Here is a 57515-nt window from a genome sequence, read left to right on the forward strand (position 1 = left end):
TGCCGGTGACCATGCCGGAAGCCGCTTCCTCGGTAGCAAGGCAGGCGCCGAGCGGGAAACCGCCGCCGATGCCCTTGGCAACCGCCATGATGTCCGGCGTGACGCCGGCCCACTCATACGCAAACAGCTTGCCGGTCCGGCCAACGCCGGTCTGGACCTCGTCAAGGATGAGCAGCAGGCCGTATTCGTCGCAAAGGGCACGCAGTTCCTGCATGAATTCCTTCGGTACCGTACGGATACCGCCCTCGCCCTGGATCGGCTCGATCAAGATTGCGGCGGTCTCTTCAGTTATCGCAGCCTTCAGGGCGCCCATGTCGCCGAACGGCACTTGGTAAAAACCAGGCGCCTTCGGACCGAAGCCCTCCAGATACTTCGCCTGCCCGCCGGCAGCGATGGTCGCCAGCGTGCGGCCGTGAAAAGCACCTTCGAAGGTGATGATGTGGAATTTTTCCGGCTGGCCCTTGGAAAAATGATAACGCCGCGCCGTCTTGATCGCGCATTCGAGCGCTTCCGCGCCGGAATTGGTGAAGAACACCTTGTCCGCGAACGTCGCTTCCGTCAGGCGGCGGCTGAGGCTTTCCTGGCCGGGAACTTCATAGAGGTTCGACAGGTGCCAAACCTTGTCTGCCTGCTCCTTCAATGCCGAGACAAGATGCGGATGTGCATGACCCAGCGAATTGACAGCCACACCGGCAGCAAAATCCAGATAGCGGGTACCGTCTTCGGCGATCAGCCAGACGCCTTCGCCCCGCTCGAACCGCAAGGGCGCGCGTGCATATGTGTCATAAAGCGGCGTGGCATCGGCCATGGCGCATGTCTCCTTAATCCATCACGGCCATTGTATAAACGGCGCCGTCAACAAGGCTGTGACCAGCCCGTAAAAAATCAAAATGCCGCCTTTCGGCGGCAAGGGCACTATCTTCACTTCGCAGTGCGATGTCAACAAAAGCCCATGATTTCCGGCAATTCGCGGCTATACAGCGGGCGCAAATTTTTTAGCCGGATACCCTTGCAAAAATGCCACGCATCGCAAGCAAGTTGGGGAAAACTCAGAAATCGATTCGCTGAGATTCCGCGGACTCTTGTCAGGGAGTCCCCCGGGCTCTACGTTAAGAAACAATTACTAGAACGCATGCGGCGGACCTAGTCACCAAAAGTGTTATCGCGTTTCAGCCTCGGAGCACACCCGGGGCGCGGTGGAGGATTCGACCATCACCAACGCTGGGAATGGAGACAAGACCATGAATTGGACTGACGAGCGGGTCGAAAAACTCAAGAAATTGTGGTCCGAAGGCTTGAGCGCGAGCCAGATCGCTGCGCAGCTCGGCGGCGTCAGCCGCAACGCCGTCATCGGCAAGGTCCACCGGCTCTGCCTGCCAGGCCGAGCCAAGGCCGGCGGCAGCACCGCAACGGCACGTGCGAAACGCCCCGCACCTTCCGCGGCACCGCGTGCGCCGAACTATACCGCATCGCGCATGACTGCCACCCGCACAGTGACGCGCACCGCAGGTGCAACCGTCATGAAGGAAGAAGTGGAAATCGGCGCGGTCGAGGATCAGGAAGCAGCACCGGCCGGCAACAACGTTGTTGTTCCGATGTCGCGCCGCCTAGTCCTGACCGAGCTGACCGACCGCACCTGCAAGTGGCCGATCGGCGATCCGATGAAGGAAGAGTTCCACTTCTGCGGCAACGATTCCCCGGACACATCGCCTTACTGCACATTCCACGCCAAGCTTGCGTACCAACCGTCCGGCGAGCGTCGCCGGGCACGCTGAGGCCGGGCCAGTCGTGCGGTTCGTCAATCCCATCCCGTTCGTGCGGGATATCAGCATCTCGAAGACGTTCTACTGCGAGATACTGGGATTGGCAGTCAGCCGAGACTTCGGCAATTTCGTCATGTTTGAAACGGGATTTGCCATCCATGACGGCAAATCCCTGGAAACGACGGTCTGGGGACAGCCGTCTGTCATTTCCGAGCCCTATGGCCGCCGAAATATCCTGCTCTATTTCGAACATGATCATCTGGACGCGCTTTTCGAGCGCATCGCCGGCAATGTGAACCTCATCCACCCCATCGAGACGCAGGCCTGGGGGCAGAGGGTCTTTCGCTTCTATGATCCGGATGGTCACGCCATCGAGATTGGCGAGCCGCTCGGCACCGCCTGACGGTTCTACGGCATACGGAACTCAGCTTTCCAGCGAATAGCCCGCGCCGCGCACAGTGCGGATCACGTCCAGCATGTTAGAAAAATTCAGCGCCTTGCGCAGGCGTCCGACATGGACGTCCACCGTGCGTTCGTCGACATAGATGTCGTGACCCCAGACACCATCCAAAAGCTGCGAGCGCGAAAAGACGCGACCGGGCGAGGCCATGAAGAATTCTAGCAGGCGGAACTCGGTCGGCCCGAGACGGACTTCACGGGTCTTGCGGTGGACGCGATGGGTTTCGCGGTCGAGTTCGATATCGCCGCATTTCAGCAGCGTTGACAGCACCTCGGGCTTGGCCCGGCGCAGCATCGCCTTGACCCGCGCCATCAGTTCCGGCGTCGAGAACGGCTTGACAACATAGTCGTCGGCACCGGTAGCAAGACCGCGTACCCGCTCGCTCTCTTCGCCGCGTGCCGTCAGCATGATGATCGGCAGACGTTCGGTTTCCGGGCGCTGGCGCAACCGCCGGCACAGTTCGATGCCGGAAACGCCCGGCAGCATCCAATCGAGAATCAGGAGATCGGGAAGGCGTTCCTGCAGGCGCATTTCCGCCTCGTCGCCACGATTGATCGTATCGACTTCAAACCCTTCGGCCTCAAGATTGTATCGGAGGAGAACGCTGAGCGCCTCTTCATCTTCAACAACGGCAATTCTTGGCAACATTCACTTTAGCTCCTTGGCGCCCGGCCGGTTGGCCGAAGGCTTGCCGAGCGGCTCCAGCGGCCGCTCGCGCAACTATTGTGTAAGCAGATACTTACTTTATCTCGCGATCAGTTACCGATCGCGCCGACCGTGTTGGCCGTATCGTCCTTCGGACGCTCGCCGACAGGCTGCGCGCCGGTCGCCATGTAGTAGATGGTTTCGGCGATGTTGGTGGCATGGTCGCCGATGCGCTCGATGTTCTTGGCGCAGAACAAAAGATGCGTGCAGGGCGTGATGTTGCGCGGATCTTCCATCATGTAGGTCAACAGTTCGCGGAAAAGCGACGTGTAGATCGCGTCAATCTCATTGTCGCGCTCGCGGATGCTGTTGGCCTTTTCCGGCGACCGGGACGCATAGACGTCGAGCACTTCCTTGAGCTGAACAAGCGCAAGCTCGGCCAGATGCTCAAGGCCGCGGGCCAGCTGGCGCGGCAGGCTGGCGGTCGATACGGCGATGACCCGCTTGGCGTTGTTCTTGCCGAGATCGCCGACCCGCTCGAGATCGGCGGCAATGCGGATCGATCCCATGATTTCGCGCAGGTCGGCAGCCATCGGCTGGCGCTTGGCTATGGTGACGATTGCCTTCTCGCCGATCTGGCGCTCGGCCTCATCGAGAATGGCGTCGTCGGAGATGACCTTCTGGGCAAGCGCCAGGTCGGAATTGACCAGAGCGCGCACGGATTCGGCCACCATCTGTTCAGCCAGACCGCCCATCTCGGAGATGCGCCGGGTCAGGTACTTCAGATCTTCGTCGTAGACGGAAGCAATGTGCGTAGACATGATTGTTTTTCCTTGCGATCACAATCCGGGTTGGCAGACCACCACCCTGCCCTTACGGCGGGGTGGAAAGCTCAGTCCTCAGCCGAAGCGGCCCATGATGTAGTCCTGGGTCCGCTGGTCGTCCGGATTGGTGAACATCTTGTCGGTGTCGTTTTCCTCGACGAGATTGCCGAGGTGGAACATGGCGGTGCGCTGCGAAACGCGGGCCGCCTGCTGCATCGAGTGGGTGACGATAACGATCGTGTAGTTTGTCCGCAGTTCGTGGATCAGCTCTTCCACCTTGGCGGTCGCGATCGGGTCCAGTGCCGAGCACGGCTCGTCCATCAGGATGACTTCCGGGCTGACGGCAACGGCGCGGGCAATGCACAGACGCTGCTGCTGACCACCGGAGAGACCGGTGCCGGATTCATGCAGGCGATCCTTCACTTCGTTCCAGAGACCGGCCTTCTGCAGGCTTGACTCGACGATCTGGTCGAGTTCGGCCTTGGTGCGGGCGAGACCATGGATCTTCGGACCGTAGGTGACGTTTTCGTAGATCGACTTGGGGAACGGGTTCGGCTTCTGGAAAACCATGCCGACGCGGGCGCGAAGTTCCACCACGTCGATGCTCGGGTCGTAGATGTCGCCGTCATCGAGGGTGATCTTGCCGGTAACGCGGCAGCTGTCGATGGTGTCATTCATGCGGTTGAGTGTCCGCAGGAATGTCGACTTGCCGCAGCCCGACGGGCCGATCAGCGCGGTGACGGTGTTTTCACGAACGTTGAGGTTCACATCGAAAAGCGCACGCTTCTCGCCGTAATAAACCGAAACGTCCTTTCCGATCATCTTGAAGGGAACAGTGTTCATTTTCTGGTCCAGCGCCTTTTCAACTGCTGCTTCTGACATCATGTTCATGTTCTTACCTCACTACCAGCGACGCTCAAAGCGACGCCGCAACAGGATTGCGCCAAGGTTCATGACGACGAGGAAGATCAAGAGGATCATGATCGCACCCGAAGTCCGTTCGACAAATGCACGTTCGGCTTCGTTGGCCCACATGTAGATCTGGACCGGCAGAGCAGTGGACGGGTCCATCGGCGAGCCCGGATAGTCGACGACGAAGGCCACCATGCCGATCAGGAGCAGCGGCGCGGTTTCGCCGAGCGCATGCGCCAGACCGATGATTGTGCCTGTCAGGACGCCCGGCATAGCGAGCGGCAGGACGTGGTGGAAGATCGTCTGCATCTTGGAAGCGCCAAGACCCAGCGCTGCCGAGCGGATCGATGGCGGAACCGCCTTTAAGGCCGCACGGGTGGCGATGATGATCGTTGGAAGCGTCATCAATGTCAGCACGAGACCACCGACGACGGCAGCCGAGCGGGGCATGCCGGCGAAGTTGATGAAGATCGACAGGCCGAGCAGACCGTAGACGATGGATGGAACGGCCGCGAGATTGTTGATGTTGACCTCGATGAGATCGGTTAACCTGTTCTTCGGCGCGAACTCTTCCAGATAGATCGATGCTGCAACACCGATCGGAAGGGCAAGCACCAGGACGATCAGCATCATGTAGAGCGAACCGAGGGCGGCGACGCCGATACCAGCAGCTTCAGGACGGCTCGATGCACCATAGGTAAACAGGCCGGTGTTGAACTGCTTGGCCATCGCGCCGGTTTCAGTCAGCTTTTTCATCCACTCAAGCTGCTGATCCTTCACCTTGCGGTTGGCTTCGGCAACAGTCAGATCGATCTGCCCCTTGTTGGCGCTATCGATATTGCCTTCCGCCAGAAGCGAAACGTTGGCGGTCGTGCCGATGATGGCCGGATTGGCAACAACCAGATCGCGAAGCTGCGTGCGGGCACTGGCCGAAACCATGTCCGTCGCCTGCTTGACGAGCGGCTTGTTGGCCGGATCGATACCAAGAGCTTTCACCAGTGCATCACGCACCAGAAGAGGGTAGTTCGCCGTCATCAGCTTGGCGGGATTAGCGCCACGCTCGTTCTTCGGATCGATGATCTGTTCCGAAAATTCGATCGGCAGCGTGATCGCAGTCTGCTGGAAGGCCGTGTAGCCCTTGGAGACGACGGTCCACAAAAGCACGAACAGGAAGAACAGGCCGATCAGGATTGCCGTCAGACCATAGGCCTTGAAGCGGCGTTCGGCTGCGTAGCGCTTCTTGATGCCGATATCGCGTCTTGTCTGCGCCGGGCGCACGAAGGCGGACTGTACGGAGGATGTGATGTCGGTCATTCGTACTGTTCCCGATACTTGCGCACGATATAGAGTGCATAGATGTTGAGGCAGAGCGTGATGGCAAACAGCGTGATGCCGAGAGCGAACGCCACCAGCGTCTGTGGCGAATTGAACTCAAGGTCGCCCGTCAGCTGATTGACGATCTTGACGGTGACCGTGGTCATCGCCTCGAACGGGTTGAGCTGCATGCGGGCAGCAACACCAGCAGCCAGCACCACGATCATGGTTTCACCGACAGCACGCGATGCCGTCAGTAGCAGGGCACCGACGATACCAGGCAGCGCCGCCGGCAGAATGACACGCTTGATGGTTTCGGAGCGTGTGGCACCGAGGCCGAGCGAGCCGTCGCGCAGCGAACGTGGCACCTGGGTGATGATATCGTCCGACAGAGAGGAGACGAACGGGATCAGCATGATGCCCATGACGAGACCGGCGGTCAGAACGCTCTGCGCCTGGATGAAATTGACGTAGTTTCCAGTTACCAGGCCATTCAGCTGCGCCGAGATATCGCGCAGGAACGGCCCGACCGTCACCAGCGCGAAGAAGCCGTAGACGATGGTCGGGATGCCGGCGAGAATTTCCAGCAGCGGCTTGGCTATGCCACGCACGACAGGCCTTGCATACTCCGCCATGTAGATGGCGGCGAACAGGCCGACAGGCACGGCAAAGAGCATGGCGACAAAAGCGATGTAGAGCGTGCCGGCCAGAAGCGGCAGAAGACCGAACTGACCTTCCGTGCCGCCGCTGCCGGCTGCCGAAAAGCGCGGATCCCAGACCGTGCCGAAGAAGAATGCGCTCGGGGATACCGACTGGAAGAAGCGAATAGCCTCCGACAGCATGGAGCCGACGATACCGACCGTTGTCAGGATCGCAATGGAAGAGGCAACGAGGAGTGCGCCCAGCATGACGCGCTCGACGCGGTTTCTGGCCCGGAACGGCGCGCTGATACCGCGAATGGCGAAAACGGCGCCGGCAATGGCGATGATCAGCACGACGGCGCTCATCACCCACCGGCTGCCATCCTTCAGGGAATTATAGTGCTGTGCCGCTTCGACCATATAGGGCTCACCGGCATTTGCCATCGGTACCCCTTTGGCGGCCAATGCATCCCGAAGATTGCCGGAGCCGCTGGTGACGACCGCAAGTTCATCGGCATTCAGCAGCTTCAAACCGTTGGCGACCTGCATCACCTGACCGAGCATCAGTTCGGTGGTCGCACCGCCCTGGCGTTGTACCGATTCCGGCAAGGCGGATCGCACGGAATTTTCAACGAAGAACGGACTGGCGAGAAGCCAGACGGCAAGAACGAATGCAGCCGGCAGAACCGCCCAGATGGCAACGTAGACACCGTGATATCCAGGAAGGGAGTGCAGGACAGAAAGCTTGCCCTTGGAGCTGGCCATCGCCCGCCCGCGTCCGGCAAAATATGCCGCAAGGCCAACGATCAAAATGGTCAAAAGAATAAGAGAAGTGCTCATCGATATGTCCCCCCGGCTTGTCAATCATCGACAGCCGGCAAATCCGCATACTCGGGATGTCCGGCACGGCAAAGCTGCCGTGCCGGCTTTTGCACTAAATTAGAGCATGTTGCCGTCGGTGAACGCCTTGCGGTCAGCTTCGCGCTCGGCATCCGGAGCCGGAACGAGACCGTAAGCTGCCAGCGGGCTGTCCGGGCCGACCATCTGGTCGTCGAGGAAGAATTCAACATATTCCTTCAGGCCCGGGATAACGCCGAGGTGAGCCTTCTTGACGTAGAAGAACAGCGGGCGCGAAACCGGATATTCGCCCGAAGCGATCGTTTCGGTCGACGGAACGATGCCGCTGACGGTCGCAACCTTCAGCTTGTCAGCGTTGTTTTCGTAAAAGGACAGACCGAAAACGCCGATACCGTTCTTGTTGGAAGCGATACGGGCGAGGGTTTCGGTGTAGTCGCCGTCGATATCGATGGCCAGACCGTCCTTACGAACGGCGATGCACTTCTTGGCAGCTTCCTTTTCGTCGGCAACGAGAGCCTTGATGGCGACGTCAGCGCCTGCGTCCTTGCAGCCGTGGGCCAGCATCTTCTCGTCGAAGACTTCGCGCGTGCCGTGCTTTTCGCCCGGGATGTAAGCAGCGATTTCAACGTCCGGCAGGTCCTTGTTGACTTCCGACCACTTCTTGTAGGGGTTGGCAACGAGCTTGCCGTCGATTACGAGTTCAGCAGCCAGAGCCAGGTAAAGGTCCTTCGGGACGAGCTTCAGGTCAGCATTGCCGCTGTCCGTTGCGAAGACGATGCCGTCGTAGCCGATCTTGACTTCCTGGACTTCGGTAACGCCGGCTGCCTTGCAGGTTTCCAGCTCGCTGTCCTTGATCTTGCGCGATGCGTTGGCGATATCGATCGTGTCCGGGCCAACGCCCTTGCAGAATTCCTTCAGGCCGGCACCGGTGCCGCCGGATTCAACAACCGGGGTCTTGAAGTCAGGGAAGGTTTCGCCAAATGTTTCGGCAACAATCTTTGCGTAAGGCAGAACGGTCGAGGAGCCGGCGACCTGGATCTGGTCGCGAGCAATGGCAACGCCTGCAAAAGCGGCGGATGCAACCAGAGCTGCAACAGTAAGTTTCAAGGACTTCATCAGAATACTCCCATAATGGGCTTGTGTGGGTGCGCTTTTCACCAGCGCTCGCTTTCGCCGTGTCGATCGGCCGCCCTAGTTAGCGCCCGATGCCCACACCTTTTATGTCAACTTGACGAAACATTTGTGACAGGCCAAACAGCTGAAATATTTCACTATTTTTAAAAAATGACTTTTGAGGCGACAGGTTTATGTCAAAACCTCACGGTAAAGACAGTGCCCTTGCCGACTTCGGACTGAACAAGCAGTCTGGCGCGATGCCGGGTGAGGATATGCTTGACGATTGCGAGCCCCAGGCCTGTGCCTTTTTTCGATCGGCTTGCCTCCACGTTAACCCGGTAGAATCGTTCGGTAATACGCGGAACGTGCTCGGCGGGAATGCCAGGCCCGTGATCGCGAACGGAAACTTCCGCCGGCGCATCACCACCACCCGAGAGCGTGACCTCGACCTTTTTGCCCTCCTGGCCATATTTGCAGGCATTTTCGATCAGGTTCTCGAAAACTTCCGTCAGCTCGTCACGATCTCCCTGGACGATCACCGGATCATCCGGCACGATCAGTGAAATCTCGACACCGACATCCTCGGCAAGCGGCGCCAGCGCATCCCGGACATGGCCAAGCAGCGGCGCCAGGTTGATCGCCTCATCGGGTGCGATATGGGATTTGAGCTCCAGCCGCGACAAAGACAGAAGATCATCGACCAGCCGGCTCATTCGCGTCGCCTGCTCGTGCATGATGCCGAGGAATTTTTCGTGGGCCTTCTGGTCGTTGCGGGCGGGCCCTTGCAAGGTCTCGATAAAACCACGCAGCGAAGCCAGCGGCGTTCTCAGCTCATGACTTGCATTGGCGACGAAATCGGAGCGCATCCGGTCGATCCGCCGCGCCTGGGAAATATCGCGATAGGAAAGGACGTAAAGCCGCTCGTCAGCCCGTTGACCGATCTCCGCCGGCGCGACCCGGACGATATAGACCGCATCCGAGGGAAAGCGTTCGGAATGCTCGATCTGGTTGACCTTCCCGGTGGCGATCGTTTCGCGAACCATATCGAGAATGCCGGGCGAACGGACGCGAGCCGACAGGTCCGTGTTCGGCGGAATGGTGCCGAAAGCCTTTTCCGCCGCCTGGTTCTGCAACAATACAGTTTCATCGGGCGCCACCACCAAAATCGGGGTGTCGAGCGCATTGAAGACCGTTGCGAGCATATCGAGATCAGTGTCTTCCACCACCGAGGGCACAACGTCTGGGACTGGCGGCTTCGGATCAGCTGACCGATTGAACAGGGCCGCCATCCAGACCAGCCAGAACAGAAGGGCGGCGGCCGTATGGATACCGGACAGAATGAGGCCTCCGGTGACCACGACCGACAGGCCGATGATCCACTTTTCCGACCTGGCTGTCTCCCTCAGGCGCTTCCAGATTGTCTTTGTATCTTCCAAAATCGTCTCGCGTGCACGGTGCAATTGACCGGTGATAGCGGAGGTTCATGACATGATTTTCACGGCATGCTTGAATTCGCAATGCAATTGTGGCCTCCTCCCGTGAAATCGGCGGCCGGCCGTACAATCCATTCAGCAAGGATAGGTCATGACGGATATTCAGGAAAACAAGCCGGTCGAGCTGGTGGTCAACGGCAAGGAGCGGGTTTTCGACATCGACAATCCGGACCTGCCGGGCTGGATCGACAAGCAGGCGCTGGCCTCGGGCGACTATCCCTATGACAAGAAGCTCGATAGCGACGCTTACGACAAAATGCTGGAAAAGCTGCAGATCGAGCTCGTCAAAGTGCAATTCTGGCTGCAGGCCACGGGCAAACGGGTGCTGGCGATCTTCGAGGGCCGCGATGCGGCCGGCAAAGGCGGCGTGATCCATGCCACGAATTCCTACATGAACCCGCGCTCCGCCCGCGTCGTCGCGCTGACCAAGCCAACCGAAACTGAAAGCGGTCAGTGGTATTATCAGCGCTACGTCACGCATTTCCCGACTGCGGGTGAATTCGTGATGTTTGACCGCTCCTGGTATAACCGCGCCGGCGTCGAACCGGTCATGGGCTTCTGCACGCCGGAACAGCACCAGCACTTCCTCAAGCAGACGCCGCGCTTTGAAAAGCTGATCACCGGTGATGGCATCCATTTCTTCAAGTTCTGGCTGGATATCGGCCGCGAGATGCAGCTGAAGCGGTTCCACGACCGTCGCCACGATCCGCTAAAAGTCTGGAAACTGTCACCGATGGACATCGCCGCGCTGACCAAATGGGACCTCTATTCCGAAGCCCGCGACCAGATGCTCAAGGAAACCCATAGCCATCACGCGCCCTGGACGGTTGTACGCGCCAACGACAAGCGCCGCGCCCGTCTGGACCTTATCCGCCATATTCTCAAGACGCTCGATTATGACGGCAAGGACAAGGCCGCGATCGGCGATATCGACGACAAGGTTCTCGGCTCCGGTCACGGTTTTGTGAAATAGCCGCCCGGCATATTGGCTAGGCGGCGGCACTTGTGTCGTATTATTGGCCGGGAAGAATCCGGACAGCATAGACGCTGAGACTGTTGCCGGCACCGGTCACATCGCTGTTGATCAGGATGCGCCCCGGCGAACTCGGCGCAAGGCTACGATCGAACGTCACCTTGAACAGCATGTCGTTCTTTTCCTCGTTCACCGTGAACCGGTGGCGGCCGCAATCGCCGAGTGAGGAGAAATCGCATTCGACGGAAAACTGAGTCTGCTTGCCGGTATCGGCCTGGACGCTGAGGGCCACGGTCGATGTCTTGCCGGAAATCTGCCCAAGGATCGAAGCCGGGATCGCGATCGACACGTTGCCGTCGGCGTCCGCCGTCGCAGATGTGATACGAAGGCGCTGGCCACGCTCGTCGCTGACGGGATCAGCTGCGGCCCGGCTGCCAGCCTTGACATTACTCGCATCGGCCGGCGTGAAGACATCCACCCAATCGCCGGAAAAACCCGCTTGCGGCCCGAGCGTCCTCAGGCCGGCTGCGCCGTCGAAATCTTCCGATTGCACCGTCGAGGGCGGATTGGCGACGCTGGTATCGCGCTCCGCCGCCGTTTTCAAAAGCCCACTGGTTTCAACCCACCAGGCGCCCATCACGACAGCAGCGACCAGGGTCGTAACGACCATGACGAAGGAGAGAAAGCTGCCACGCTTGCGCCGCCGGGGTTTTGCCGCCGCCGCTTCGGCTTTGGCAGCCTTGCCGCGTTTGCCGGCAGCCGGTTCGGCGGGGGCTGGCTCGGCAACATGCGGCCCCTCACGGCGCTCCGGACGCAAGCCCGCAAGTCCGCCGTCGACGACGGGGTTATTCGCCGGGTCGGCATTTCGTTCGGACGGCATGTGGATATCGTGATCAGGCTCCGCCGATGGCGCCGGAGCATTATTGTTCTCGACACGGACCGGCGGCGGCACCGATGCAGCAGCCTTCAGGCTGGCACGCTCCTCAAGTTCGATGGCGTGAATAACGCCCTCGAGCCGGTGGCGCTGCTGGGCGATCACATCGGGGTCGTGCACATCCTGCTTTTTGAGGCCGGCCTCCAGCGCGTTGCGCGCCGATTGATAGATGCGCGCACGCGTTTCGGAGTTCGCCCTCTCGGAGCGTTCCAACGCCTGTCTGATAGCAGTTTCCAGTCCGCTCACTCTTTGTCCTTCTTGGTGCAGGCATCAGCGGTCTTGCAAGGCATATCACGCGCATCGAACCGAAGCGGCCGGATCGCTATCGCCCAAAGACCATGCATGACCGGCTATAGGCCTTACAATCAATCCATCCTGACGGCCGGGGATTCCTTGCGAAACCCGGAACGCTTTTGAATGTGTTAACAATTGGGTAACGGTTGACGCTGCGATCTGCAAGCCTTGCGCGCCAAACGGGCCGTCAGCGCCGGGGAAAACCCGGTGGTTTTGGCCAAACCAGGGGCGCCAGCCATGACAAATCGGCCTTGCAAAACACAAAGCCGCTGCTAAAGTTCTTACGTTTACGGAAACGTCAAAATACAAATCGGGAGTGAACCTTGTCCCTGCCAGCCATTCTCAACGGCACAACGCGCCTGCCCGTCATTGCAGCGCCGCTCTTCATCATATCGCATCCGGCCCTGACGCTGGCACAGTGCAAGGCCGGTGTTGTCGGCTCGTTTCCCGCCTTGAATGCGCGGCCGGAAGCCCAGCTGGATGAATGGCTGGCCGAGATCACCGAGGAGCTTGCCGCTTACAATTCTCGCAACCCCGACAAACCGGCAGCGCCCTTCGCGGTCAACCAGATCGTCCACAAGTCCAACAAGCGGCTCGAGCACGACCTGATGCTCTGCGTCAAATACAAGGTGCCGATCGTTATTTCCTCGCTTGGCGCCGTGCCCGAGGTCAATGCGGCGATCCACTCCTATGGCGGCATCGTGCTGCATGACGTCATCAACAACCGCCACGCCAACTCGGCCATCCGCAAGGGCGCCGACGGACTGATCGCGGTTGCGACCGGTGCCGGCGGCCATGCGGGCACACTCTCGCCCTTCGCCCTCATTCAAGAGATCCGCACCTGGTTTGACGGGCCACTGATGCTGTCCGGCGCGATATCAACGGGCGGCGCGGTTCTGGCCGCGCAGGCCATGGGTGCCGACATGGCCTATATCGGCTCGCCCTTCATCGCCACCACCGAGGCGCGCGCCAGCGATGCTTACAAGCAGATGATCGTCGACAGCAGTGCCAGTGACATCGTCTATTCCAACTATTTCACCGGCATCCACGGAAACTACCTCAAGCCCTCGATTGTCTCCGCGGGCTTGGACCCGGATCACCTGCCGGAAGCCGATCCGTCCAAGATGGATTTCGAGACGGCCACGACCGGCGCCAAGGCCTGGAAGGACATCTGGGGCTGTGGCCAGGGCATCGGCGCCGTCACGGAGATCGTCCCCACTGCCAGCCTCGTCGATCGGTTGGCCCTGGAATATGCAGCGGCGAGACAAAGGCTGGCGCTATAAAAGGCGCCATTCCCTTTGCCCCAAGCTTTTTTCCCGTTCTCAAAACTGATGACTTGAAATCCCAGCCGTTTGCGGGTATCAGCCCCTCACACATCGTTTCGCAACGTCTGCGAAATGCATGCTGGCCGCTTTAGCTCAGGTGGTAGAGCACATCATTCGTAATGATGGGGTCAGAGGTTCGAGTCCTCTAAGCGGCACCATACTCCTCGACAAAACATCTCTAAAACAGAACCTTGCGGATTTCGCGTGTGCGCAAAACCCGACCTTTAGGGCGTAATTGGCGCGCGACGCTCAGTTGGGCAGCCGGTAATAGGGATCTTCCCTGTAAGTCGCGCCGACGTAGCAATTTGTCCCGAAGCATCGAGGACTTCTGCGGTCTCCCGATTGAACATAGAAAACTCGCGGCTCGCCCCGATGATAATAGCTCGCCCCATCCCGGACGTCGTAAGCGCGCCGCTCTATGACCACCCGCTCGCGATAAGCGGTGGGCACACGCGCATTAGAATAGAGGTATCCGCCTTCATCGACGCAACCCGACAGGATCACGCTGAACACTCCGAGGGCACTGAGAATCATAACTAACTTGTGGCTCATGCTTCCTCCAGAATGGAGAGATGGCGTGATGTTGAAACAAGGCAAGTCCTTCTGCCCGGCTATTTTTCCAGATTTCCGGCTGATCTGCAAATCCAATGACCGCGCGCAGGTTCGGAGCGTGAAAATCACGCAACAGGACTGTTCAAATCCTTAATGGAAGGTTAATGCGGGGAGTGGCACCAAACCGGGATGTTCAAGCCCGGCGCAAGCGACGCAGCCTATCCTGCCCTCACCTCCGGCATGATGCCGGGCAGCAGAGGACAATGACATGTCGAATATCATCGAATATTCAGCCGATATCAACGACGCAGCCATCGCTCTTTTTCTGCAGGACGAGAATGGCGACAAGCTGACCGATATCCTGGTGGACGCCCTCGACGAGGCCTTTCGGATTTTGAGCGACGAGCTGGTTTCCGGCGCATTGAACTAGAGCGCTTCGGCCGATCCCGGTCTTTAAAAAACGCACCCGACTCATGGATGTCTTACGTCACCTGTAGGATGATCTCATGGCGCGCAGAGCATCCGCGACCGCAGCTTTTTCGGCGAACATGGTTAATTTTTTAACTATTTTTCGGCTATGAGCGGAACGGTTAGGCGGATCAGCCGTTGATGCGAAAACCCGGGAGGACCTTCGATGATCTTCAATCTGCTCAAGGGCAAGCGTAACGAATCGGCAGACACCGGGACTTATGCCGATGGCGTTTTCGAACTGCCGGCGCGCGAGATCAAGCCTGAACCGCGGCGCCTTCGCGGCCATATGGCGCATCAGCGCGACTATGGCAGCGACCGGACGATCGCGCCGATCCCCGCCGGATGTGCCTGAGGCTTTTCCAGCAGGGAACTTTTGCGACTATATCGCCGCTCAGGCGCGCGGCTTCAGCTTCATGTGGCGGTTAACGTCCTTGTAGAGCAGGTAGCGGAATTTTCCGGGGCCGCCGGCGTAGCAGGCCTGCGGGCAAAAGGCGCGCAGCCACATATAGTCACCCGCCTCGACTTCCACCCAATCCTGATTGAGCCTGTAGACCGCCTTGCCCTCCAGCACATAGAGCCCGTGCTCCATGACGTGGGTTTCAGCGAACGGGATCACCGCACCGGGCTCGAACGTGACGATCGTCACGTGCATGTCGTGGCGCAGGTCGTTGGGATCGACAAAACGCGTCGTTGCCCACTTACCCTCGGTGCCGGCCATCGGCGAAGGCGCGATATCCGCTTCGTTGAGGAAAAGCGGCGTTGGAACGTCAAGTCCCTCGACGAACTCATAGGCCTTGCGCACCCAGTGGAACCGTACGGTCTGGCCACTTGTGTTGCGGACCGACCATTTGCTCGCAGGCGGAATAAAGGCATAGCCGCCCGGACGCATCTGATGCACTTCGCCGTCGAGCGTCACGGTCAGTTCACCTTCAACGACGAACAGCACGCCTTCGGCACCATCGTCCAGTTCCGGCCGGTCACTGCCGCCGCCGGGCGCAACTTCCATGATGTATTGCGAAAAGGTCTCGGCAAAACCGGAGAGTGGCCGGGACAGTATCCACAGCCGGGTGTCTTCCCAGAACGGCAGGAAGCTGGTCACGATGTCCATCATCACGCCCTTAGGGATGATGGCATAGGCTTCGGTGAAGACCGCGCGGTCCGTCAACAGTTGCGTTTGCGCCGGCGCGCCGCCCTGAGGGGCGTAATAAGTGCTGTTCATCTGCTTCCCTGAACGTTCGAATGGGTCAGCCTGTTCGGCGGCGGGATGCCGTCAGGCTCCACGAACACTTAGCGCAACGCGGCGCGCAGATCACGCGGCAATTCCCTCTGATCTCTGGATTCACTTTCACACAGAAGGAGGAAATCGTAGATGTCTGCCCGCGCTCTGGTGACCGGAGATGCGCCACAATCAGGGTCTCGCTTGATCTCTTACTTGATGATCACGCTTGGCGGGGCGGGCTGGGCATCGGCTTCGTGAAGCCATTCGCGCCAAATGGCCACCAATAGCGCCATCAACACCGGCCCGACGAACAGACCAAGGAAACCCATCGTCTTGACGCCGCCGACAAGCCCGAAGAATGTCGGCAGGAACGGCAGCTTGATGGGTCCGCCGACCAGCCTGGGGCGTAGCGTCTTGTCGACGATAAAGAGTTCGACCGTACCCCAGACGAACAGTGCCCCGCCGGCAAACATAGAGCCACTGGCGACGAGATAGACGGACACCAGCGTAAAGCAGAGCGGGGCGCCGCCCGGCACCAGCGCCATGATCCCGGTAATGATCCCGAGCGTGACTGGAGACGGAACGCCAGCCAGCCAATAGGCGACACCGAGCACGATGCCTTCGCCAATGGCGATGATGCCCATGCCCGTCACCGTCGAGCTGATGGTCAAGGGTACGATCCGCGAAACGCGTTCCCAGCGTAGCGGCAAGATCCGTTCACCAAGACGATCGAGTTGGGCGACGAGCTTTTCCCCATCGCGGTAGACGAAGAAGAGCGTGATGAGCATGAAAAGGAGCGTCAGCAGCGACTGGAAGGCTGAGGCACCTACAACCAGCACGCCGCGATAGATATTACCGATATTGGAGCCGCTGACGAGCTGCACGAGTTCGCCAAGCGCGCCGGGATGGCCGACATATTTTGCCCATTGCTGGCCAAGCCACACACCCATGCCCGGGATTTGCGTCAGCCACATCGGCACAGGCGCACCCGCGGCATTAGTCTCGATCGTCCAGACGGCCCAGTTGTGGACCTCATCCACGGCATAAACCGCGGCAAGCGAGATCGGCGCAACGATGAAGGAAATCACCGCGATGATAGCAATCGTCGCGCCGAATGTCCGGCTGCCTCCGACAGCATCCAGTAGCCGCCGATAGATCGGCCAACTGGCAAATCCGATGACGAGTGCCGCAAGGACCGGCACCAGGAAACCGTGGAAGAAATAAACACCGGCTGCAAGAACGAAGACCAGCAGCCAGCGCGCAGCCGCCATCGGCCCGACCAGCGCCGATCGATCATAGACCGGGCGGGCGAAGAGACGTGGTTCCGAGTGCGGCTCGTCCCGCTCACGATTGCTCAGTTGCAAAAAATAGTCCTCCACAGGCCATCAAGATGACAGCAAAACCCGCCACGTGCCAGCACGTTTCCATTTGTTTCCGGACATCCCGGAAACATGCGGCATAGGTAAGTATGACCGCATGGTCAACACAAGCGGATGACAACAGCTTTTCAGCGATGATGCAACGCCGGTTAATTGCGGCGGAATTGCGGAGATCGTTACTTGCGATCGGATACTGCAACTCTTGAACGGTCAAGCAGCACCGACGAAAGAAAAATGCCGATACCGGCCACCGCCATCATCGCGCCGACAAGGCCGGTCGACGTCCAGCCATAACCGGCTGCAATGGAAAGACCGCCGAGCCAGGCGCCGAGCGCGTTGGCGAGGTTGAAGGCGGAATGGCTGGCGGCTGCCGCCAGCGTCTGCGCCTCGCCAGCTACATCCATCAACCGCATCTGGATGCCCGGCACAACGGCAAAGCCACCGCCGATGAGCAGGACGTTGACCACCGCCATCCATGGCGTCGTCATGGTGAAATAGAACAGGACGTAGGCGACAAGGTTGAAGACGAGCGCAATAGCGATCGCCGGCATCAGCTTCCAGTCAGCCAGGCGCGAACCCACGATATTGCCGAGGATCATACCGGCGCCGAACACGGACAGCATGATCGGGACAGTTCCAAGCGATATGCCTGCGACTTCGGTCAGGGCCGGGGTGATATAGCTGAAAACCGCAAACATGCCGCCGCAGCCGATCGCGCAGATGCCGAGCGTCAGCCAGACCTGGCTCTTGCCGAGAGCACCCAGTTCCTTCAGGGGCGTGGCCGCCGGGTTGGCCTTGTCCTTTGGCAGGAAAAGCCATGTGAGAACGACCGTCAGCACACTGATTACGCCGACGATCGCAAACGCGGCGCGCCAGCCAAGCGCCTGGCCAAACCAGGCGGCAAGCGGCGTTCCGAGCAGAGTGGCAACGGTCAATCCCATCATCACACGGCCGATGGCGCGGGCCCGTTGATGCGGTGCCGCCATGCCGGCGGCGACCAGGGCTGCCACGCCGAAATAGGCGCCGTGGGGCAAACCGGCTAGAAAGCGGGCCGCAACCAGCAGGCCAAAACTTCCGGCGATAGCACTGGCAAGATTTCCGAGCGCAAACAGGCTCATCAGGGCAAGGAGGACATTGTGACGTGAAAACCGCGCGGCAAGCACGGCCAACAAGGGCGCACCGACAACAACACCGATCGCATAGGCGCTGATCACATGGCCGGCAAAGGGCACCGAAACCGAAAAATCGCCAGCCACCTGCGGCAGCAGCCCCATGATGGCAAATTCGCCTGTTCCGATGCCGAAGCCACCGACGGCCAGGGCCAGTTCCGCACTAGACATGCCGCCCCAGCGAGCGGCCGGAATGGAGGAAAGCGCATCGTCTGACATGGCACGACCTGTCTGGAACCTCTGGGCTCCAAAGAATTCTGGTTCTGAAATGAAAAGCCGTGACAAAATTGGGAGGAAAGCCGCGGCATTGGTGCACTGCAATATACTCATTTTGCGCCGCTGCGTAAAGACATTGCTGTTTAGGCTTGCCGCTAAATCTTGCCCTGCACGCACAGATGGCCGCGGCTATATTGACGTTTACGTCAAAGTTATATAACCCGGAATGCGCTTGATGGGACGATGCAAAAGCCCCATCTTGATCAAGCGGAGAATCTGGAGGGATTTTTCGCCCATGCGTAACGGACCGCCCGGAGACATTTTCGGACAGGGTTATGCGTGGAAAAGGAGATGATTCGCGTCTGACTTGCAGCGCAGCGACAGACGCATGAGGGAGAGAGCGACGATGCCGGACACAATGATGCAGACGCCCGGACCCCAGGTTGGAAAACCGTGGCTGCAATCCTACCCCCCCGGCATGCCGGCCGATATTACTCCCCTGCCCTACGATTCGATCGGCGACCTCTTCGCGCAGTCCTGCAAGAAATATGCTGATCGCGCCGCCTTTACCTGCATGGGCAAGACGCTGACGTTCAGCAACCTCGACACGCAGAGCAAAAAGATCGGCGCCTGGCTGCAATCGACAGGCCTTGCCAAGGGCGACCGTGTCGCCGTGATGATGCCGAACATCCTGCAGAACCCGGTGATCGTCTTCGGTATCCTGCGGGCCGGCTATACGGTCGTCAACGTCAATCCACTCTATACGCCGCGCGAGCTGGAACACCAGCTGAAGGATTCCGGCGCCAAGGCAATCTTCGTTCTGGAAAATTTCGCCCACACCGTCGAGCAGGTGGCGGCACGCACGGATCTGAAACACACCGTCGTCGCCACGATGGGCGATCTTCTCGGCCTCAAGGGCCTGATCGTCAACATCGTCGTGCGCAAGGTAAAGAAGCTGGTGCCCGCCTGGTCTCTGCCGGGACATCTGTCCTTCAAGGCGGTCCTTGCAAAGGGTGCCGGTCAGACACTCAAGGCTGTCGACGTCAAACCCAGCGATGTCGCCTTCCTGCAATATACCGGCGGCACGACCGGCGTCTCCAAAGGCGCAACGCTGACCCATTCCAACCTGTTGTCGAACATGGCGCAGATGGGGCTATGGCTGGAAACGGCCTTCCTCGACAAGAAGCGGCCCGACCGGCTGGTGTTTCTCTGCGCCTTGCCGCTCTATCATATCTTCGCCTTGACAGTGAACTCGCTGATGGGCCTGAGCACCGGCGGCGAGAATATCCTGATCCCCAACCCACGCGACATTCCGGCCTTCGTCAAGGAAATTGCCAAGTACAAGGTCAATATCTTCCCTGGCCTCAACACGCTTTTCAACGCCCTGATGAACAATGCCGAGTTTCAGAAGCTGGACTTCTCCGACCTGGCGCTGACCTTCGGCGGCGGCATGGCTGTGCAGCGTCCCGTCGCAGAACGCTGGGAAAAGATGACGGGTTCGCCGATCAAGGAGGGTTACGGCCTCTCCGAAACATCCCCCGTCGCGACCGCCAACCGTCTCGACGGCAGCGAATTCACCGGCACGATCGGCCTGCCGCTGCCTTCGACCGATGTCGAGATCCGCGATGAGGATGGCAACACCCTGCCGCTCGGCGATATCGGCGAAATCTGCATCCGCGGGCCACAGGTTATGGCCGGCTATTGGCAACGGCCGGACGAAACCGCCAAGGCCATTTCCGATGACGGCTTTTTCCGCTCGGGTGATATCGGTTTCATGAACGCGGAAGGTCTGGTCAAGATCGTCGACCGCAAAAAGGATATGATCCTGGTTTCCGGTTTCAACGTCTTCCCCAACGAGATCGAAGAAGTGGCCATGACCCTTGCCGGCATTCTCGAATGCGCCGCCATCGGCGTGCCCGACGAGCATTCCGGCGAGGCGGTGAAGCTGTTCGTGGTCAAGAAGGACCCGAACCTGACCGAAGCCGAGGTCAAGGCGCATTGCGCTGCTAATCTGACCAATTACAAGCGCCCGAGGTTCGTCGAGTTCCGCACCGAGCTGCCGAAGTCGAACGTCGGCAAGATCTTGCGCAAAGACCTGCGCGGGTAAGAAACAGAGATATTCGTTCTCTTGTCAGAGGGCAGTAAACCCGCTATTTTGGTGGAGTGGTGACCGGAGCGTGAACTCCAGCCACCTTTGTTTATCTTAAGAATTGGACCCGCACGGTCACTGACCAGCTCGTGCGGGTTTTTCTTATGCCAAACGTGACGCTAAATGGTCGGAACCACATAGATCACCTCCACATTCGAGGACAGGGCTGTGTCCTGCTACAGTCCGGGAAGCCCATCCGCCCGGATGCGCCAGCTGGCGTGACGTTTGCTGCTTTCGGCCTCGAATGCGTCAAATACTATTGCAAGCTGACGATTTTGCAATCTAAAGATGTTTTCCTCCCAGCGAGGAAAAACACATCGCGCGGCTTTTTATAAGCACGCTCTTGATTTGCTTAGGGCAAAGCGACTAGCTATCGCAACCCTTCCGCAATGCAAGGAACCCTGCCATGAGCGCGCTTGTCGAACAGCTGAAATCCACCGTTTCCGACACCAACGCAACAGATATCCGGGCTGCTTTCGCCAGTGATCCCAAGCGTTTCGCCAAATACAGCGTGACGCTCGACGACATGCTGTTCGACTATTCGAAATGCGCCGTCAACGAGAAGGTGCTGGACGGGCTGGAGGCAATCGCCAAGGCGGCCAAGGTCACGGATAAGCGCGATGCGATGTTTGCCGGCGATATCATCAACATCACAGAAGGCCGGGCTGTTCTGCATACCGCGTTGCGCAACCGGTCTAACACGCCGGTTCTGGTCGATGGCAAGGATGTGATGCCGGATGTCAACGCCGTGCTTGCGGCGATGGGCACCTTCTCCGACGGCATCCGCTCGGGCACGCTGAAAGGCGCGACCGGCAAAAAGATCACCGACGTCATCAATATCGGCATCGGCGGCTCTGATCTCGGCCCGGTCATGGCGACGCTGGCGCTGGCACCCAATCATGACGGTCCGCGCCTGCATTTCGTCTCCAATATCGACGGTGCGCATATCGCCGACACGCTGAAGCTGCTCGACGCAGAAACATCGCTGTTCATCGTCGCTTCCAAGACCTTTACTACCATCGAGACAATGACCAATGCCGCGACCGCACGCGCCTTCATTGCCGAAAAGCTCGGCGAAAAGGCTGTCGGCCATCATTTCTGCGCCGTCTCGACCGCGCTTGACAAGGTCGCCGCGTTCGGCATCGAAGCGGACCGCATCTTCGGCTTCTGGGACTGGGTCGGCGGCCGTTACTCGATCTGGTCGGCGATCGGCCTGCCGTTGATGATTGCCATCGGCAAAGAGAAATTCGGCGAGTTCCTTGCCGGCGCGCACGCGATCGACACCCATTTCCGCACGGCCCCCTTGCGCGAAAATCTCCCGATGCTGCTCGGCCTGCTCGGCTTCTACCATCGCAACGTGCTCGGCTACGCCACCCGCGCCATCCTGCCCTACGACCAGCGCCTGTCGCGGTTCCCGGCCTATCTGCAGCAGCTAGACATGGAATCGAACGGCAAGGGCGTGACGCTTGACGGCACACCGGTTGAAGGCAATTCCGGCCCGGTTGTCTGGGGCGAGCCAGGCACCAACGGCCAGCACGCCTTCTACCAGCTGATCCATCAGGGCACGAGCATCATCCCGGCCGAATTCATGATCGCCGCCAACGGCCACGAGACCAATCTACGCCACCAGCACCAGCTGCTGATGGCCAACTGCCTGGCACAGTCGGAAGCCCTGATGAAGGGCCGCACACTTTCGGAAGCCAAGGCACAGATGGCCTCGAAAGGTCTCGACAAGGACTTTATCGAGCGTATCGCGCCGCACCGGGTCTTTACCGGCAACCGCCCGTCGCTGACCCTCGTCTATGACGAGATGACACCCTTCACCTTCGGCCGACTGATTGCCCTCTACGAACACCGCGTCTTCGTCGAAGGCGCGCTGTTCAACATCAATTCCTTCGACCAGTGGGGCGTCGAACTCGGGAAGGAACTGGCGACGGGCCTGCTGCCGGTCGTTGAAGGCAAGGAAAGTGCGGCCGGTCATGACTCGTCAACCGCCGGACTGGTTGCCGCCTTGTTGAAGGCTGCGAAATAACGGCCAGCGCCGCAGGACAGCGATGAATACAGGCTGAACACGCAATTCAGCCTGTATTCGGACACAATGCCCTATCCCTGAACCTGCGTCCTCAAGCCGGAGAAATCTCCAGCGGCGCACGGGTTCGGGGCATAACGTGGAACATTATTTCTTCGATCTGCATTTCGGCGGCGAACAGGTTGTCGATGAAGACGGCGTCGATCATTTCGACGTCGGTTCCGCCGTCTATTACGGCCAGAGAATTGCCGACAAGATCGGCCGCGACAGCGACTATCGCTCGCTCACCGTCCATGTGCGCACCTTCGACGGGCCCGTCCTGGCTATCGTTGCCGCTTCAGCCGGCCGCGGATATGAGCAACTGGCGTTGATCGGACGGTAAGCGCCACGGCGCCACCCTTCCTGCCTCCCCCTTTCTTCGAAGAAAACAATCCCGCCATTCGTCAACATGGCCGATCATCCGCCTGTCATCAGAGCATGCTCAAACGGGCCAAATGCAGCCGTCACCTGATTCGAGGTCAGCCGGTTCTTTCCGGCAGGTGGCAAAGCCCCGTCGAGGCCTCTTATGGAAAAAACCGTTCTCGTTGTGACCGATGCCTGGCACCCTCAGGTGAATGGCGTCGTGCGCACGCTTGATGAGCTCGCCCGGTCCCTGAAGGAACAAGGCATTGCCATCCACTTCCTGACGCCGGAACGTTTTGCGACCTTTCCGCTACCTTTCTATTCCGATATCCGGCTGGCACTGCCGATGCGGCGGCAGGTGGCGGGCGAGATCGACGGGGTGGCGCCGGACTACATCCATATCGCGACGGAAGGGCCGCTTGGTCTTGTGGCGCGGGGCATCTGTCTGCGCCGGAAGCTGCCGTTCACGACCAGCTATCACACCCGGTTCCCCGAATTCGTCAGCGCCCGGCTGCCCATCCCGGAAAGCTGGAGCTACTGGTGGCTGCGCCAGTTTCATAATTCCGGCAATGGCATGATGGTGGCGACCGCTTCGCTCGGAACGGAAATGGCCGCCCACGGCTTTCACAATATCAAGCGCTGGACGCGGGGGATCGATACCACCCTGTTTGATCCGGCACGCCGTCAGGACCTTCCGTTTCCCCGCCCGATCTTCCTCAATGTCGGACGCGTTGCCGTGGAGAAAAACCTGCCTGCTTTCCTCGATCTCGATCTGCCCGGCAGCAAGCTTGTCGTCGGCGACGGGCCTGATCTCGCGGCGTTACGGCAACGGTATCCGGACGTGCATTTTCTAGGAAAACGCCTGGGCACGGAACTTGCGGCGATCTACGCCTCGGCGGATGTCTTCGTCTTTCCGAGCCGGGTCGATACATTCGGCAATGTCATTCTGGAAGCACTCGCCAGCGGTTGCCCGGTCGCGGCGTTTCCGGTGACGGCACCGAAGGACATTCTAGGCGATGGTAGCGGCGCGCTGTCGAGCGATCTCAGACAGGCAGCCCTTGCCGCGCTGACGCTGTCGCGCGAGGAGGCGCGGCAAAAAGCGCTGACCTTCAGCTGGAGCGAATGCGCCCGCCAGTTTCTCTCCAATCTGGCCGGTGTCCCCCGCAGCGCCTTTGCCGGGCGCGGCTGCCGGTTGCGGCCGATGTAGACGGCCGGGACAGCTTATTTTGCGGTGCAGCCTGCGGCCGCTTAGCGAATGTCGAGTTACCGCAACAGATAGCCGAAAGCGTTCTCTTACCCTCCCTTGAGGGGGGGGTAAGAGAACGCAGTGCCGGGGTGGGGTGATATGAAAATCTCCCGATGACACTGAAGTTGCGATCGTCACCCCCACCCGCCGCTTCGCGACGACCTCCCCCCTCAAGGGGGAGGTGGATTAAAGACCGATCTCGTAGCTCCACGGCGGGTTTGCTCCGGCGCGTGAGACGGTGACAGCGGCGGCCTTGGCACCCAGCGCTAATGCGTCGCGGACGGCGCTTTCGCTAAGGTTCGCGACATGGTGCTTGGTCAGCAGGTTGTTCATCTTCAACGATGCCAGGATGCCAGCGTCGAACGTATCGCCGGCGCCAACGGTATCGACCACCTCGACTTTTTCGCCCGGCACCGAGACCTTGCCGCGCGTCGTGTAACCGTCGGCCCCATCGGCGCCCTTAGTGATGACGACGAGTTTCGGGCCGCGCTGCAGCCACTTGGCCACCAGTTCGTCATGCGTGCCCTCTTCGCCGAACCAGTCGAGGTCCTCGTCGGAGAATTTGACGATGTCGGACATCTCAGCCATGCGCAGCATGCGGGCCTTGTGGGCTTGCGCATCCTTGATGAAGCCGGGACGAATGTTCGGATCGAAGGAGATCACCCGCTTCTGATATTCTCGCGTCATCAGCGCTTCGTAAGTCGATCCGCACGGTTCCGGGATAAGGCTGATGGCGCCGAAATGCAGTGCCTCGCAGAAATCGCCGAGCGCTGGCAGGTGGTCCTTGGTGATCATCCGGCCGGCCGTGTTCTCGTCGAAGAAGGCATAGGTCGCCGAGCCGTTGACCAGTTTGACGAAGGCGACGGTGGTGTGCAGCGGCAGGGTCGCGCAGGGAGCGAAATCGACATTGCTGGATTTTAGCGTCTCGCGCAGCATATCGCCGAACATGTCGTCGGAGAGACCGGTGAAGAAACCGGTGGGGATGCCGAGGCGTCCAAGCGCGATGGCCGTATTGAAGATCGCGCCACCGGAATAGGGAGCAAATGCCGTTTCGCCCGCCGTCGTCTGGCGCGGCAGCATGTCGATCAGGGCTTCTCCACAGCAAACGATCACGGCGACGTCCTCCCCTTCAGTAATTTATTTCAATCGATTTAAGCCAAACCGCGCCAAAATTCCAGCGCCGTTTTCAGGCTGCCGGAAGCTCGCTGACGCCCCCGTTGCGGCCGGACCATTCGAGCGGTGCGTTGAGGAAAGCCTCGACCTCGGACAGGGTCTTTTCGTCGAACAATTTCTGCTTCTTGGCGACATCAAGCACATCGCGCCAGGTGGCGATATTGTGCAGGGTGACGCCCTTGTCCTGCATCTCGCCGCGAGCCTGCGGGAAGATATCGTAGTAGAACAGGGCAATACCGTGATCGACCACGCCGCCCGCGGCGCGGATGGCGTCGATGAACTTGAACATCGAGCCGCCGGCCGTCGTCAGATCCTCGATGACGAGAACGCGGGCGCCTTCCGGCATATGGCCTTCGATCTGGGCATTGCGGCCGTGGCCCTTCGGGGCCTTGCGGACATAGATCATCGGCAGCGCCAGGCGTTCGGCCAGCATCGCCGCAAACGGAATGCCCGCCGTTTCGCCCCCGGCGATGACGTCGAACTGCTCGAAACCGGCTTCGCGCAGCACGGTGGCTGCGGCAAAATCCATCACTGCCGAGCGGATGCGCGGATAGGAGATCAGCTTGCGGCAATCGATATAGACCGGGCTCGCCATGCCGGACGCCAGCTTGTAGGGCTTGTCGGCACTGAAATGCACCGCCTTGATTTCCCAGAGCATCTTGGCGACGAGTCCGGCCATCACGGCCTTGTCGGGAAAGGATGTCTGGATCATCGGCGGGGCTCCTGCAGCTCGGGATTTTTATCCCCCGCCGCATAGCAGGTCAGGCCGCGCAATGCCAGAGGTGGAGGGCGCCGCCGAAATCAATCGTTCTGGTTCTCGCCCTGTTGCTGGCAGAAGGTAATGCGGTTGTTGAAGGGATCGATCACCTCGACCTCCAGCCCCCAAGGCGCCTTTTTCACGCCCGGCTTCATGTAACGATAGTTCTTGCCCGCCAGTTCCGCCTGCAATGCTGCCGCATCCTCGACACGGACGAAGGCGCGGGCGCCGGGGCTTGCGTCGCCGGCATGTTCGCTCAGATGCAGGATCATGTCTTCCCGGGTGACCTGGCAATAGAGCGGGAAATTGTCGCCGAACCGATGCTCCCAATCGAGCGTGAAGCCTAAGAAGCCGCAATAGAACTCCATCGCCTTGGCGACGTCGAAGATGCGGAAGATCGGGATCGGCGGTTTGATGCCGACATGACCGTCCTGCTTTTGCTGCGCCTTGTCTGCCGAGTCGATCTTCGCCGACAGAATATTCCATTGGTCGTAGCCGAACTGGCCGGCGACGATTTCAAGGGCTTCGCTGTGGGAAAGACTGGTATCGCGATCAACAAAGGCCTGTCTGAGCACCTTTGCCATCAGTTTCGCATCGCGAAAATCGCGCATGGTTCATCCTCTGTGTGGCGGCAAACAGGACGATCAGTGCCCGCTCTGCTGACCCGTTCGCCATCAACGCCAAAGGCAAGGATGAGAAAGGTTTTAGCTGGATGCATTCACCATCGTGCCAAGGCACTGCGGGGCGGCTGGCCACATCCGGCCAGCGACAGTGTTAAGCGAAGTTTTCTTCGCTATCAAGCCGGATCGCTCAGACCACTTGCCAATGCAACGGGAACATCGGATCAAATACCGTGACCGTGCCTGCCTCCGTCTCGATCTTTTCCGGAAATGTGACGGCCTCCGCCTGCTTGCGCAGCGTGATCGTTTCCTCGTTGACCGGCAGACCGTACCAGGCCGGGCCATTCACCGAGGTGAAGGCCTCCAGCTTGTCCAGCGCATTCTCCTGCTCGAACACGTGGGCAAGGCAGCTCAAGGTGTTGATCGAGGTGTAGATGCCGGCGCAGCCGCAGGCGCATTCCTTCAATGGATCGACATGCGGGGCTGAATCGGTGCCGAGGAAGAAGCGGCCGTCGCCGGATATGGCTGCGGCCCGCAGCGCCAGGCGATGCAGTTCGCGCTTGGCAACCGGCAGGCAGTAATAATGCGGGCGGATGCCGCCGACCAGGATGGCGTTGCGGTTGATGATCAGGTGATGGGTGGTAATCGAACCGGCCAGATGGCTCTTTGAAGCCTTGATGTAGTCGATGCCGTCCTTGGTGGTGACATGCTCCATCGTCACCTTCAATTCTGGCAGGCGGGCGCGCAACGGCTCCAGCACTGTTTCGATGAAAACGGCTTCGCGATCAAAGATATCGACTTCGGGCGTCGTCACCTCGCCGTGGACGCAGAGCGGCAGGCCGATCCTGGCCATGCGCTCCAGCACCGGCATGGCGTTTTCGAAGTTGCGCACGCCGCCATGCGAATTGGTCGTGGCACCGGCCGGATAAAGTTTGACCGCCTTGATCAGGCCGCTGGCATGACCGGCTTCGACGTCGTCCGGGTTGGTACCTTCGGTGAGATACAGCGTCATCAGCGGCTCGAAACGATCGCCCGTCGGCAATGCGGCCATGATGCGTTCGCGATAGGCAGTCGCATCGGCGGTGGTCACCACCGGCGGCACGAGATTGGGCATGATGATGGCGCGGGCGAAGTGGCGGCTGGTATCGCCGATGACGCCCTTGAGCATGCCGCCATCGCGCAGATGCAGATGCCAATCGTCGGGACGGCGGATCGTCAGTTCGGTGACGGGCTGTGGGCTCATGACGGATTCTCCAGACGCAATCTTTTCGCGGACAGCTTCCGGCAATAGGGGGCTCGGAGCCTGCGCTGACCGAAGGCTCCGATAGCATCATTGTGTGGCGGAAAACAATGATCGATTGCCCGGCATCAGGCCGTTTCGAAAAACTCGATGGCGATATCGGCGGCACGCGAATTGTCGATGATCCGTTTGCCGTTGGGCAGATCGTTTCCGTAGAGCTTCCATTCGATGCCGGCAGCATCCAGCCCATAGTGGACCCAGCGCTGCCGCAGCCGATCTTCCAGAACCGCATAAGGTGGGCCGACGAAGATCGACAGATCGAACATGCCGTCGAGCCGCGACCAGGGTGCCTCGTCGAGCAACAGGTAATTGCCCTCCGCCAGAATGATCCGTGTTTCAGGCGATACCGGCCTGGCCGACGCGATGGCGATTTCGCGGGAGCGGTCAAATACCGGGACGAGAACCTCCTGGTCCGTCCTGCGCACCGCCGAAACGATATCGATGAAGGCGCGGACGTCGAAAGTCTCCGGCGCGCCCTTGCGTTTCAACAGACCACGCTCTTCGAGAATGCCGTTGTCCATGTGAAATCCGTCCATCGGCAGCACGGCGGACTTTTCGCCGCGGCGCGTCAACTCTTCCTGCAGCGCATCGGCAAGCGTGGACTTGCCGGCCCCCGGGGGGCCGGCAATGGCGACGATGAAGCGGGGCGACGTGCCCGCCTTTTCGACAATGCTATCCGCGATGGCGGCAAGCGTCATGGTCATGCGGCGGCGGCCTCAGGCGGCACCTTGGCGCCGGTCATGAAGGCGACGGCATCCGACATCGTATAGTCCTTCGGATTGATAACGCAGAGGCGCTTTCCAAGCCGATGGATATGGATGCGGTCGGCCACCTCGAACACATGCGGCATGTTGTGCGAGATCAGCACGATCGGCAGGCCGCGGGAGCGTACGTCGAGGATGAGTTCGAGAACCTTGCGCGATTCCTTGACCCCGAGGGCTGCCGTCGGCTCGTCAAGAATGATCATCTTGGAGCCGAAGGCCGCAGCCCGTGCAACCGCAACGCCCTGACGCTGGCCGCCGGACAGCGTCTCCACCGCCTGGTTGATGTTCTGGATCGTCATCAGCCCAAGCTCGGAAAGCTTGTCGCGGGCGATCTTGGCCATCTTCGGCCTGTCGAGCATGCGGAAGATCGACCCCATCGGCCCGGATTTGCGGATCTCGCGGCCGAGGAACATGTTGTCGGCGATCGACAGCGCCGGCGAAAGCGCCAGGTTCTGGTAGACGGTTTCGATGCCGGCTTCGCGTGCCTCCAGCGGAGACCGGAAGTTGACGACCTTGCCATCAAGCCGGATTTCGCCCTCGTCCGGATGGACAGCCCCCGAGATCGCCTTGATCAGCGAGGATTTTCCGGCGCCGTTGTCGCCGATGACGGCGAGGATTTCGCCGGGATAGAGGTCGAAATCGGACTGGTCCAGCGCGGTGACGCGGCCATAGCGCTTGACGATACCCCTTGCCGTCAAGAGGGGTGCGGTGAGAAGAGGTTCCATCAGCCTGCTACCTTTCTGATCCACTGGTCGACGCCGACAGCCGTAATGATGAGGACACCGGTCAACAGGACTTTCCACTGCGGATCGGCGCCGAGCATGTTGAGGCCCATCGACACCACGCCGACGATCAGAGCGCCGAAGAGAGTGCCAAGGATCGAGCCGCGTCCGCCGAACAGCGAGATGCCGCCGATCACCGCTGCCGTAATGGCCTGCAGATTGTAATCCGTGACCGCCCAGGACGGCGAGATCGAGCCGTTGCGGCCAATCGAGACCCAGGCAGCAAGAGCTGCGATGGCCCCGGCAAGGCCGTAGACGCCGAGAAGCACGCCCTTGACCCGGATACCCGACAGTTCCGCCGCTTCCGGATCGTCACCGACCGCATAGACGTGGCGTCCCCAGGCGGTGTGGTTGAGCGCATACCAGAGTGCCACCACGGTGATCACCATCATGATCACGCCCAGCGTGAAGACGGCCGAACCGAGCTTGAAGCTGGCACCGAACAGACCCAGCAGGGGTGCAGCGGTTTCGATATCGGCACGGCGAATGGTCTCGTTGGCCGAATAGATATAGTTGATCGCCGCGATGATGTTCCAGGTGCCCAGCGTGACGATGAAGGGCGGTAACTTCATTCGTGAGACCAGGAAACCGTTGGTCATGCCGCAGACGGTACCGGTGACGAAACCCGCCAGAATGGCCAGCGGTGCCGGCAGGCCGTAGGTCACGGCGCAATTGCCCATGACCACCGCCGAAAGCACCATGATCACGCCGATCGACAGGTCGATACCCGCCGTCAGGATGATCAGCGTCTGTGCCGCGCCGAGAATACCGACGACGGCGATCTGCTGCAGGATCAACGTCAAGGTGCCGGCCGTAAAGAACCGCTCACCTTTCAGGACGCCGAACACGATAATGGAAAATATCAGCACGATCGCCGGAATGGCGGCCGGTGTCGAATGCAGAAAATGCTGAATGCGCCGCAGCGGCGAACGATCTTCGAATGAAGCGACCGACTTGTCGCTTTGATCGAGTGTTTTTTCGAATTCCTGGACGCTTGTCATGACAACGCCTCCCTCCCAAGAGCCCGGCCTACCAACCGGTTGTTGAAAAGGGCGGCCCTGAAACCGCCCTTCCATATTCATTCTGTGCTGAAAGCCCTAGAGCATCAACCCCAGCACTTGTCCGTGCCGGCCTTGACGTCGATCGACTCGACGCCCTTGGCAGGCTTGTCGGTGACGAGAGCAACGCCGGTGTCGAAGAAGTCCTTGCCTTCGGTTGGCTTCGGCTTGGTGCCGTCCTTGGCATACTGGGCAATCGCTTCGATGCCGAGCGAGGCCATCAGCAGCGGATATTGCTGCGATGTCGCGCCGATAACGCCTTCAGCCACCGACTTCACGCCGGGGCAACCGCCGTCAACGGAAACGATCAGGACGTCCTTTTCCTTGCCGACGGCCTTCAGCGCTTCATAGGCGCCAACTGCGGCCGGTTCGTTGATCGTGTGGATGACGTTGATGTCCGGATCCTTCTGGAGAAGGTTTTCCATGGCGGTGCGGCCGCCTTCTTCATTGCCGTTGGTCACGTCATGGCCGACGATGCGCGCATCGTCTTCGTCGCCGATCTTCGCCGGATCCTTCGGATCGATGCCGAAGCCGATCATGAAGCCCTGGTCGCGCAGAACGTCGACAGTCGGCTGCGACGGAACGAGATCGAGGAAGCCGATCTTGGCATCCTTGGCCTTGTCACCGAGGGTCGCGGCGGCCCAGGCGCCGATCAGCTTGCCAGCCTGCAGGTTGTCCGTCGCAAAGGTCGCGTCGGCAGCGGTGGCCGGATCGAGCGGTGTGTCGAGCGCGATCACCAGAAGACCGGCGTCCTGCGCCTTCTTGACCTGATCAACGATCGCCTTGGTGTCGGAAGCGGCAATCAGGATACCCTTGGCGCCATCGGCGATGCAGGATTCGATCGCAGCAACCTGGCTGTCATGGTCACCGTCGACCTTGCCGGCATAGGACTTCAGATCAACGCCGAGTTCCTTTGCTTTGGCTTCGGCGCCCTCCTTCATCTTGACGAAGAAGGGGTTGGTATCGGTCTTGGTGATCAGGCAGGCCGAAACACCGGCGGCCTGGGCAGGGGCTGAAAATACGACGCCGAGCGCCAACGCGCCAAGAGCGGCGGAAACAATAGTCTTCTTCATGAAATCCTCCCAAGGATTGAAAAATGGCACCGGCGAACCGGCCCGTCAGGCTTCGCCCACCACAACATCTCCTCTGCCGCGGGTGGCGCTTCCAGATACAAAACAAACATCAAAACGAAATGCTGTCAATAAATAAATCAAATTGAATTATTAAAAATCTGTGCCATTCTCTGCGCAGAAAATGTGCACTCGCTTTTTGTTGTTGCAGTGCACACACAAGAAACAGAATGAAGGCGCGATCAGGAGGCCAGTCCGGAACAACCCAATCCGGATAGGAGATCGCGCTTTAGGGAGGTAACGGGCAATGATTTCACAAGCCGGTTCCGGCGGTGCGTCGACCGTTCCGGACGTCTTCGATCCCGGCGGCGGCGCCAATCTCACCCGTGTGCGCGCCTATAACGAGCGGCTGGTGATGTCGCTGGTGCGCCGTCACGGCAGCCTGTCGAAAGCCGATATTGCCCGGCGTTCCGGCCTGTCGGCGCAAACTGTTACTGTTATCATGCGAGCGCTTGAGAAGGACAATCTGCTGATCCGCGGCGAGCCAGTACGCGGCCGCGTCGGCCAGCCGTCTATCCCGATGCGGCTCAACCCGGATGCAGTCTATTCCTACGGCGTAAAGATCGGCCGGCGCAGCTGCGACCTCGTGCTGATGGATTTCGTCGGCAATATCCGCCTGCAACTGCATCAGACCCATGCCTATCCGATGCCCGATGACATCCTGTCGTTCATCGTCGAGGGCATACCGAAACTCGAAAAGATGCTGACCGGGGAGCAGCGCGCGCGCATTGCCGGCGTCGGTATCGCCACCCCCTTTCAGCTGTGGAGCTGGGCCGAAGAGACCGGCGCTCCGCATGAGGCAATGAACAGTTGGCGCGGCTTTGACCTGCGCGACGAGGTGGCGGCGCGAACCCACCATCCCGTGCTGATGCAAAACGACGCCACCAGCGCCTGCGGCGCCGAACTCATCTTCGGGGTCGGTTCTTCCTATCCGGACTTCATCTATTTCTATATCGGCTCGTTCATCGGCGGCGGCATTGTCCTGAATTCGGCGCTGTATTCCGGCCGCACTGGGACCGCGGGCGCCGTCGGGCCGCTGCAGGTTTCCGACAAAAACGGCAAGCCGCAGCAATTGTTGAAAATCGCCTCGATCTTCGTGCTTGAAAATCTGCTGCGCGAGAAAGGCATCGACCCGAAGCCCCTGTGGTATTCAGCCGATGAATGGATCGATTTCGGCGAGCCGCTGGAAACCTGGATCCAGCTGACAGCCACAGCCCTTGCCCAGGCCATCGTCTCTTCCGCCTCGATCATCGATTTCGGTGCGGCCGTGATCGACGGCGGATTTCCCGGCTGGGTGCGCGAACGTATTGTCGTGGCGATCCGCAAGGCGGCCGGCGAACTCGATCTCGAAGGCGTCATCCTGCCTGAGATTATCGAGGGCGCCGTGGGCGCCCAGGCGCGCGCCATCGGTGGTGCCAGCCTGCCGTTGTTTTCCCGTTATCTCATCGACACCAATGTTCTTTTCAAGGAAACTGCCTGATGCTGAAAGGCCTGAACCCGCTTTTAAGCCCCGAGCTTTTAAGCACCTTGCGCGCCATGGGCCATGGCGACGAAATTGCTCTGGTCGATGGCAATTATCCCGGGCAGGAACACGGCCGCCGATTGATCCGGCTTGACGGGCATCATCTGATCCCGGCTCTCGATGCGATTTTGAGCATCTTGCCGATCGACGATTTCGTGCCTGAAGCGATCTTTCGCGCCACCGTGAAGCAGGATCGCGATGCCCTCGACCCGGTGCACAGGGACATCATCGCCTGCTGCGCAAAATACGAACCGGAGCGCGCGGTCACGCCGCTTCTCGGGCCGGAATTCTATCCGAGGGTCCGCGCTGCGCATACCGTCATCCAGACCAGCGAGCCGCGGCTCTATGGCAATGTCATCCTGCGCAAGGGCGTCATCCATCCCTGACGGCCTTCAACGATAGACACGAAAAGCCCGCCGATTTTTTCAATCGGCGGGCTTTTCCTTATCAAACAATCAGCAATCAGGCGCGCTTGGCATCAACCGAGAGGGCACCGGCACCGAAGGTGGCGACAAACAGGAAGCCGCCTGCCATGGCAAGGTTCTTCATGAAGTGGATGTCGTTGCCGGCAACCGAGAAATCGCCATGGCCGATAAATGCCGTGGCAACGCAGAAGAGTGCCAGGATGTAGGCGGCCGGGCGGGTGAAGAGGCCAAGGAGGATGGCGAGGCCGCCGAGCAATTCGACAGCGGTGACGATGATTGCCGTGACCATCGGCAGCGGCAGGCCCATGCTGCCGAAATAGCCGGCGGTGCCGCCGAGTCCGGTCAGCTTGCCGTAGCCGGCAATGATGAAGAGGATAGACAGGAGGATACGTGCGACGAGGAGGACTGCATTCTGCTGCATTGGAAGTAACTCCGGTTTGGGTTCGTTGTTGGCGACAGATTTATCAGCAATTCCAAATTCATCCAGCCCACCGGCAGGAGACAGATCGTTCACAATAAGTAGACGATCCATGCAGATCGTCAACCGGGCGAGATGAGACAGACGCGTACTGTAGAGGGCATCATCTATTCTGACTGAACATTAACTTCAGATGCGCGGCATTCCCGGTTTTGCAGTGTTTTTTGTTGCAACACCGGGAAGACTGCGAGAAGAATTCCAACGGGGTCGCAGTGATTACGCGGACGGGGATGCAGTATGAGTGAAGTCAACAAAAGTCCCGCCTTCTGGCGTTCCTTTCCGATTTTCGAGGAATTCGACAAGGAGACGCTTTCTGCGATCGCAGCACTTGCGACCTACCGCAAATGGACCCCCGGAACGGTGATTTTCCAGCGTGGCGATGAAGGCAATTACATGATTGCCGTCCTGTCCGGCCGCATCAAGCTGTCGCTGATCACGCCGCAGGGCCGCGAATTGCTGCTGCGCCATATCGAGGCAGGCGCGCTTTTCGGCGAAATGGCTATCCTCGATAACCAGCCCCGCTCCGCCGACGCGACCGCAATCACGGCGACCGAAGGCTATGTCATCAGCAAGAAAGCCTTCCTCGATTTCATCACCCATACACCGAATGCCGCCGCTTCGATCATCCGCTATCTCTGCCTGCAACTGCGCGATACGACGGACCGGCTGGAAACCATCGCGCTTTACGATCTGCATGCCCGCGTGGCGCGCTTCTTCCTGGCCACACTGAAGCAGATCCACGGCACAGACCTGCCCGAAAGCGCCAATCTGCGCATCACTCTCAACCAATCCGACATTGCCGGCATACTTGGCGCCAGCCGGCCCAAGGTGAACCGGGCCATTCTGGCGCTGGAGGAAAGCGCTGCGATCAAGCGGCTCGACGGCGTCATCACCTGCCATATCGGCCGCCTGCAGAAGATCGCGGAACCGGAAGAGGAATAACCCTTGAAAAGTTTCCGCCTGTCCAGGATCAGGCCGCTTTTTGCGGGCGCGGCGGCGAGCCTTCTCGGCGCATTGCTGCTGTTCTTCTACGGCGGACCCGTGCTTGAAACGCAGCGGGAACAGTTTTTCGATTCCCTCACCCAATGGGTCCCTGCACCGCAATCCGCAGAGATCGTCGTCATTGATGTCGATCGCAAAGCGATGCAGCAGGCGCCGGACAAAAGCTGGGGCCGAACGGAGACAGCCGATCTCTTGTCAAGACTATCCAAGGCAGGCGCCAAGGCTGTCGCCGTCGATTTCATCTTCAGTACGGCCTGCGATCCGGCCGAGCCATCCAATATCGCGCTGGCACAGGCAATTTCCGGCCTGCCTGTCATTCTCGGTTTCCTGATCGCCGATGGCGGGCCTGAACATCCAAGCCCCGTGCCGCCGGTTGCCGTCCGCAAACCGGTCGCCATCCCCGATCTCTGGTTCATCAACGGCGCAGAAGCATCCTGCAGCTTCCTGCAGACGGCGTCGCATTCGGCAGCAGCCGCGTTTCTGGTCGGCGACGAGGATGCCCGCATCCGCCGTGTCCAGGCCTTCTCGATCATCGGCAACGACGCCTATCCGGCACTGGGGCTTGAAGCCGCGCGCCTGGCCGAGGGCGGGCACACGCCGATCCTCGGCGGACAACCCGCGTGGGTGAAGCTCGAGAGCCGGTTGATCGAACTGGATGAGGATGGCAGCCTCCGTTTTGCCGCAAGCCCGATTGTCGCCATTCAGGCGCGAACAGTGTCGGCAGGCGATGTGCTGAGCGGCGGCGTTGCGGACGCGCGCTTCAAGGACAAGACGGTGTTGATCGGCAGCAGCCTGCCCAATCTCGGCGGATTGCGCTCCACCGCCTCCATGCCGCTCGAGCCATCGGTGCAGATCCATGCCGATATCGCCAATGCGGTGCTCACCGGCTTCATCCCGGAAAGGCATGCAAGGCTTCCTCTGTTCGAAGCGGCATTGGCCCTGATCGGCGGGCTATTGGTGGCCTTTGTCGCCACGCGTCTGCGGCCGGTCACCTCCGTTGCCCTCGGCCTTCTGGCAATCTCGGCCACGATCGGCGCAGCCGCAGTCATCTATGCCGGTTCCGCCTTGCTGGTCGATGCCGTCGGTATCAGCCTTGCCTTGATCTTCGTGCTTGTCGTCACCAGCACGCTACAGTTCGCCCGCGTCCGGCGGGCGGAATCCACCGCACGCAGCAAGTTCTCGCAATACCTGCCGCAATCCGTCGTCGCCCGCTATATCGACAATCCGGATGACGACCGGGCGGCAGGAGAAGAACGTCCGGTAACCGCGCTGTTTACCGATATCGAGGGCTTTTCGACGCTGTCGCAAAAATTGGCGCCCCGCGATCTCGTGACCCTGCTTGATATCTATTATGCCGAGGTCAACGGTCTCGTCGCGCAGTATGGCGGCATGGTCGACAAGGTGGTGGGCGACGCCGTGCATGCCTTCTTCAATGCGCCGGAGGATCTGGCCGACCATGTCAACAAGGCCATCGACTGCGCCGAGGCGATCCGGGCTCTGACGGAGGAAATGCGCCGGCGGCAGGGTTTTGCCGAACATCAGTTCGGCCGCACCCGGATTGGCATAGAGACCGGGATCGCCGTGCTTGGCGAGGTCGGCGCCGGCGGCAAGCTGGACTATACGGCGCATGGCGACTGCATCAATCTTGCAGCCCGGCTTCAGGAGGCCAACAAGTTTCTCGGCACCGCCATCTGTATCGGCCCGGAAGCCGCTGTCCAGAGTGGCCGCACGTTGCGCTCGGTCGGCATGCACGAAATCCGCGGTTTTGGCGAAATGGAACTGTTCACCAGCCAGGCCTGAATAGGCTCAGCGCTTCAGGCCGGCGCTCGCATAGGCTTCGACGATCCGGGCTTCCTTCCACTTCACGGTTTCGTTCGGCGCATCGCCGGGCCTGGCGATCTCGATGCCTTCACCGGCACCGACCAGCCGCTGGACGCCGCCGGCATCGACCGACACCTGACCGTGCTCGACGAAAACGGCAAAGACACCGCGATTGGGGCCTGCGAAAAACTTCGTGCCCCGCACGCCGATCATGCCGAACGTGGTGCGCAGCGCCAGATCGATCTTCGGCAGGCCTTCCGGCCGGTCGAACACCATCTGCCCCATGCCGAGCTCCATCGTGCCGCCCTGGCCGGCAATGAAACTGTCGAGCAGAAGCTCCGTCTTGCTGCCGAGCAGGATGCGCGTGTCGCCGACAAGCGCCAGGTCGGCGAAACTGTCGCTGCCGGTCGCGACGAAATCATTGTCCATGATCTGCCCGCCCGTCGCCAACCCCTCCTGCTTTTCCGCCCGCTTGAGATTGACCTTGCCACGCACGTCCGATGCCTTGCCGATCACTGTGCTTGCCTGGGTCGGTATGGCAGCAAGGCCACCTGCGACCAGCGCGCAGCCGGCGATGAATGTCCGCCGTCCGATCAGACCTTGCCGCAGCAGTTGAATGTCTGGCGTCATTGTCCTTGCTCCTTGTCCAAGCGCCCGGTTTTCCGGCGAAAATCCGTTTCTGCGAGTGGGACGTCCCACGTCTCTCTCGGATTTCGCTCTTGCCCGTCGTGATCCCCATCCTCCTGCCCGGCGGTTCCAGGCGCTGTTTCCCGGGGAACAGCCGCAGACCGGCGTGCGCAATAGGGTGACACAAACACCAAGGAGAATGCCATGAAAAAAGGACCCAGCAAGCGCATTTCAGCCATCAACGCCCTCCTGCTTACCGTGGTGAGCCTGCTTTCAGTCGCAGCGATCGCGATCCCGCCTGCCCGCGCCGCCTCGGCACTCCTACCGGCTGACCAATGCGACGCGGAAGCCGGCAGCGAACACGACCTGCAACGCAACCTGGCCTTTCGTCCCGTGGCGAACGAAGACATCCGCATCGGCATTGCCCTTTCGGCTTGCCGCGAGGCCTACAACCAAGGCAGCGGCCCGCGGCAGACCTTTGAGCTTGCCCGCGTGCTCCATGCCGCCGGCCAGCGCGGGCAAGCCATTGCGATGCTCGAAAAGGCGGTCGAAGGCAACCATGCGGCGGCCATGGTGACGTATGCCGTGATGATCGGCGAACGCGGCGACCATGCCACTGAATTTGCGCTCTACCAGAAGGCCGCTGCTGCCGGAAATATTCTTGCCGCCTACAATCTGGGCGTTGCCTATCGCGATGGCATCGGCACGCTGGCCGATGGCGAACGCGCCGCGCAATGGTTCGAGCGGGCATCGGTCGCCAAGGACAATCTGGGCGCCTTCAACCTCGCCGTCATGCTGGACGAAGGCACGCAGATTCCGGAGGATAACCGCAAGGCTGCACAATTCTACGAGCTGGCCGCCGATCGCGGCAATGTCGATGCGATGGTCAATCTCGGGCTGATGCTGGAGAGCGGCGAAGGCATGCCCGCCGATACCGCTGCAGCCACCGCGATGTTCAGCCAGGCCGCCGAAAAGGGCGATACGTTCGCTCAAGGCAAGATCATCCAGCCGGCGATCGACACTACCACCACAACCGGCGTCGAGCCGAGCGAACAGGCAAGTCTCGCTCTACCGAAGGCGGACCGTGTGAAGTAAAAAAAAACGAAACCGGCAAGCGGACACCGCATCCCCCGGGCAATACCAGTCTCGAAGGCTATCACTCCGCTGACGCTCCCACGCCAGCGGATTTTTCGTGTGCCAGCCCACCTCGATCAGCACAGCGCGCTTGACCAATAACCCGATTGGGTCGAGTCCGGCTTGAAATCACGCTGGATTGAATCCTCCCAATTATGTTGCTTGACGTGTGCGGTCGGCACGGACACGGTGATGGGATTAATTAGCAAATTCTTTTTTAATCGGATTACCGGCAATGACGAAGCTGATCATCTTCACCGATCTGCACATGGTACCGGTGGGGCAGTCCATCATCAGCATTGATCCTTTCCAACGGCTTTCCGCCGGTATCGACCATGTCAACCGCTACCATGCGGATGCGGACCGGGTGGTCATCATGGGTGACCTGGCGCACCGCGCCGACCGGCCGTCCTACGAGCGGCTGAAAAGCCTGCTGGACCGGCTGATCCCGCCGCTCGCCATCACTGTCGGCAACCATGACAACCGCGACACGTTTCTCAATGTTTTTCCAGACGTTGCCCAAGACGAGGATGGCTTCGTCCAGTGCGTCATCGACTTTGCCGATTGCCGCGCCATCATCCTCGATACGCTGTTTGCGCCGCCCTATGATTATCCGCGCAGCCATGCCGGTTTCCTCTGTACCAAACGGCTTGCCTGGCTCGACCGCCAGCTGGAAACCGCCGGCGAACTGCCGGTCCTTCTCTTCATGCATCACCCGCCGCACGCCACCGGCTTCAGCGGCATGGACCTGATACGGCTGATCAACGAGGTGGATTTCTACGATGTGGTCAAACGCCGGGGCAATGTCCTGCATATCTTCGCCGGCCACGTGCACCGGACGATCTCCGGCTCCAGCCGCGGCATTGCGTTTTCGGTGTTCAAAAGCCCCGTCCACCAGCAGCCGATGCCCTTCGACGCCCCAGATGCCTCGCTCGCCATCGATGAACCCGCCGCCTATGGCATTGCCGTGATGACGGATACGGGCATTCTGGTGCATACGGAGGATTACGAAATTGCAGTCAGAGAAGCGGCGGTGGCTTAATTGTCCTCTTCTCCCCAACGGGGAGAAGTGCCGAGCGTATGCGAGGCGATGAGGGGGGTGGTCCGGCACGTTCGAGGATGCGGTTTTCCCCCTCATCCGCCCTTCGGGCACCTTCTCCCCGCCGGGGAGAAGAGGAAGCCACAGCCTTCCACCCCTCCTCAATTCCATGCTACCCTGCCCCCATGACCCTTGCCGTTCCCACCGATGATTTCGACTGCCAGAGCTGTGGCGCCTGCTGCAGCTATTCCGAAGACTGGCCGCGTTTTTCGCTGGAAACAGACGAGGAACTGGACCTTATCCCCACCGAATATGTCTCTGCCGATCTCGGCGGCATGCGGTGTGAGGACAATCGCTGTTCGGCGCTCGATGGCAAGCTTGGCATCCATGTCGGCTGTAAAATCTATGCGGTGCGCCCGATCGTCTGCCGCACCTGCATGCCGGGCGATGACGAGTGTCTGATGGCGCGCCATAAATTGTCCCAGAAAGTCTTGCTCTGACGCCCGATCGTCCGGCTCGATTTCGATATCGCCGTATAGTGTACGGTTTTTGCGATTAAATTCGGTTAAATGTCCAGCATCAGGCCTATTTTCCCGGATAGCCATCCGGAGACCTCTACCCTATTTTGCGCCCATGAATTCCGGGCCACGCCACGTGTGCCTGACAGCTTCGAAAAGGGACGATTTCGATGAGCCAGCCGCAGCCACAAAACAGCACCGATACCCCAACCGCTCCCTTTTTTAATTTTGCCCCGCCGATCGCCGAGCAGACAACGCTTCGCCAGGCGGTCACCGCCGCTTACCGCCGCCCCGAAACCGAATGCCTGCCGCCGCTGGTCGCAGCTGCAACCCTGCCCGACGATATCCGCGCCCGCGCCAAAACCACGGCCCGCAAGCTGATCACGGCGCTGCGCGCCAAGCACAAGGGCTCCGGCGTCGAGGGGCTGGTGCATGAATATTCGCTGTCGAGCCAGGAAGGCGTGGCGCTGATGTGCCTGGCCGAAGCCCTGCTGCGCATTCCCGACACAGCGACCCGCGATGCGCTGATCCGCGACAAGATCGCCGATGGCGACTGGCGCTCGCATATCGGCGGCGGCCGTTCCCTGTTCGTCAATGCCGCCACCTGGGGCCTCGTCGTCACTGGCAAGCTGACCTCCACCGTCAACGACCGCAGCCTGTCCGCCGCCCTCACCCGGCTGATCGCGCGGGCCGGCGAGCCGGTGATCCGCCGGGGCGTCGATATGGCGATGCGGATGATGGGCGAGCAGTTCGTCACCGGCGAGACCATCGACGAGGCGCTGAAACGCTCGCGCACGCTGGAAGCCAAGGGGTTTGGTTACTCCTACGACATGCTTGGCGAAGCGGCGACCACGGCCGCTGACGCCAAGCGTTATTATGCCGACTACGAAAACGCCATTCATGCCATCGGCAGGGCTTCGAACGGCCGCGGCATCCATGAGGGCCCAGGCATCTCGATCAAGCTGTCGGCCCTGCACCCGCGCTATGTCCGCGCCCAATCGGCCCGCGTAATGGCGGAATTGCTACCCAAGGTGAAGGCGCTGGCGCTGATCGCCAAGAGCTATGATATCGGCCTCAACATCGACGCCGAGGAAGCTGATCGGCTGGAACTGTCGCTCGACCTGCTCGAAGCGCTGCGCCTCGATCCTGCCCTGTCCGGCTGGAACGGCATGGGCTTCGTCGTCCAGGCCTATGGCAAGCGCTGCCCGTTCGTTCTCGATTTCATCATCGATCTCGCCCGCCGCTCCGGCCACCGGATGATGGTGCGCCTGGTCAAGGGCGCCTATTGGGATGCCGAGATCAAGCGTGCCCAGATCGACGGCCTTGATGGCTTTCCGGTCTATACCCGCAAGATCTATACCGACATTTCCTACATCGCCTGCGCCCGCAAATTGCTCGACGCGACCGACGTGGTCTTCCCACAGTTCGCCACGCACAATGCCCAGTCGCTGGCAACGATCTACGAAATGGCCGGTCCCGATTTCAAGGTCGGCAAGTACGAGTTCCAGTGCCTGCATGGCATGGGTGAGCCGCTCTATGACGAAGTCGTCGGCAAGGCCAATCTCGACCGTCCGTGCCGCATCTATGCGCCGGTTGGCACGCATGAGACGCTGCTTGCCTATCTCGTCCGCCGCCTGCTCGAAAACGGCGCCAACTCCTCCTTCGTCAACCGCATCGCCGACCCGGCCGTCTCCATCGATGACCTGATTGCCGATCCCGTCGATACCGTCCGCGCCATGCCGGTCATGGGCGCGCAGCACGAGCAGATCAAGGCGCCGGCGGATCTCTATGCCGGCCGCAGCAATTCCGCCGGTCTCGATCTCTCCAATGAAGCCTCGCTGTCGATGCTCTCGGAGGCGTTGAAGGCCAGCGCCGCGATCGACTGGACGGCCGCGCCGCATCTCTGCGCCGAAGCGCTGCGAGGCGAGAGCCGTCCGGTGCTCAATCCCGGCGACCATCGTGATGTCGTTGGCACTGTCATTGAAACAGCCGAAGACGATGCCCGCCGCGCCGTCGAGATCGCCCGTGCCGAAGGCGCCAAATGGAGCGCTGTCTCGCCCACCGAGCGCGCCCACTGCCTGGTGCGCGCCGCCGACCTGATGCAGGCCCGCATGCCAACGCTGCTCGGGTTGATCGTCCGCGAGGCTGGCAAATCGCTGCCGAACGCCATTGCCGAAGTCCGCGAAGCCATCGATTTCCTGCGCTACTACGCCGAACAGGCGACCCGTACGCTCGGCCCGGCGCATCAGGCGCTCGGCCCCATCGTCTGCATCAGCCCCTGGAACTTCCCGCTGGCCATCTTCGCCGGGCAGATCGCCGCGGCGCTGGTCGCCGGCAATCCGGTGCTGGCGAAGCCCGCCGAAGAAACCCCGCTAATCGCAGCGGAAGGCGTGCGCATCCTGCATGAGGCGGGCATCCCTGCAGAAGCACTGCAGCTGCTTCCCGGCGACGGCCGCGTCGGTGCAGCCCTTGTCGGCGCGCCCAATATTGCCGGGGTGATGTTCACTGGCTCGACCGAAGTTGCCCGGCTGATCCAGGCCCAGCTTGCCGACCGCCTGTCCGCTTCCGGCAAGCCGATCCCACTGATTGCCGAAACCGGCGGCCAGAACGCCATGATCGTTGATAGTTCCGCGCTTGCCGAACAGGTTGTCGGCGACGTCATCGCCTCTGCCTTTGACAGCGCCGGCCAGCGCTGCTCGGCGCTGCGCGTGCTCTGCCTGCAGGACGATGTTGCCGACCGCGTGCTCACCATGCTGAAGGGCGCCTTGCACGAGCTTGATATTGGCCGCACTGACCGTCTTGCCGTCGATGTCGGCCCCGTCATCACCGCGGAAGCCAAGGGCATCATCGAAAAGCATATCGAGACCATGCGTGGCATCGGCGCCAAGGTGGAGCAGATCGAGCTGCCGCCTGCGACCTCTGAAGGCACGTTCGTACCGCCAACGATCGTCGAGCTGAAGCAGCTCTCCGACCTTAAGCGCGAAGTCTTCGGACCGGTCCTGCATGTGCTGCGCTACGAGCGCGACGATCTCGACCGGCTGATCGACGACATTAATGCGACTGGCTATGGCTTGACCTTCGGCCTGCACACGCGTCTCGACGAAACGATTGCCCATGTCACCTCGCGGGTGAAGGCGGGCAATCTCTACGTCAACCGCAACATCATCGGCGCCGTCGTCGGCGTCCAGCCCTTTGGCGGACGTGGCCTGTCGGGCACCGGCCCGAAGGCGGGCGGCCCGCTCTATCTCGGCCGCCTCGTCACCACGCCGCCGGTGCCGCCGCAGCACAGCTCGGTTCATACCGATCCGGTCCTGCTCGATTTTGCCAAGTGGCTGGACAGCAAGAGCCTGAGAACCCAGGCGCAGGATGCCCGCGAAACCGGCAGCCAGTCGGCGCTCGGCCTCACCACCGAGCTTGCCGGCCCGGTCGGCGAACGCAACCTCTACGCCCTGCATGCGCGCGGAAAAATTCTGCTTGTGCCGCAGACTGCCGATGGCCTTTACCGTCAGCTTGCCGCGGTCTTTGCAACCGGCAACACAGCCGTGGTCGATACGGCATCCGGTCTCAAGGAAGCGCTGGCATCGCTGCCGGCAACCGTCGCCGCCCGCGTTTCCTTCACCGCCGACTGGCGGATGGACGTGCCCTTTGCAGGGGCGCTGATCGAAGGCGAGGCAGACCGTGTCCGCACCCTCAACAAGCAGATCGCCGCCCTTCCCGGCCCGCTGGTTCTGGTCCAGGCAGCCTCGACGGCCGAGCTTGCTAAAAACCCGGACGCCTATTGCCTGAACTGGCTGCTCGAGGAGGTTTCCACCAGCGTGAATACGGCCGCGGCCGGGGGTAATGCGAGCCTCATGTCGATCGGTTAGGACACCCCGAGGGTGGGCGTTGGATTTTCAAGGCACACTCCAACCTCCGTCATCCTCGCTCTTGTGGCGGGGCCAGCGGCGCCGCGTCTGCAGCGCCAAAAGACTCATGTACTTCCGTGGGGAAAAGGTTCTCTCACCGCGCAGACGCGCGGTGACCGGATGCCCGCCACAAGGGCGAGCATGACGGAGGTTGGGGGCCATCCCGCCGGAAACCAACGTCTTGGCACCACACCACCCGATGCGCTATCACCGCGCAAACGGGCCAGCCAATGTTCACGCTTCAACGCATCGAAACCCACGCGCAGGAAATCAAGAAGAGCCGGTTTCTTGCCGTCTGTGGCCCCGTGTCCAGTGAGCAGGCGGCAAGAGACTTCATTGCCGAACAGTCCGACTTGGCGGCCAGCCACAATTGCTGGGCCTTCCGCATCGGCCAGACCTACCGCTTCAACGATGACGGCGAGCCCAGCGGCACCGCCGGAAAACCGATCCTGCAAGCCATCGACGGTCAATCGCTTGATCATATCGCCGTTGTCGTCACACGCTGGTTCGGCGGCACGCTGCTGGGCAGCGGCGGCCTCATTCGCGCCTATGGCGGCACGGCGGCGATCTGCCTGCGCGCTGCGGAGAAGATAGAGGTCATCGAGACGATCGAGGCCACCGTCGATTGCGACTTTTCCGATCTGGCCCTGATCAAGGCCCGGCTCGGCGGGCTGGGTGTGATGGTCAGCACGGAAACGTTTACCGACACCGGCGCCAGCCTCACCTTGCAAATCCCCAGGGATGCGGCTCAGACGGCTGCTGCAATGATCCTCGACCTCAGCCGCGGCCGGGCAGTCCTCCGCTTCGACCATTGACGGACACCGCTTCAACACGCTTTCGATAACGCGTTGAAAACAAGAATTATTTTTCCTCCTACCCCATCTTACCGAAAGATTGGCTGCTGGCCAGCCTGTCATATTCGGAATAGAAACAGCGGGTAAACAGAGTTTTCCCGCCCGCATGGGGCGGGATTGACGGGGCGACACGCTCCGTCCGGCGAGGATGAAACCATGAAAAACAGAACTTTGGGGCGCACCGGCGCGACCATTTCCGAAATCGGCTTCGGCGCCTGGCAGATCGGCGGCGCCTGGGGCGATGTTTCGGAGGAAGACGGCAAGCGCGCGCTGAACGCTGCTCTCGATGCCGGCGTCACCTTTGTCGATACCGCCGATGTCTACGGCGATGGCCGTTCGGAAAAGATCATTGCGGCAGTGCTGAAGGAACGCGGCGGCGACAAGCCGTTTGTTGCCACCAAGGCCGGCCGCCGGCTGAACCCGCATGTGGCCGATGGCTATACCGCCGCCAATATCGAAGCCTTCATCGACCGTAGCCTGACCAATCTCGGCGTCGAGACGCTCGACCTCGTGCAGCTTCATTGCCCGCCGACCGAAGTGTTCTACAGGCCGGAAATGTTCGGTGCGCTGGACGACCTCACCGTCAAGGGCAAGATCCGCAACTACGGTGTGTCGGTGTCAAATGTCGAGGAAGCATTGAAGGCGATCGAATATCCCGGCGTTGCGACCATCCAGATCATCTACAACATCTTCCGCCAGCGTCCGCACGACCTGTTCTTCGAGCAGGCGCAAAAGAAGAATGTCGGTATCATCGTGCGCGTGCCGCTGGCGTCCGGCCTGTTGTCCGGCAAGATCAACGCAGACACCAAGTTTTCCGATGACGACCACCGCAAGTTCAACCGCAACGGCGAGTTCTTCGATGTCGGCGAGACCTTTGCCGGTGTGCCACTGGATGCAGCACTTGAGGCCGTCGAGCAGGTGCGGCCGCTGGTGCCACAGGGCGCGTCGATGGCGCAGTTCGCGCTGGCCTGGATCCTGCGGAGCCCGGCCGTTTCCGTCGTCATCCCAGGCGCCCGCAACGAGGCACAGGCCAAGGCCAATGCCGCCGCCAGCGAACTGCCGGCGATCCCTGCAGAAACGCTGGCAGCCCTTGCCGATGTCTACGAGCGCCTGATCAAGGTTCACGTTCACCAGAAGTGGTAAAAAACCAGTGCCGCGCCGGTTTTCCCGGCGCGGCGATACCGGGTTCTTCGCGCGATCTCTGCATCGCGCATCAGTGACCGCATGCGAGACGAAACGGTTTTTTCCGGCTATAGCGACGAAGCCGGGGCGTTTCGTTGCCGGTTGAACAATGACCTAATTGCCGGAGAAGACCATGGCTTTCGATCCCATCAAAGCGCTCACCAACTATTCGGACGCGGAGTGCACGGTGCAGTTCTTGATTGCCGGAAGTGCTGCTTCGGTTTTTCCGTCGCTGGAAGCGGCCGTGATCTTCGCCCGTGAAAATGGTGCCGGCTGGAAAGACGTCGAGATCACCGTACATCTCGACCGCGAAGACATCGTCTACGCCACGGGAAAAACCCGCACCTTGATCGAGGCCCTGCGAAAGAAGAAATAGTCCGGACTTATGAGGCGCGCTGGCGTGGCGCCAAGCTGCGGCGGCGTTTCGCCGTTAAGCGAAAACTACCTTGTCTTACTGATAAGTCATTGAAAGAAATGGTGCACCCGGAACGATTCGAACGTCCGACCCTCAGATTCGTAGTCTGATGCTCTATCCAGCTGAGCTACGGGTGCTTCCTGCTGCGGCGTTAACCGCTTGCGTGGCGATCCTCTAAAACGTCCAACCGGCGAATGCAAGCGAATTTCGGCAGAAATTTTCTTTTTTGATGAAACTGGCCGGTTATATCCTTGAAACTGTGGATGGATTTCAGCCGCAAAGCCTTTCCACACCGCCGTTTCGCCCACGCTGGAGGGGGATTTTAAAAATGTGCGGTCAGCGCCTGGCCTTCGAGCGGAAAGCATCGAGGGGGACAGGACGGTCGGGCAATTCGATTCTGAACAGCGTGCCCGGCGTCGGCTTTTCCACAAGCGCGATGGTGCCGCCATGGGCGAGCACCAGTTCGCGGGCGATGGCAAGACCGAGACCGGTGCCGCCGGAGCGGGCGGAGCCCCTGAAGGCCGCAAACAGGTTCTCGCGCGCCTTGGGCGGCATGCCGGGGCCGGTGTCATCGACGGAGATGCTGACGACGCTGCCGGTGCGCAGCGCCGAAACGCTGATCAGGCGGGCAGCCCCGTTGTCGGCATGGTCGTTCATCAGTGCCTGGACCGCGTTGCGGCAGATATTGTGGACGACGCGAAAGAGTTGCTCGCTATCCGCATCGACCTGCAGCCCGTCGGGGATCTGGATCTGGAACTCGATCCCGGCATTCGGGTCGATCGCCAGCATTTCGCCGACATCGCTGACCAGCGGCCGCAGTTCGACGAACCGCCGATGCGGTTCCGGCTCGGTCGTTCGGCCATAGGATAGCACCTCGGTCGTATAACCGACGGCGCGGTCGATGGTGCGCAACAGCGTCGGGGCGAAGCGCTTGACGATCGGATCGTCAACATCGGCAAGGCGGTCGGAGATCAGCTGCGCCGACGCCAGGATATTGCGCATGTCATGATTGATCTTGGAAACCGCGAGCCCGAGATCGGCCAGGTTCTTCTGCTGCTTCAGGGTTTTCTGCAGCTGCTGCTGCATGGCCGACAGATGCTGGCCGGCGATGGAGAGTTCGTCCCGGCCCGGTGCCGGCTCCAGCACGCGGGCGGGATTGGACGGCTCGGCTGCGAATTCCTGCATATTGGTGGTCATGCGGCGGATCGGTGCGATCATCAACCGGTTGATGGCAAGAAAGATCAGCGCGGCCGTAAACAGCGATATGGCCAGCGACAGGAAGAAGACATTGCGCGAATAGACCAGCATCGCCTTGCGCAGGCTCGCATCCTCCATCACCACTTCGATGATCGCGTCGCTCTCGCCGATCGGTCCATAGATCCGCACCACCTTGTCGCCGCCGAACAGCAGCGTGTCGAAGGCGTCGCGGATGGCGGAGATGGGGGTCATCGCGGCGACGTCATACTGCGCGTCGATTTCCGGCGGCATGTCCACCGCCGCAATCAGCCGCGATTCGTCCTTGCGTCTGAGAACGATGGCCTTCGTCCCGGTCGCCATCAGGGTTTCTTCCTGCAGCGGCCGCGACAGCTGCACGTCCTGGAGGCCATCGACCACCACGCCGGCCGCTGCCGCCGTGTTCAGCCTGTCTTCCATCCAGCGAATGCGCATATTGGCAACGGACGGCACGAAGATCAGCACTTCGGCCAGCATGACGAAGACAACGGTCAAAAACAGAAGCTTGCCGGACAGGCCGCGAAAAAAGCCAGCGCGGGCCGGCTGCCTCTGAAGGGCCGTGGTTTCTGTCGGTTCTGCCGTCATGTCATAAAATTCCATCGTCTCAGCCGAAACGTCTGAGCAAACGGATGATGGCCCGGACGAACGGCGTGCGTGTCAGGGGCGTATAATAGGCGATGACGGCGCGTTTTCCAATCTCGGTCATGGTCGGATAGGGCACGATGGCGTTGCGCGCATGCGACAGGCCCTGGCCGTTGGAAATAATCACCGACCACATGCTGATCATCTCGGCCGCTCCGGCCCCGGCAATGCCGACCCCGAGAATTTTTCCACGCCGGCCGGTGATGATCTTGATCAGGCCTGCCGTGCTGCGTTCCGCTTGCGCACGATCGTTGTCTGCATAGGGCCAGCGAAGGACCTCGGCCTTGCCATAGCGCTCACGGGCCTCCTCTTCGCCAAGGCCGACAGAGGCGATCTCCGGATCGGTGAAGGTGGCGCGGGGAACGATATCGCGGTTTTCACGCGCTGGCAGCCGGAACAGGATTTCGCGCAGCACCATCGAGGCGTGATAATTGGCCGCATGGGTGAATTGCAGCCCGCCCGCCACATCTCCAATCGCATAGACCCGCCGGTTTTGCGTGCGCAGGCTGCCATCGACAGCGATGCCGGTGGCCGTCACGGCAATGCCTGCGGCCTCAAGTCCCAGCCCGGTCGTATTGCCTTTTTTGCCGGTCGCAACCAGCAGGGCGCTGCCATCGATGCTGACCGGTCCAGCCTGCGTTTCGCAGTCCAGTCGCAGGCCAGTTGCCGTCTTTTCGACAGATAGAACCCGGCTATGCTCGAACATATCGACACCTTCGCCACGCAGCCGGTCGAGGACGATGCCCGCCAACTCTGGATCCTCCTTGGCCAGTGCCCTGCCCGCATCAACAACCGTCACCTTCGAGCCCAGCCGCCGGTGCGCCTGTGCCATCTCCAATCCGACCGGTCCCGCGCCAATGATCAGCAAATGCTGTGGAAGGCTCTTGAGGTCGAACAGGGTTTCGTTGGTGAGATAATCGATATCGGCAAGCCCGGGGATCGGCGGAATGACCGTCGAGGATCCCGTGGCGATGACGAAACGGCGGGCGCGGATGGTGAACCCGCCGGCAGTCACGGTCTCATGATCGGCAAATTGCGCATCGGCCCTGATGACCTTCACGCCCATCGCGGTGAACCGCTCGGCCGAATCATTCGGCGCAATCGCATCGATCACCGAGCGGACATGCGCCTGCACTTTTTCGAAGTCGATCACCGGTTCACCGGCGTTCACCCCGAACTCGGCCGCCTTGCGCACCGCATGCGCATGCTTTGCTGCAGCGATTAGCGCCTTGGAGGGCACGCAGCCGGTGTTCAGGCACTCGCCGCCCATCCGCCCACGCTCGATCAGCACGACCGGCACGCCGAAGGCAGCAGCACCTGCCGCGACCGAAAGCCCGGCAGAGCCGGCGCCGATCACGCAGATATCGGGGGAAAGAACCGTTGCCACGCCGTCAGTCTTGTCCACGATCACCCGCCGCCTGCCGTTTTTCGCGAGCAAATTGCACGAGAAGCGGCAACGCGGCAATGACGGCGAGCGCCATGAAGGCAAAAGTCAGCTTTGGCGTCAGGAAATCGGACAGCTGCAGCGACCTGCCGTGTTCGGCCGCATCGCCGATGGCCTCCTCGAAGCCGCAGCCAAGCCACGTGTAAACGAACGTGCCCGGAATGATGCCGACCACGGTGGCCAGCGCAAAGGTTCGCAGGCTGACGGCGAAGAAGGCGGGCGCGATATTGACGATGAAAAAGGGAAACATCGGCGCAAGCCGCAGCACCAGCAGATAACTGAAGGCATTGCGGCTGAAGCCGGCCGAAAACCGCTTGAGAAACGGCCCGGCCCGCCGCCGGAGAATATCGCCGAACACCGTGCGTGCCCCGGCAAACAGAAGACAGGAACCAATGGTGGCAGCAATCACGACGATGATGCCGCCGGTCAGCCAGCCGAACAGAAAGCCGGCAAAGATCGTCAGCACCGATGCCGCCGGAACCGACAGCGCCACAACGGTAGCATAAACGACGAAAAACAGCGACGCAGCCCGCAATGGATGCTGCGCGACCATACCCAGCAGCACCTCGCGCTGATCCGCCAGCCAGCCGAGCGTCACGTAGCGGTGCCATCCCAGCCCATAGGCAACGGCAAGGCCTGCTGCGAGCACCAGAAGCGGGGCAATGCGCAGCATCAGCGGCGGCCCTGCCGGTTCGCCGTCCCCTGCTGTGGTTTCCCGGCGGCCTTCCACTGTCGGCTGCTGCCTCTCGCGCTCGTTATGTTCCATCGCTCCAGCATTAGAAGGAAAGTACTGCTCGAACCAATAACGAATGATCGCGATCAAAAACGTCGCCGTGATCGGCATGCAAAAATCCCGCGGCGACACTGGATCGCCGCGGGATTGCTGTTTAAGTCCGATCCCTTTCTAAAGGATCAGAATTCTTCCCAATTGTCCTTCGACACGGCAGCACTGGCCGAACCGCCGCCAAAGGCGCGGGCGACAGTGCCCATCATCTTGCGGGCAGGCGAAGCGACCGGCCGGGTGTTTTCGCGAACCGGAGCGGCGACAACACGCAGCGGTTGAGCTTCGTCCAGCTTGAAGTGCGAAATCAGCCGCGCCAGGCTGTCGGCTTCCGCCGAAAGCTTGTGCGTGGCAGCATTGGCTTCTTCCACCATCGCTGCGTTCTGCTGGGTCACCTGGTCCATCTGGTTGACGGCGGTGCTGACTTCCCCGAGACCTGTCGACTGTTCGCGGGCGGCCGTGGCGATCGAATGGATGTGGTCGTTGATGCTCAACACCCGCGTTTCGATCTGGCCGAGAACCTGACCGGTCTCCTGCACCAGCTTGACGCCGGTTGCGACTTCCGCGCCCGACTTGGCGATCAGACCCTTGATGTCCTTGGCAGCGCTTGCGGCACGCTGGGCAAGCTCGCGAACTTCCTGGGCAACAACGGCAAAGCCCTTGCCCGCGTCGCCGGCACGTGCTGCCTCGACACCGGCGTTGAGTGCCAGAAGGTTGGTCTGGAAGGCGATCTCGTCGATGACGTTGGTGATCTGGCCGATCTCGCTGGAGGCCTGCTCGATCCGGCCCATGGCATCGACTGCCTTGCGCACGACTTCGCCGGACTGGGCTGCACTCTGCTTGGCCTCGGTGACCATGACGGTCGCTTCCTGGGCACGGTCGGTGGAGTTGCGAACGGCAGCGGTGATCTGCTCAAGCGCAGCAGACGTTTCTTCAAGCGCTGCGGCCTGCTGTTCGGTGCGCTTCGACAGGTCGTCGGCTGCGGAGCGGAGTTCTGTCGAGTTGCCGTTGATCGAGTCCGTTGTGGTGCGGACTTCACGCAGGGTATTCTGCAGGGTTGAAAGCGTGTCGTTGACGTTCTGCTGCAATTCGGCAAAGGCGCCCTGGAAATTGCCGCGCATATTCTGCGTCAGATCGCCGCCCGAGAGACTGGCGATGACACGGCGGGTCTCGTTGACGCCGCTGTTTACACCATCGACCAGCTCGTTGAGGCTGGCAGCGAAGCGATTGAGGTCGGCATTGCCGTAATCCTTGCTGATCCGCTGGGTAAAGTCGCCGGCGGCAGCGGCCGTGACGACGACGGCAATGCTCGACTGGAGGTCGGCGCTCTTTTCACGCAGCGCCGTTTCCTGTGCGTTCATTTCGCGCACGGCCAAACCGTTGCGCTTGAACACTTCGACGGCACCGGCCATCTCGCCGATTTCGTCCTTGCGTCCGGCAAAGGGCACGTTGGCATTCAAGTCGCCATCGGCAAGCTGCTTCATCGTGCCGGTCAACTGCAGGATCGGCTGACTGAGCTGCTTGGTGCCAATGTAGAAAGCCGTTCCCGCACCGATGACCAGACCGAAGCCCGCCGTCAACAGCACCATCAGGATCATCCGGCTTTCGATGGCATTGACTTCATCCTGGATCGCATCCAGAGCTGCACGGTCAGTCTCGACGATCGCATCGATCTCGGCCTGGAAGGCCTTGCGGTTGGCGCGGTTGAGATCGTTATTGCCCTGCTCGTTGGCAGACTGCGGCGAGACCTCCTGGCTGAGGCGTGCAGTTTCCGACCGGAATGTGCGGAATTCAGCGGCACGCTTGACAACAGCTTCGAAGGCCGGAATTTCCTCGGCAGGAACGTGCGGCTTCCATTCCGTGAGCAGAACGTCGATCTTGTTGAGATTCTTCACAAGGCCTTCAGCAAATGGCTTTGATTTTTCCACCGTTGGAGCTGCGTAGATCCCACGCGCTTCCATGACGACGGCGGTGACGAGCCGGTTGAGATGCTCGCCGTTAAAGGCGCGATCCGAGGCATTGTCGAACTGGACGAGCCTTGCATTATATTGTGTGATCACGGTTAGCGCCATGCCGGTCACAGCCAGTGCTATCAGGCTCATCAACCCGACGATGAGATAGATCTTGCCTCGAATTTTCATGTACGTGTCTCCCTGGGACCGGCAACAGGCCATGAAAGGCGCAACTTCCGGGTTCTTGCATCAGGCGTGACATTAAGGCGGCGATGGTTAATGAAGCCTCATATGGAATTGAACAATTCTAATACTCGCGCCTTAGGTCTTTGTTTAATCAATTACATTATCATGCGCTAACCTTCAATCATAAGTTGAAAATCTTAGATAGTACCCTGTATTGCTGTTGGCACGTGAAAATGGCGCAATCGGCGTCGATTCCAGCTTTTCAGCCCCGGCAATTGACTTTCGCGGCCCTTTGCTCTTATAAGCCGCCCACGTCCGGACAAGTCCCCTTGCCCTGTGCAACGCCGTGTCCGGAACGTAACGCTCCCTTGCTAAGAAGCAAACCCAAGAAGGGCCGCACACCGCGGTATTAAAATAAATGACGAAGCGTACCTATCAACCGTCCAAGCTTGTTCGCAAGCGCCGTCACGGCTTCCGTGCACGTATCGCCACAAAGGGTGGCCGCAAGGTTATCGTTGCCCGTCGGGCACGTGGCCGTAAGCGTCTGTCGGCTTAAGGCCGTCTGGCGCGTGCCGCGTCTTCGCGCACTTACCTTCGCGAAACCTGCATGCGCGGCTTCATGGCGCCGGAGCATCCTGAAAACGTCCGTCTGGACGATGGATGCTCCTGTTCCCGGAAGGAGCGCGGGCGAATGACATCACCCAAGCCTAAATCAACTGCCGGGCGGCTGAAAAGCCGGCCGCAGTTTCTTGCTGTGCGCAAAGGAGAGCAGCGGAAGGGTCCGTTGTTTCTTCTGGAAGTTCTTGATCGCAACGAGCCTGAAACCGCGCCCCGCGTCGGTTTCACCGTCACCAAGAAACATGGCAACGCCGTTGAACGCAACCGGATGCGCCGACGCCTCAAGGAAGCCGTGCGACTTTCCGCCGGATTTGCAATGAAGCCCGGACTTGACTATGTGATTGTCGCCAGACGCGACCTTTTGAACGCGCCCTTCGAGCGGATCGGCAAGACCCTCTGCGAGCGGATCGAAAGCAAGCAAAAATATTCACGGCCACCGGCCGGCTCCAGGAAAGAATGATGGAAAAAAACCGCAACTACTTCGTGGCGATCGGGCTGTCAGTGCTCATCCTGATTGCCTGGCAATTTCTCTATGTGAATCCGAAGATAGAGAAAGAACGGATTGCGGCGGAAGCCCATCAGAAAATCACCCAGCAGAACCAGCCGGCCGCTACGCCGGCCGTTCCCGGCCAGGCCCAGCCGGCCCAGGGCGCAGTCCCCGGTGCTGTTGAAACCCGCGACCAGGCGATCGCCAAATCGGCCCGTGTTTCCATCGACACGGCTGCGGTCAGCGGCTCGATCAATCTGACCGGCGCACGCTTCGACGACTTGAAGCTCAAGGAATACCACGAGACCGTTGACGACAAGAGCCCGCTGATCACGCTGTTCAGCCCCTCCGACACGCCGGACGGCTACTTTACCGAACTCGGCTTTATCGGCAACGAGGCATCCGGCACTGTTCCAGGCCCAACAACAGTCTGGACGGTCAAGAGCGGCGACAAGCTGACGACGTCGACCCCTGTTGTTCTGACCTTCACCAACGAGAAGGGCGTGGTCTTTACCCGCACGATCTCGATCGACGAACATTTCATGTTCCAGGTCGTGGATACAATCAACAACGGTAGCGGCGCGCCGGTATCGCTCTCCACCTATGGCCGCGTCACCCGCTTCAACAAGCCGACCACTCCGAGCGTCTACGTTCTGCATGAAGGCTTCATCGGCGTGATCGGCGAGCATGGCCTGAATGAAGTTGCCTACAGCAAGGTGGAAAACGACGTTCCGGCCAAGCATGAGAAGGCAACGACCGGCTGGCTCGGCATCACCGACAAGTATTGGGCCGCGACCATCGTGCCGCCGCAGAACCTGGCCTACGAATCCAAGTACGAACACTTCACCGATGGCCGCCCGCGCTTCCAGGCTGATTACAAGCAGGACGCCGTGACGATTGCGCCCGGCCAGTCCACGGACCTCAAGACCCTGGTCTTTGCCGGTGCCAAGCAGGTTCCGCTGGTTGACGGTTATGAGAAATCCTACTCGATCCCGCAGTTCGACCTCTTGATCGACTGGGGCTGGTTCTACTTCATCACCAAGCCGATGTTCAAACTGATGGACTTCTTCTTCCGTTACTTCGGCAATTTCGGTGTCGCCATCCTGATGACCACCATCGTTGTCAAGCTGCTCTTCTTCCCGCTCGCCAGCAAGCAATATGCTTCGATGGCGAACATGAAGAAAGTTCAGCCGAAGATGGAGGAACTGAAGAAGAAGCACGGCGACGACCGTATGGCGCTGCAGCAGGGCATGATGGCCCTCTACAAGGAAGAAAAGATCAACCCGATCGCCGGTTGCTGGCCGATCCTGTTGCAGATTCCGGTGTTCTTCGCGCTCTACAAGGTGATCTACGTCACCATCGAAATGCGCCATGCACCGTTCTTCGGCTGGATCCAGGACCTTTCGGCACCGGATCCGACCTCGCTGTTCAACCTGTTCGGTCTGCTGCCCTACGATGTACCGCACGCGCTGATGATCGGCGTCTGGCCGCTGGTCATGGGTGTCACCATGTTCCTGCAGATGCGCATGAACCCGACGCCGCCGGATCCGACCCAGGCAATGCTGTTCACCTGGATGCCGCTGGTCTTCACCTTCATGCTGGCAAGCTTCCCGGCCGGTCTCGTCATCTACTGGGCCTGGAACAACACGCTGTCGATCGCCCAGCAGGCGTTCATCATGAAACGCCACGGCGCCAAGGTCGAACTGATCGACAATCTCAAGGGATTGTTCACAAAGAAACCGAAACCGGCCGAATAGGCCGGATCGAGGTGAAAATCAAAAACCCCGGATCGGCTGATCCGGGGTTTTTCTTGGCCCGAACGTCCTTCATCCAGCTCCGCAGCGGCTAGACCATCCGCTGCATTTCCTCGCCGAGCCACTTGCGGAATTTCCGGGTCATGCGGTTTTCATGGCGCTGGAAGACGACGCGGTAGTGACCAAGATCCACCGGCCCGAAGCCCGGCAGAACCACCAGCCCACCGGACCGGATTTCACGCTCCGTCAAGAATGCCGGCGCAAGCACCATGCCCAGCCCCGCAGTCGCCGCATGCAGGGCGGCATCGTCGGTGTCGAACACATGCTGGATCTGTATGGCGCTGCGCTCGAGGCCAAGTGTCCGGGTCCACAGCGCCCAATCCCAATTGTCCACCGCACATTGCAGGGCTGGAACCTTCCCGAGATCGCCGGTCCCCTCATACCCGACCGCAGCCAGAAGCGCCGGCGATGCGACCGGACGGCTCATATCGGCGGCAAGCCACTCTCCCTCGACAGGGCTCGTGCCCGCACGATGATAGGAAATCGCAAGATCGCCGGAACCGAGGGAGATGCTGGAACCGGTTTTCGTTTCGACACGGACACGGGCGGCGGGATTGAGCGCCTTGAACCGCTCCAGCGCCGGGATCAGCCAGCGAACGGCGAGCGAGATCGAGACGCGAACGACAATTTCGTTCTGATCGCGGCTGAGCGCTTCGGCCGATCGGTCGATCGCAGCGATCGCAGCGGCGGCATCGTCGTGAAAGCGGCGTCCGGCATCCGTCAACTCGAGAAAATTGTGGCTCCGCTTGAACAGCGCCACGCCCAGCTCGCCCTCCAGCTTCTTGAGCTGATGGCTGACGGCGCTCGGCGTGACACCGATTTCTCCGGCAGCCTGGACGATACTGAGATGCCGTGCGGTGAGGACAAAAACCCGAACCGCATTCAGCGAGACACTACGCTTGTTCTGCATCGAAAATACTCATTCAGGGCTCAAAAATCGAATTTGCAATGTGGTGCGCCGATTTGGCAAGAGTTTCGATTGAAACCATTGAAAGTTATGGCCTTGCGGAAAAGTCTGTTGAACTCGAATGCCGAAGCCATGATCTGGGTCGTGCTCGGAACGGCATTATTTTCCTTGATCTTTGCCTCCGGCAAGTTCGGCGGGGACAGCATGTCCGTGCTGCAGATCCAGTTCCTGCGTTACATCAGCGGTTTTGCGACACTGCTTTGCGTGGTTGCCTGCAAACGGGACAGCTTGCGCGTCTATCGCAGCGCCCGGCCGTTTTCGCATGCGATGCGTGCCGCGTTCGGTGTCTCCGGCTGTTTTGCGCTGATCTATTCCTCCGCGGCGATGCCGATTGTCGATGCGACGGCGCTTGGCCTTCTCTATGTGGTTTTCATCATTCCGCTCGCCGTTCTCGTGCTGAAGGAAACCGTGACGAAGCAGCATATGCTCGGCATTACCCTCAGTTTCGCCGGCGCCGGTTTCATCATGATCTCGCGCGGCGCCTTCACCCAGTTCGAGCCC

Annotated in this window: 52 protein-coding genes and 2 tRNA genes (2 of these 54 cut by a window edge); 26 read left to right on the plus strand and 28 right to left on the minus strand. The window is 60.5% G+C overall.

What is annotated here, in order from left to right; genetic code table 11:
* A protein-coding gene (locus tag ACP7E0_RS07575) for an aspartate aminotransferase family protein (RefSeq protein WP_426124015.1) crosses the window boundary here: on the minus strand, window positions 1-808 show its 5' portion. The gene continues 392 nt to the left of window position 1, outside the view; only the first 808 of its 1200 coding nucleotides appear in the window; its start codon is at window positions 806-808; its stop codon lies beyond the left edge, outside the window.
* Between the two features lie 433 nt (window positions 809-1241).
* Between ACP7E0_RS07575 and ACP7E0_RS07580 the strand changes: the two genes are divergently transcribed.
* On the plus strand, window positions 1242-1775 hold the full coding sequence (locus tag ACP7E0_RS07580) for a GcrA family cell cycle regulator (RefSeq protein WP_426124017.1): 534 nt from the start codon (window positions 1242-1244) through the stop codon (window positions 1773-1775).
* Between the two features lie 13 nt (window positions 1776-1788).
* The gene (locus ACP7E0_RS07585) at window positions 1789-2166 is read left to right on the plus strand and encodes a VOC family protein (protein WP_426124018.1); all 378 of its coding nucleotides are present in this window, start codon (window positions 1789-1791) and stop codon (window positions 2164-2166) included.
* Window positions 2167-2187: 21 nt separating this feature from the next.
* On the opposite strand, the gene phoB is transcribed toward ACP7E0_RS07585, so the two are convergent.
* The 7 genes from phoB to phoR all read right to left on the minus strand — a co-directional run bounded on the left by phoB (window position 2188) and on the right by phoR (window position 9969).
* A complete protein-coding gene (gene phoB, locus ACP7E0_RS07590) occupies window positions 2188-2871 on the minus strand; it encodes a phosphate regulon transcriptional regulator PhoB (RefSeq protein WP_037104885.1) in 684 nt (227 codons plus the stop codon).
* Window positions 2872-2978: 107 nt separating this feature from the next.
* Complete coding sequence (gene phoU / locus ACP7E0_RS07595; RefSeq protein WP_426124020.1) at window positions 2979-3689, minus strand: phosphate signaling complex protein PhoU; 711 nt, start codon at window positions 3687-3689, stop codon at window positions 2979-2981.
* A 78-nt stretch (window positions 3690-3767) separates the two neighbouring features.
* Window positions 3768-4583, minus strand: a complete 816-nt coding sequence (pstB, locus tag ACP7E0_RS07600; RefSeq protein ID WP_060636187.1) for a phosphate ABC transporter ATP-binding protein PstB — start codon at window positions 4581-4583, stop codon at window positions 3768-3770.
* Between the two features lie 12 nt (window positions 4584-4595).
* Window positions 4596-5918, minus strand: a complete 1323-nt coding sequence (gene pstA / locus ACP7E0_RS07605) for a phosphate ABC transporter permease PstA (RefSeq protein WP_426124022.1) — start codon at window positions 5916-5918, stop codon at window positions 4596-4598.
* Window positions 5915-7399, minus strand: a complete 1485-nt coding sequence (gene pstC / locus ACP7E0_RS07610) for a phosphate ABC transporter permease subunit PstC (protein ID WP_426124023.1) — start codon at window positions 7397-7399, stop codon at window positions 5915-5917. Before pstC ends, pstA begins: the two co-directional genes overlap by 4 nt.
* A 99-nt stretch (window positions 7400-7498) precedes the next feature.
* On the minus strand, window positions 7499-8533 hold the full coding sequence (locus ACP7E0_RS07615) for a substrate-binding domain-containing protein (protein WP_426124024.1): 1035 nt from the start codon (window positions 8531-8533) through the stop codon (window positions 7499-7501).
* Window positions 8534-8727: 194 nt separating this feature from the next.
* A complete protein-coding gene (gene phoR, locus ACP7E0_RS07620) occupies window positions 8728-9969 on the minus strand; it encodes a phosphate regulon sensor histidine kinase PhoR (protein WP_426124025.1) in 1242 nt (413 codons plus the stop codon).
* A 148-nt stretch (window positions 9970-10117) separates the two neighbouring features.
* On the opposite strand from phoR, the gene ppk2 reads away from it, so the two are divergent.
* The gene (ppk2, locus tag ACP7E0_RS07625) at window positions 10118-10999 is read left to right on the plus strand and encodes a polyphosphate kinase 2 (RefSeq protein ID WP_426124027.1); all 882 of its coding nucleotides are present in this window, start codon (window positions 10118-10120) and stop codon (window positions 10997-10999) included.
* Window positions 11000-11039: 40 nt separating this feature from the next.
* On the opposite strand, the gene ACP7E0_RS07630 is transcribed toward ppk2, so the two are convergent.
* Window positions 11040-12179, minus strand: a complete 1140-nt coding sequence (locus ACP7E0_RS07630; protein ID WP_426124029.1) for a biotin transporter BioY — start codon at window positions 12177-12179, stop codon at window positions 11040-11042.
* Between the two features lie 371 nt (window positions 12180-12550).
* Here ACP7E0_RS07630 and ACP7E0_RS07635 point away from each other — a divergent pair, with 371 nt between their 5' ends.
* The 4 genes from ACP7E0_RS07635 to ACP7E0_RS07650 all read left to right on the plus strand — a co-directional run bounded on the left by ACP7E0_RS07635 (window position 12551) and on the right by ACP7E0_RS07650 (window position 14927).
* Window positions 12551-13510: an NAD(P)H-dependent flavin oxidoreductase gene (locus ACP7E0_RS07635; RefSeq protein ID WP_426124030.1), complete on the plus strand. Its 960-nt coding sequence runs from the start codon at window positions 12551-12553 to the stop codon at window positions 13508-13510.
* A 124-nt stretch (window positions 13511-13634) separates the two neighbouring features.
* A tRNA-Thr gene (locus ACP7E0_RS07640) sits at window positions 13635-13710 on the plus strand.
* Window positions 13711-14372: 662 nt separating this feature from the next.
* A complete protein-coding gene (locus ACP7E0_RS07645; RefSeq protein WP_426124032.1) occupies window positions 14373-14534 on the plus strand; it encodes a hypothetical protein in 162 nt (53 codons plus the stop codon).
* A gap of 204 nt (window positions 14535-14738) precedes the next feature.
* Complete coding sequence (locus tag ACP7E0_RS07650; protein WP_426124034.1) at window positions 14739-14927, plus strand: hypothetical protein; 189 nt, start codon at window positions 14739-14741, stop codon at window positions 14925-14927.
* Between the two features lie 39 nt (window positions 14928-14966).
* Here the strand turns inward: ACP7E0_RS07650 and ACP7E0_RS07655 are convergent, their stop codons facing one another.
* From ACP7E0_RS07655 to ACP7E0_RS07665, 3 genes are all read right to left on the minus strand, one after another.
* Window positions 14967-15794 (minus strand): bifunctional allantoicase/(S)-ureidoglycine aminohydrolase, encoded by an 828-nt coding sequence (locus ACP7E0_RS07655; RefSeq protein ID WP_426124035.1) that lies wholly within the window; start codon window positions 15792-15794, stop codon window positions 14967-14969.
* A gap of 209 nt (window positions 15795-16003) precedes the next feature.
* Window positions 16004-17158 (minus strand): AI-2E family transporter, encoded by a 1155-nt coding sequence (locus ACP7E0_RS07660; protein ID WP_426124037.1) that lies wholly within the window; start codon window positions 17156-17158, stop codon window positions 16004-16006.
* 191 nt (window positions 17159-17349) lie between these two features.
* Complete coding sequence (locus ACP7E0_RS07665) at window positions 17350-18561, minus strand: MFS transporter (RefSeq protein WP_426124038.1); 1212 nt, start codon at window positions 18559-18561, stop codon at window positions 17350-17352.
* 403 nt (window positions 18562-18964) lie between these two features.
* Here ACP7E0_RS07665 and ACP7E0_RS07670 point away from each other — a divergent pair, with 403 nt between their 5' ends.
* The 4 genes from ACP7E0_RS07670 (at window position 18965) to ACP7E0_RS07685 (ending at window position 24345) form a co-directional block, all read left to right on the plus strand.
* The gene (locus ACP7E0_RS07670; RefSeq protein ID WP_426124039.1) at window positions 18965-20665 is read left to right on the plus strand and encodes a long-chain fatty acid--CoA ligase; all 1701 of its coding nucleotides are present in this window, start codon (window positions 18965-18967) and stop codon (window positions 20663-20665) included.
* Window positions 20666-21113: 448 nt separating this feature from the next.
* A complete protein-coding gene (gene pgi / locus ACP7E0_RS07675; protein WP_426124040.1) occupies window positions 21114-22739 on the plus strand; it encodes a glucose-6-phosphate isomerase in 1626 nt (541 codons plus the stop codon).
* A gap of 136 nt (window positions 22740-22875) precedes the next feature.
* Entirely contained in the window at window positions 22876-23118 is a 243-nt protein-coding gene (locus ACP7E0_RS07680) for a DUF6894 family protein (RefSeq protein WP_426124041.1), read from the plus strand.
* Window positions 23119-23301: 183 nt separating this feature from the next.
* Complete coding sequence (locus ACP7E0_RS07685; protein ID WP_426124042.1) at window positions 23302-24345, plus strand: glycosyltransferase family 4 protein; 1044 nt, start codon at window positions 23302-23304, stop codon at window positions 24343-24345.
* Window positions 24346-24570: 225 nt separating this feature from the next.
* On the opposite strand, the gene ACP7E0_RS07690 is transcribed toward ACP7E0_RS07685, so the two are convergent.
* From ACP7E0_RS07690 to ACP7E0_RS07725, 8 genes are all read right to left on the minus strand, one after another.
* Window positions 24571-25497, minus strand: coding sequence for a carbohydrate kinase family protein (locus tag ACP7E0_RS07690; protein WP_426124044.1), 927 nt, complete (start codon window positions 25495-25497; stop codon window positions 24571-24573).
* Between the two features lie 73 nt (window positions 25498-25570).
* Window positions 25571-26269 carry an orotate phosphoribosyltransferase gene (locus ACP7E0_RS07695; RefSeq protein WP_426124045.1) on the minus strand — a complete coding sequence of 233 codons (699 nt, stop codon included), beginning with the start codon at window positions 26267-26269 and terminating at the stop codon, window positions 25571-25573.
* Window positions 26270-26358: 89 nt separating this feature from the next.
* A complete protein-coding gene (locus ACP7E0_RS07700; RefSeq protein ID WP_426124046.1) occupies window positions 26359-26925 on the minus strand; it encodes a glyoxalase superfamily protein in 567 nt (188 codons plus the stop codon).
* Window positions 26926-27124: 199 nt separating this feature from the next.
* Window positions 27125-28177 (minus strand): dihydroorotase, encoded by a 1053-nt coding sequence (gene pyrC, locus ACP7E0_RS07705; RefSeq protein ID WP_426124047.1) that lies wholly within the window; start codon window positions 28175-28177, stop codon window positions 27125-27127.
* A gap of 125 nt (window positions 28178-28302) precedes the next feature.
* A complete protein-coding gene (locus ACP7E0_RS07710) occupies window positions 28303-28932 on the minus strand; it encodes a nucleoside triphosphate hydrolase (protein ID WP_426124135.1) in 630 nt (209 codons plus the stop codon).
* Between the two features lie 2 nt (window positions 28933-28934).
* Window positions 28935-29723, minus strand: coding sequence for an ATP-binding cassette domain-containing protein (locus tag ACP7E0_RS07715; RefSeq protein ID WP_426124048.1), 789 nt, complete (start codon window positions 29721-29723; stop codon window positions 28935-28937).
* Complete coding sequence (locus tag ACP7E0_RS07720; protein ID WP_426124050.1) at window positions 29723-30781, minus strand: ABC transporter permease; 1059 nt, start codon at window positions 30779-30781, stop codon at window positions 29723-29725. Before ACP7E0_RS07720 ends, ACP7E0_RS07715 begins: the two co-directional genes overlap by 1 nt.
* Before the next feature lie 104 nt (window positions 30782-30885).
* Window positions 30886-31911, minus strand: coding sequence for a sugar ABC transporter substrate-binding protein (locus tag ACP7E0_RS07725; RefSeq protein WP_426124052.1), 1026 nt, complete (start codon window positions 31909-31911; stop codon window positions 30886-30888).
* Between the two features lie 304 nt (window positions 31912-32215).
* Between ACP7E0_RS07725 and ACP7E0_RS07730 the strand changes: the two genes are divergently transcribed.
* Complete coding sequence (locus ACP7E0_RS07730; RefSeq protein ID WP_426124054.1) at window positions 32216-33448, plus strand: ROK family transcriptional regulator; 1233 nt, start codon at window positions 32216-32218, stop codon at window positions 33446-33448.
* Complete coding sequence (locus ACP7E0_RS07735) at window positions 33448-33876, plus strand: RbsD/FucU family protein (RefSeq protein WP_426124055.1); 429 nt, start codon at window positions 33448-33450, stop codon at window positions 33874-33876. Before ACP7E0_RS07730 ends, ACP7E0_RS07735 begins: the two co-directional genes overlap by 1 nt.
* A 76-nt stretch (window positions 33877-33952) precedes the next feature.
* Here ACP7E0_RS07735 and ACP7E0_RS07740 read toward each other — a convergent pair whose 3' ends face one another.
* Window positions 33953-34336 (minus strand): DoxX family protein, encoded by a 384-nt coding sequence (locus ACP7E0_RS07740; RefSeq protein WP_113313749.1) that lies wholly within the window; start codon window positions 34334-34336, stop codon window positions 33953-33955.
* Between the two features lie 294 nt (window positions 34337-34630).
* Here ACP7E0_RS07740 and ACP7E0_RS07745 point away from each other — a divergent pair, with 294 nt between their 5' ends.
* Both ACP7E0_RS07745 and ACP7E0_RS07750 read left to right on the plus strand, forming a co-directional pair.
* Window positions 34631-35335, plus strand: a complete 705-nt coding sequence (locus tag ACP7E0_RS07745) for a Crp/Fnr family transcriptional regulator (RefSeq protein WP_426124057.1) — start codon at window positions 34631-34633, stop codon at window positions 35333-35335.
* Between the two features lie 3 nt (window positions 35336-35338).
* A complete protein-coding gene (locus ACP7E0_RS07750) occupies window positions 35339-37195 on the plus strand; it encodes a CHASE2 domain-containing protein (protein WP_426124058.1) in 1857 nt (618 codons plus the stop codon).
* A gap of 6 nt (window positions 37196-37201) precedes the next feature.
* Here ACP7E0_RS07750 and ACP7E0_RS07755 read toward each other — a convergent pair whose 3' ends face one another.
* Window positions 37202-37825, minus strand: coding sequence for a FecR family protein (locus ACP7E0_RS07755; protein ID WP_426124136.1), 624 nt, complete (start codon window positions 37823-37825; stop codon window positions 37202-37204).
* A gap of 222 nt (window positions 37826-38047) precedes the next feature.
* Here ACP7E0_RS07755 and ACP7E0_RS07760 point away from each other — a divergent pair, with 222 nt between their 5' ends.
* The 7 genes from ACP7E0_RS07760 to ACP7E0_RS07790 all read left to right on the plus strand — a co-directional run bounded on the left by ACP7E0_RS07760 (window position 38048) and on the right by ACP7E0_RS07790 (window position 46851).
* On the plus strand, window positions 38048-38938 hold the full coding sequence (locus ACP7E0_RS07760; protein ID WP_426124059.1) for a tetratricopeptide repeat protein: 891 nt from the start codon (window positions 38048-38050) through the stop codon (window positions 38936-38938).
* A 274-nt stretch (window positions 38939-39212) separates the two neighbouring features.
* Window positions 39213-40019, plus strand: a complete 807-nt coding sequence (locus tag ACP7E0_RS07765) for a phosphodiesterase (protein WP_426124060.1) — start codon at window positions 39213-39215, stop codon at window positions 40017-40019.
* Window positions 40020-40201: 182 nt separating this feature from the next.
* A complete protein-coding gene (locus ACP7E0_RS07770; RefSeq protein ID WP_426124061.1) occupies window positions 40202-40516 on the plus strand; it encodes a YkgJ family cysteine cluster protein in 315 nt (104 codons plus the stop codon).
* 188 nt (window positions 40517-40704) lie between these two features.
* The gene (gene putA, locus ACP7E0_RS07775) at window positions 40705-44400 is read left to right on the plus strand and encodes a trifunctional transcriptional regulator/proline dehydrogenase/L-glutamate gamma-semialdehyde dehydrogenase (RefSeq protein ID WP_426124062.1); all 3696 of its coding nucleotides are present in this window, start codon (window positions 40705-40707) and stop codon (window positions 44398-44400) included.
* 269 nt (window positions 44401-44669) lie between these two features.
* Window positions 44670-45254, plus strand: coding sequence for an IMPACT family protein (locus ACP7E0_RS07780; protein WP_426124064.1), 585 nt, complete (start codon window positions 44670-44672; stop codon window positions 45252-45254).
* Window positions 45255-45449: 195 nt separating this feature from the next.
* Window positions 45450-46436, plus strand: coding sequence for an aldo/keto reductase (locus ACP7E0_RS07785; RefSeq protein ID WP_426124065.1), 987 nt, complete (start codon window positions 45450-45452; stop codon window positions 46434-46436).
* A 172-nt stretch (window positions 46437-46608) separates the two neighbouring features.
* Complete coding sequence (locus ACP7E0_RS07790; protein WP_426124066.1) at window positions 46609-46851, plus strand: hypothetical protein; 243 nt, start codon at window positions 46609-46611, stop codon at window positions 46849-46851.
* 99 nt (window positions 46852-46950) lie between these two features.
* Here ACP7E0_RS07790 and ACP7E0_RS07795 read toward each other — a convergent pair.
* The 5 genes from ACP7E0_RS07795 to ACP7E0_RS07815 form a co-directional block, all read right to left on the minus strand.
* Window positions 46951-47027: transfer RNA gene (locus ACP7E0_RS07795), tRNA-Arg, on the minus strand.
* A gap of 199 nt (window positions 47028-47226) precedes the next feature.
* Entirely contained in the window at window positions 47227-48708 is a 1482-nt protein-coding gene (locus ACP7E0_RS07800; protein ID WP_426124068.1) for a sensor histidine kinase, read from the minus strand.
* 19 nt (window positions 48709-48727) lie between these two features.
* Window positions 48728-50152 (minus strand): dihydrolipoyl dehydrogenase family protein, encoded by a 1425-nt coding sequence (locus ACP7E0_RS07805; RefSeq protein ID WP_426124137.1) that lies wholly within the window; start codon window positions 50150-50152, stop codon window positions 48728-48730.
* Between the two features lie 4 nt (window positions 50153-50156).
* Window positions 50157-51053 (minus strand): TVP38/TMEM64 family protein, encoded by an 897-nt coding sequence (locus ACP7E0_RS07810; protein WP_426124070.1) that lies wholly within the window; start codon window positions 51051-51053, stop codon window positions 50157-50159.
* Window positions 51054-51121: 68 nt separating this feature from the next.
* Window positions 51122-53131: a methyl-accepting chemotaxis protein gene (locus tag ACP7E0_RS07815; RefSeq protein ID WP_426124071.1), complete on the minus strand. Its 2010-nt coding sequence runs from the start codon at window positions 53129-53131 to the stop codon at window positions 51122-51124.
* Between the two features lie 415 nt (window positions 53132-53546).
* On the opposite strand from ACP7E0_RS07815, the gene rpmH reads away from it, so the two are divergent.
* The 3 genes from rpmH to yidC all read left to right on the plus strand — a co-directional run bounded on the left by rpmH (window position 53547) and on the right by yidC (window position 55990).
* A complete protein-coding gene (rpmH, locus tag ACP7E0_RS07820; protein WP_037104763.1) occupies window positions 53547-53684 on the plus strand; it encodes a 50S ribosomal protein L34 in 138 nt (45 codons plus the stop codon).
* A gap of 135 nt (window positions 53685-53819) precedes the next feature.
* Window positions 53820-54206, plus strand: coding sequence for a ribonuclease P protein component (gene rnpA / locus ACP7E0_RS07825; protein ID WP_426124072.1), 387 nt, complete (start codon window positions 53820-53822; stop codon window positions 54204-54206).
* Entirely contained in the window at window positions 54206-55990 is a 1785-nt protein-coding gene (yidC, locus tag ACP7E0_RS07830; protein ID WP_426124138.1) for a membrane protein insertase YidC, read from the plus strand. Before rnpA ends, yidC begins: the two co-directional genes overlap by 1 nt.
* Before the next feature lie 88 nt (window positions 55991-56078).
* Here yidC and ACP7E0_RS07835 read toward each other — a convergent pair whose 3' ends face one another.
* Window positions 56079-56957: a LysR substrate-binding domain-containing protein gene (locus ACP7E0_RS07835; protein WP_426124073.1), complete on the minus strand. Its 879-nt coding sequence runs from the start codon at window positions 56955-56957 to the stop codon at window positions 56079-56081.
* 108 nt (window positions 56958-57065) lie between these two features.
* Here ACP7E0_RS07835 and ACP7E0_RS07840 point away from each other — a divergent pair, with 108 nt between their 5' ends.
* Window positions 57066-57515: the 5' portion of a DMT family transporter gene (locus ACP7E0_RS07840; protein WP_426124074.1), read on the plus strand. Its footprint extends 447 nt past the window's final position; the window shows 450 of its 897 coding nt (coding positions 1-450); the start codon lies at window positions 57066-57068; the stop codon falls past the right edge of the window.

This window comes from Pararhizobium sp. PWRC1-1 (genome assembly GCF_049897905.1).
Taxonomy (GTDB): domain Bacteria; phylum Pseudomonadota; class Alphaproteobacteria; order Rhizobiales; family Rhizobiaceae; genus Pararhizobium.

Excerpts from the sequence above, each read along its gene's own strand:
- ACP7E0_RS07740 (WP_113313749.1), bottom strand. The coding sequence starts at position 34,336 with ATGCAGCAGAATGCAGTCCTCCTCGTCGCACGTATCCTCCTGTCTATC.
- ACP7E0_RS07615 (WP_426124024.1), bottom strand. The coding sequence starts at position 8,533 with ATGAAGTCCTTGAAACTTACTGTTGCAGCTCTGGTTGCATCCGCCGCT.
- phoU (WP_426124020.1), bottom strand. The coding sequence starts at position 3,689 with ATGTCTACGCACATTGCTTCCGTCTACGACGAAGATCTGAAGTACCTG.
- ACP7E0_RS07645 (WP_426124032.1), top strand. The coding sequence starts at position 14,373 with ATGTCGAATATCATCGAATATTCAGCCGATATCAACGACGCAGCCATC.
- ACP7E0_RS07580 (WP_426124017.1), top strand. The coding sequence starts at position 1,242 with ATGAATTGGACTGACGAGCGGGTCGAAAAACTCAAGAAATTGTGGTCC.
- ACP7E0_RS07715 (WP_426124048.1), bottom strand. The coding sequence starts at position 29,723 with ATGGAACCTCTTCTCACCGCACCCCTCTTGACGGCAAGGGGTATCGTC.
- ACP7E0_RS07780 (WP_426124064.1), top strand. The coding sequence starts at position 44,670 with ATGTTCACGCTTCAACGCATCGAAACCCACGCGCAGGAAATCAAGAAG.
- ACP7E0_RS07725 (WP_426124052.1), bottom strand. The coding sequence starts at position 31,911 with ATGAAGAAGACTATTGTTTCCGCCGCTCTTGGCGCGTTGGCGCTCGGC.
- pyrC (WP_426124047.1), bottom strand. The coding sequence starts at position 28,177 with ATGAGCCCACAGCCCGTCACCGAACTGACGATCCGCCGTCCCGACGAT.
- ACP7E0_RS07760 (WP_426124059.1), top strand. The coding sequence starts at position 38,048 with ATGAAAAAAGGACCCAGCAAGCGCATTTCAGCCATCAACGCCCTCCTG.
- ACP7E0_RS07745 (WP_426124057.1), top strand. The coding sequence starts at position 34,631 with ATGAGTGAAGTCAACAAAAGTCCCGCCTTCTGGCGTTCCTTTCCGATT.
- putA (WP_426124062.1), top strand. The coding sequence starts at position 40,705 with ATGAGCCAGCCGCAGCCACAAAACAGCACCGATACCCCAACCGCTCCC.
- rnpA (WP_426124072.1), top strand. The coding sequence starts at position 53,820 with ATGACATCACCCAAGCCTAAATCAACTGCCGGGCGGCTGAAAAGCCGG.
- ACP7E0_RS07650 (WP_426124034.1), top strand. The coding sequence starts at position 14,739 with ATGATCTTCAATCTGCTCAAGGGCAAGCGTAACGAATCGGCAGACACC.
- ACP7E0_RS07665 (WP_426124038.1), bottom strand. The coding sequence starts at position 18,561 with ATGTCAGACGATGCGCTTTCCTCCATTCCGGCCGCTCGCTGGGGCGGC.
- ACP7E0_RS07835 (WP_426124073.1), bottom strand. The coding sequence starts at position 56,957 with ATGCAGAACAAGCGTAGTGTCTCGCTGAATGCGGTTCGGGTTTTTGTC.
- pstB (WP_060636187.1), bottom strand. The coding sequence starts at position 4,583 with ATGAACATGATGTCAGAAGCAGCAGTTGAAAAGGCGCTGGACCAGAAA.
- ACP7E0_RS07765 (WP_426124060.1), top strand. The coding sequence starts at position 39,213 with ATGACGAAGCTGATCATCTTCACCGATCTGCACATGGTACCGGTGGGG.
- ACP7E0_RS07655 (WP_426124035.1), bottom strand. The coding sequence starts at position 15,794 with ATGAACAGCACTTATTACGCCCCTCAGGGCGGCGCGCCGGCGCAAACG.
- ACP7E0_RS07790 (WP_426124066.1), top strand. The coding sequence starts at position 46,609 with ATGGCTTTCGATCCCATCAAAGCGCTCACCAACTATTCGGACGCGGAG.
- ACP7E0_RS07770 (WP_426124061.1), top strand. The coding sequence starts at position 40,202 with ATGACCCTTGCCGTTCCCACCGATGATTTCGACTGCCAGAGCTGTGGC.
- pstA (WP_426124022.1), bottom strand. The coding sequence starts at position 5,918 with ATGACCGACATCACATCCTCCGTACAGTCCGCCTTCGTGCGCCCGGCG.
- ACP7E0_RS07670 (WP_426124039.1), top strand. The coding sequence starts at position 18,965 with ATGCCGGACACAATGATGCAGACGCCCGGACCCCAGGTTGGAAAACCG.
- ACP7E0_RS07800 (WP_426124068.1), bottom strand. The coding sequence starts at position 48,708 with ATGACGGCAGAACCGACAGAAACCACGGCCCTTCAGAGGCAGCCGGCC.
- ACP7E0_RS07695 (WP_426124045.1), bottom strand. The coding sequence starts at position 26,269 with ATGATCCAGACATCCTTTCCCGACAAGGCCGTGATGGCCGGACTCGTC.
- ACP7E0_RS07720 (WP_426124050.1), bottom strand. The coding sequence starts at position 30,781 with ATGACAAGCGTCCAGGAATTCGAAAAAACACTCGATCAAAGCGACAAG.
- ACP7E0_RS07735 (WP_426124055.1), top strand. The coding sequence starts at position 33,448 with ATGCTGAAAGGCCTGAACCCGCTTTTAAGCCCCGAGCTTTTAAGCACC.
- ACP7E0_RS07710 (WP_426124135.1), bottom strand. The coding sequence starts at position 28,932 with ATGACGCTTGCCGCCATCGCGGATAGCATTGTCGAAAAGGCGGGCACG.
- ppk2 (WP_426124027.1), top strand. The coding sequence starts at position 10,118 with ATGACGGATATTCAGGAAAACAAGCCGGTCGAGCTGGTGGTCAACGGC.
- pgi (WP_426124040.1), top strand. The coding sequence starts at position 21,114 with ATGAGCGCGCTTGTCGAACAGCTGAAATCCACCGTTTCCGACACCAAC.
- ACP7E0_RS07685 (WP_426124042.1), top strand. The coding sequence starts at position 23,302 with ATGGAAAAAACCGTTCTCGTTGTGACCGATGCCTGGCACCCTCAGGTG.
- phoB (WP_037104885.1), bottom strand. The coding sequence starts at position 2,871 with ATGTTGCCAAGAATTGCCGTTGTTGAAGATGAAGAGGCGCTCAGCGTT.
- yidC (WP_426124138.1), top strand. The coding sequence starts at position 54,206 with ATGGAAAAAAACCGCAACTACTTCGTGGCGATCGGGCTGTCAGTGCTC.
- rpmH (WP_037104763.1), top strand. The coding sequence starts at position 53,547 with ATGACGAAGCGTACCTATCAACCGTCCAAGCTTGTTCGCAAGCGCCGT.
- ACP7E0_RS07700 (WP_426124046.1), bottom strand. The coding sequence starts at position 26,925 with ATGCGCGATTTTCGCGATGCGAAACTGATGGCAAAGGTGCTCAGACAG.
- ACP7E0_RS07815 (WP_426124071.1), bottom strand. The coding sequence starts at position 53,131 with ATGAAAATTCGAGGCAAGATCTATCTCATCGTCGGGTTGATGAGCCTG.
- ACP7E0_RS07810 (WP_426124070.1), bottom strand. The coding sequence starts at position 51,053 with ATGCCGATCACGGCGACGTTTTTGATCGCGATCATTCGTTATTGGTTC.
- ACP7E0_RS07730 (WP_426124054.1), top strand. The coding sequence starts at position 32,216 with ATGATTTCACAAGCCGGTTCCGGCGGTGCGTCGACCGTTCCGGACGTC.
- ACP7E0_RS07785 (WP_426124065.1), top strand. The coding sequence starts at position 45,450 with ATGAAAAACAGAACTTTGGGGCGCACCGGCGCGACCATTTCCGAAATC.
- pstC (WP_426124023.1), bottom strand. The coding sequence starts at position 7,399 with ATGAGCACTTCTCTTATTCTTTTGACCATTTTGATCGTTGGCCTTGCG.